Origin of the sequence: Bacillus sp. ISL-39, assembly GCF_018613295.1 — a bacterium.
Lineage (GTDB): Bacteria > Bacillota > Bacilli > Bacillales > Cytobacillaceae > Mesobacillus.
In genome coordinates, this window is record NZ_JAGGQM010000012.1 from 57,672 (window position 1) to 115,342 (window position 57,671).

The following is a 57,671-nucleotide window of genomic DNA, read 5'->3' on the forward strand; positions in this document are numbered from 1 at the left end:
ATATAGCGGATTTTCCATATAACCACCTTGTTCAATTCCTCGATTAAGGATAAACTGAATCGAATGATATAGCCGTGATAATTGTTGATCGTCAAGATCATTGATTTTTTTATCAGGACGAATCTCTGCATGCCAAAGAATCTCATCAGAATATCCATTCCCTATTCCAGCCAGCACTTCTTGATTGATTAATGTTGTTTTAATTGTTCCTCTTCTTTTTTGCATTAGTCGATGAAAGGCGTTCAATGTAAAATCAGGATCAAGCACTTCAGGTCCCAGTTTTCCAAACTCTTCCTGGACCTCTTCACGTGATAAAAGATGGAGGTAGCCCAATCGCAGTCCAATGAAAAATAAATGTTGTTCCCCGAATGATAGCTTTACTTGAATTGTCCTGTTTGGCCTATCTTCCTCTTTGCCAAAAAACATCCATCCGCCAAGCATCAGGTGCAATAATAAACATTTTCCATCCTGCAATTGAAAAATTAAATATTTCGCTCTTCTGGTAACCGTTTTTATGGCTTGATTTGAAACTTGCGCAGTAAACCTGTCAACTGGTACGTTAATAGACTTTTCCCGCCCAATCTCAGCACCCGAAATCTTTTGCCCACCGATCAATGACCCCAGTAAAGTTTTATATGTTTCCATCTCTGGCAATTCAGGCATCATTTTGTCCCCCAATTTTACAATTTATTTTTACAGTATTTCCTACTGTTGAATTATTATAAATTCTTAGTTCTGCGTAAAAGATAGCTCCGAGTATTAAAAAAATCCCCCGAACATTAGTCCGAGGGTAAATAAAACAATATATTCTGCTGAATTAACAGCAATAGTCATAAGGATGCAGCGGGGGGCAAGCTGGGTAAATCCATTTGGCTTCATAGGAAGAAGCCTTCCAGTGCCATGCACCTAACGCAGCGGCACATGCATCGATAGAATGGCTTTCTGCTTCTATTTCAATAGGTATTTGTGTAAGCCCCTGCTCCGCAAGCCAATTTCGAATATAACTTCTAGCTGATTGTTCTTGTTTGTAAGCCAACACATATTCAATATTTTGTTTGGACAGTCTCGATCCAATCACTGCCCCTGGATGGACTTCTACTAGAGAAATGGAATAGGCGGCGTTTAAATTCTCTATTTCTCTACTAAGTTTTATTCCTCTTAATGTTAAGTACACCATTCTATTTAAGGTTGGCGGCATGATTGACCCGGATTTCATCCCTAAATTCACAATAAACTTTCTTAGTTCCCGGTCACTCTTTCTATCTCCTCCACCGTCTTCATAAGATAAAGGTGCATCAATTCCGATAACGACCTCATCTAATTGACTTTGCTCAAAAACCTCTCGCAATATGTCCTGATCACTTAAATTATTTGCCCACTTAATAAGTTGCAGATGTCTTCCCTCTTGTTTAAAAATAGTAAGGACTGTATCCTTATGATTTCTTGGCCCTGATAAATCGATTCCGATTACTCTCATATAACCTCCCTCACTTCCATATTACAGGCTGTATAAACAATTCCCGATTTAGCTTAATGAACATTCAGCAAGGTTATTCGCGTATTCAATTTGATTACATGTATATTTACACTAGAATACTTTTAAAAGTTCTTCAAAACTCTTAACCTTCTTATCATATTCACTTACTTGGCCAAATCCATATTCAGCATAAATAAAGGGAATATTAGCAAATCTAGCTGCTTCTAAATCACCTTGTGTGTCACCCACATAGACTGGATTTAATAAGTTATTTCTCTGAATAACCAAATTAATATTTTCACCTTTTGACAGACCGGTTCTACCTGGGTTTTCGAAGTCTAAAAAATACTTATCAAGCCTCTGAGACTTGTAAAAAGCTTCTATGTAACCATCTTGACAGTTACTGACGATGTATAGTTTGTATTTTTGAAAAAGCTCCTTTAGCACATTCTCTACATTGTAAAAAAGAACCCCTCCATTCTTTTCTAAGATAGATTGTTCTGCTTCGCAACAATCTATTATTAATTTTTGACGTTCTTTATCATTTAAGGCAGGAAAGAGTTTCTTACTTATTTCATTCATCTGTAAACCCATCGTACCTTCAAAATCTTTCCGGGTTAATTCACTATTTATGAGATTACTTTTTCTTATAACGTTATTCCAAGCACTAAGTACAGTGTCTATCGGATCCCAGATGGTTCCATCTAAATCAAAAATGATACTATCCAATTCATTTCACTCCCGTTCAAACTAATTTTTTGCAACTTACTTTTTCTTCTCTTGCCATTTCAAGTTTTCATATTTGCTAACTCTAGGTCCAGAATAATATATCTATAACGCTGTATTGCGTAATAAAAGTGGTCTGAAAAAGTCCACTTGCCTACTAAGCTGTTATTAGATCTAATGATCATATGGCAAAGTATAATTATTCTAATAGGATTATAGATGTTTGCATTTTGCAGCTTTTTCACACTCTATTAACAAGGCAGTTATAGCATCCTGGTTTAGCGTTAAGGATGTGAATATATTCTACTTCTTTGTTATCAAAAATTTCATCTATATTTTCTCTCAAATTCACACCTTCTGTAACCCTTGCTTCTACAATCATTGAGTAAGTATTGTAGCCACGTACAGAAAGATACCTATGATGTAACATATCCGGAATTTCATTTACATCTAGCTTTGCGGTAGTTGCTCCCTTTCGTATAAATATAGGCCCACTTGCTTTATAAGGCGAATTAACACAATGATATTGGTAATTCAGTAAGATTACCTCTTCTCCTACCTCTGCATCCTTCAAACTTACCCTGCAGGGATATCCAGGCTCCCGATACTTTTTAATCCTCCTTCATTCATTAAAAATAGGTTATTAAATTCCTTCTCTTGTAACGCAACGATTTGAAAGTTATTTCTCATATTCTATCCCCCTTTAATTTTAAAGCTTATTTAGTTGTTATGAAGCATTTCTTGAAATAACTATCTTACAGACTCTTCAATCTGTATTCTTTTGGGGTTAAACCAGTTCTCTCTTTAAAAATTTTGTAAAAGTTAGACATGCTTTTAACCCCTGCTTTTAGGGCAACTTCAGTAATTTCTATGTCTGTATGTGTCAAGAGCCTGGCTGCTTCTTCCATTCTTAACTCAATAATATATTCAGATATGGTCATACCATAATAATGTTTAAATAATCTTGCTAGATGATTATTGCTCACACCAAGTTTCTGGGCTATTTCTTTACGGTTAAGAGGCTTATTATAACTGTTAATAATTATTTCTTTTGCCCTTTCTATTAATTCTTTATTAGGTTCATAAGTTGTTTCATTTAGATCAGGCCTACACATTTTGCATGGCCTAAATCCATCTTTTAGCGCATCCTCTATATTATCAAAGAAAATGGTGTTCTTTTCCAAAGGTGTCTTGGCCTTACAGGAAGGTCTGCAAAAGATCCCCGTTGTTATGACTGCATAATAAAACAACCCATCATAATAATTATTACAGGTACTAACTGCTTTCCATTTTTCTTCATTTTTAATAGACCTTCACCTCTCTATCTTCGCTTCTATAGTTATTATATATTTCCTTGTTCTAAAATTTCTTCCTGTATTTCACCAACATATTCTCTCTCGAGTAACCTTCCTCTTCTAACTATGTATTTTTTAAAAATTCTATCGCAAATATTTTCTCCAAAACAAAATTCCCCCAAACCAACGGTCTGAGGGAACATAAAACACACTTTAATTTTTAATTAAAAGCTTAAAACCTTTGATACCAAGCTATTTTAACTCTATTAGCGCAACACACTCGACATGTGTCGTCTGCGGAAACATATCAACTGGCTGTAATTCAACTGTCTTGTACCCGCCATCCTCAAGGATTCGTAAATCTCTTGCCAGGGTGGCCGGGTTACATGATACGTACACAACCTTCTTCGGTTTCATATCAATGATGGTTTGCAGCAGCGCTTCGTCACAGCCTTTTCGCGGCGGGTCGACGACCAACACATCGGCGCTGTTTCCTTCTTCATACCATGCCGGGATGACTTTTTCGGCTTCTCCGACTGCGAATTCTGAATTGGTGATTCCATTCAGTTCGGCGTTTCTTTTTGCGTCTTCGATGGCTTCGGGGACGATTTCGACTCCGAATACCTTCTTTGCTTTTTGCGCTAAAAATAACGAGATTGTGCCGATGCCGCAGTAGGCGTCAATAACGGACTCTTCGCCTGTCAGCTCTGCGTATTCGAGTGCTTTGTCGTAGAGAACCTTTGTCTGTTCAGGGTTGACCTGATAGAACGAACGAGCGGAAATCGCGAACTTGATGTCACCGATATAGTCATAGATGACTTCGCTTCTCCAGAGGACTTCGGTTTTATCTCCCATGATGACATTCGTTTTCTTCGAGTTAATATTATGGACGATTGATTTTACCTTAGGCAGCCTTGCGACGATTTCATCAATCAGCTTATTTTGCTGTGGAATCTCATTCGTCCTGGTCACAATCACAACCATCAGCTCACCGGTTTGTCTACCATAACGGGCCATGATGTGGCGAAGCACACCTTTATGTTTTTCCTCATTATAAGGCTGAATGCCCAGCTCGCTGGCGATTTCTTTTACCGCCTTGATTGCCTCGTTAATTTCCTGGAGATGCAGCAGGCTTTCATCCGTATCGACGATTTCGTGGCTGCGCGGCTTGAAAAAGCCAGCAATCAGCTTGCCATCCTTCTCGCCAACAGGTACCTGGGCTTTGTTCCGGTAATGCCAAGGGTTGTCCATTCCAAGAATCGGGTGCACCACAACATCCTCAAGCTTGCCGATCCTTGCCAGCACCTGCTTCACCTGGTTTTCCTTATACTTTAGCTGACCCTCATAGCTAATATGCTGCAGCTGGCAGCCACCGTATTTATGGGCATCCTCTGCAGGACACTCAACACGGAAGGTGCTTCTTTCAAGAATCTCCATCAGGCGGCCAAAGCCGTAACCCTTGTTCACCTTGGTCACTTTGATGTTTGCCTTTTCGCCAGGGAGTCCGCCCTGGACAAAAATCGGGTAGCCATCAACCTTGGCCACACCCGCTCCGTCATGCGTCAAATCCTCAAACACTACATCTATAAAATCATTCTTTTTAACCGGTATCGTTTTGCTCATCATTTCCGTCCTTTGCTGTGAATTAGCTAAGTCAGATTTTATCATATTGAATGGGGGATTGCGAAACTCATCAACCTGTTTTCAAAATACTGAAGCAAAACGACCGAGCCGCTTTGCTCCCTTTTCGAAAAATATTACCAACCCTGTGGTCGATACCCTCCGGACCACGGTGCAGACTGGTACCCATATCCGCCAATGCCCGGTGTTCCCTGGTAACCATAAGCTCCGTAACTGGGAGAACCCTGGAATCCATATCCTGGACCTCCCTGGTAGCCATATCCCGGGCCTCCCTGAAAGCCATACCCTGGGCCTCCCTGGTAACCATAGCCTCCGAATCCCGGACCTCCTTGATAACCATACCCTCCAAAACCAGCTCCTCCTGGATATCCATAACCTGGACCATTAAGCAATTGTCCTCCCAGATAACCTATCCCAGCCCCTAATAAACCAGCAGCCAGGGTTCCGGCAGCACCAGTTTCGTAGGATCTGGAATCATGCAAATAAGGCATATTATGTGAATACATATACATGTAAATTGTCCCCTCTCAATAAGTGTGTTTATTATGTCCCTCTAACACCCTATGTGAGAATGGGCAAATGGTTTGGGTAACCCGCCTATACTGCATGAAATTGGGCAGCCATTTACGCTGCGTTTAGGTAAACTACCATCTCTTCATTCCAATATATGAATAGGATATTTGTTAAAGGGGGGTGATGGGCATGAAGGAAATCGAACTTAAAATAAAAGAACTAGAGATGAAAATCGAGGAATTGGAAAGCCTGCAGGAAAACTTCCAGGTAACAATCCAGAGCCAGCTGGACAACAATGATGTACGAACTTTAATGAATCAAATCTTAAACGAAAAAGACTTTGTCACAACACCGGACATGGAAAAAAGCTTAAGCAAAAGCCAGGTACAATTAATTAAATGGATTGTCGGAACGGGAATCAGTACAATTTCGATTGTTGTTGGTTTATTTGAATTCCTAAAATAAAAAAGCGGAGGTAAAGGTCCATCCGCTTTCTGAACATCTATTTTTACTGTACAGAGAATTCCTTCGTCACTTCGTATTTCTTCCCGTCTTTAGGAGTCATCCACGCAGTGAGGACATATTCGCCTTTTTCAAGCGACAATTCATGGAGATCCATTTCATATGTCAGCGAATCCCCCTGGCTCAACTTCTCTTCTCCCAATATCTGTAAAAAGGCCGCAACGCTTGAGAACAGAAAAACCTCTTTGCCATCCTTCGTTTTCACCGAATAATCGTATCTTTGCGAACTCGTAAATTCAAGAGTCACTTCTTCCTCCGTCTGATTCTTCACTTCATATTGAAAAATCAACGGGCTTTCCTCTGTCAAACTTGCAGCCATTTCTCCCGCCACGATTCCGGCACCTCCTTTATCTTCATCATTATTCGAAACCTTGTTCCCCGTCCCACAACCCGTGATCAGCAGTCCAAGCAGCAATATCATCCATAGCTTTTTCATCTTCCGAACCTCCTGTTGAATAAACTCTTTATCTATTTGTCAGGAGAACTGTTCAAAAGGTTACATAAATAGATAAACTAAATCACCCATTTTCAAACTAAAGGGGGAAGTGCCTGTTAGCCCTCCCCCTTCACTTTATGCTCTTTTATACTTTTTATCAAAATATTGCTGCAGGCCGCTGCTTGTCATCGAGAAAGCCAATATGGTTATCCCAATGGCAACGGTACCGGTAATCGGCAGCCATGGGTGCGACCAGATATGGCGGGTAATCTTCGCGAAGTAGGTTGGCCAAGCGTTAGATGCATTCATCGCCTGATATCCTCCACCGAGCTGGGAAACGAATTCGACGCTCAAAAAGATTTCCACGATTCCGAGCTGGCCGATAAGAAAAAGGGTTCTCCCTAGGTCGGAGAAAAACTGGACAATGAAAAACGGCCTTAGCGGCGGCCAATAATAATTTCTCAGCATGGTCAAAGCCGATGAACCTGAGACAATTCCGGCCTCCACATAAGGTTTCTTCGAGATGTCGACCATACCCTGGTAAAAGATATCGGCAACCCTGCCTGCTTCAATTAAAGCGAGCACAAGCATGATCCATAGAAATCGGTTACTCGAAAAAGTAATGAATGGTGTGCCAATAATCAAGATCACAAAGAAAATCGGCGGCATAAATGAGAACAATCGATTCCACATGATCAGTATTCGACGGAATAATTTCATATAAAAACTTGCCATCGCAAGCGGAATCGCAATAAGATAACGAATCAGGACAATTGCGAGTATCGTTAACAGCGTTTCTTTCGTACCCAAAAGCACCCTGCTCAATAAATCTTTGCCATTCGCATCAGAGCCGATTGGGAAATCAGCAGACGGTGCGAACGGCGGAAGCTCGAATCCTCCGCCTTCTTTTTGCCTCATCACGGTTTCTTTTAATGAGGTGTCAACGAACGGAAGGTATGGTGCTATAAGGACAATAACCAACAGAAAAGACAAGATCGTCAGGCCAAATAGTAATGATTTATTCATGATTCATCTCCTGTGAAGCCGGAGTGACAAGACTTTTAAAAATCTGTGTGACCAGATTCGAAACCAGAATGATTGAGGCAAAGAAGACCGTATAACCGACTGCCGAAATACCGTCCACCATGATTTCCAGCCCAATCCTGAAGCCTGTGCCCCTCAGCACCGCGTCAAACAGGCCGTCCGCGGCTCCCTGGAAATCCATCAATTTTTCAACAATAAACAGGTTCGATAATACATAGAGTGTGATTGTATTTCCATGCGCCAAAATTCTCGGAAACGAATTTTTCAAGATATGCAGGAATAATATTTTGAAACCGGGAGTCCCTTTTGACTTAGCGGTCCGGATGTAATCATTCCCCGCCTGTTCCTGTAGACTCACATTGGTGATATTCGCAAGGTAGAAAACAGGATAAATCAGCAAAAAAAGAATCCCAACTACATAGGTTTCCAGCTTTTCGCTTCCATATAACGTTACATGGAAAAACAAACCTTTTTCATATAAAAACATCAGGCCAATCTGGACGATGATGATGAAAAAGAGGTCCGGCATCGAAATGAACAGCCACGTCGTTCCATTGCCAAGAAAATTCAGCTTTCTTTTTTGCATCCTGAAATCAAAGATTCCTTTCAAAACGCCTAAAATATAGGCCAAAATCAGGGTCGGAACAATTAAAAGCAAGCTCTTCCACGCCTTGTCCGCAATCCGATTCGCATAAGACTGGCCCGGGACAAACTCCCCGAGGTCAGGGTTTTCCTTTATATAAGCAAAGAAACCCGTGATATTTTTCATATGGGTGTCCAATTCATAATCGTAGCTCGCGGATTTGAACTGTCCGCCTTGCCCCGTCTCAAAATTTGTCTTAGCCGGCAAAAACAATATCCCAATAAACAAAAATACGCAGATGACCCATAAAACAAACTGCTCGATTGCCTTTTTAAAATAAACCATGAAGCCTCCTGGTGGACGATATTTTATTGAACTAATAAGCTGCACTGATCAAACAACAAACTACTTTTCTCTCAATCTCCCAAACCCTCATAATGGAGGCCTTCATCCGGCAATTGAGCATCCGGTATTCCTACGCTTATCTGCTTGATTCCTTCATCATTGACAGAATAGGAGTAACTCCAACCCGGTTCATTGGGGAACCTGACTTCCAGATGATATGGGTTGTAGCTCCGGCTCGTTCGGTAACTTATCTGGAACTCCTCACCTGGATACCTCTCTTCCAGGTAATCAGTCAGCTGTTCCGTTTTGATTCCGCGATGGTAGTCGATCCAAAGCGGCCGGACCGAAAAGAAAGCGAGCTCTGCGACAATTACAATCAGGATAATCTTTATCGCAGTATTTCTCTTTTTTCCGGGCAAAAAATAACCAACACCTAATATCAGCAAGATGAAACCCAAGGCCGACAATATCTCAATAACTGTAATCGGATGCATCCTAACACCAGCCTTTTTTGACACTAGTTATATTTTACCATTTTTAATTTTTCAGAAAAGTATTATTTAAAAGTTTTTATATCTCTCCATACCTTCTGACTGCTCTTACGACCACCTTACTTAAATATTCTGGTATTGGAGGTCTATAGAACTCTTTTAATGACCACCTTGGGCTGTTTTTCCGCTCCGATGGTCTTTAGAACCCTTATAATGACCACCTCAGGCTTTTTTTCCGGCTTCGATGGTCTTTAGAACCCTCATAATGACTACCTTAGGCTGTTTTTCCGGCTTCGATGGTCTTTAGAACCCTTATAATGACCACCTCAGGCTTTTTTTCCGGCTGCGATGGTCTTTAAAACCCTTATAATGACCACCTTGGGCTTTTTTTTCCGGCTTCGATGGTCTTTAGAACCTCTATAAAGACAACCTTGGGCTTTTTTTCCGGCTCCGATGGTCTTTAGAAACTCTATAAAGACAACCCAGTGCTATTTTCCAGGCTTCGATGGTCTTTAGAACCCTTATAATGACCACCTCAGGCTTTTTTTCCGGCTCCGATTGTCTTTAGAACCTCTATAAAGACAACTCGCTGCTATTTGCCAGGCTGCGATGGTCTTTAGAACTCTTATAATGACCACCTCAGGCTTTTTTTCCGGCTTCGATGGTCTTTAGAACCTCTATAAAGACAACCTTTCGCTATTTTTCCGGCTCCGATGGTCTTTAGAACCTTTATAATGACCACCTCAGGCTTTTTTTCCGGCTCCGATGGTCTTTAGGGTCCCACAACGGCCACTTACCTCAGAATTTTCAGCTTAGATGGTCATAATCGTTCAGAGGTATTAAAAAAAACGAAGCCCGCGGGCTTCGTCTCTTCTTAATGGACCTTCTTTTTCGACATATACAGAAATGCCTTGATCATAAAATAGCTGACTTCATCAGGCAGCAGTTCCTTGATTGGCTTGAGCCTGTCGCGGCCGGCTTCTGCGACGGCCTTTTCAAGGTCATCGATATGCCGAGCAGGGATCAGCACCCCATAATCAACTTCCATTCCCTGCTGGATGCACTGGATCAGGTGATTTTCGACCGTGCTTTCGACCAGCTCGCGCTTCGCGGCAATCTCGGCTACGGACAGTTTCTCCTGATGGAGCTTGTAGGTTTCAAGATGAGAATCCCCGACGGCTTTTTTCGCCGGTTTCCCCACTGGTTCTGCAACGGCATTCATCACTGGCTGGCGCTCAGGATGCTCCTCGCAGAACTCGATAATCTTTTGTATGAACGGAGCACCATATTTCTGCAGCTTGTGTTCCCCGACACCAGCCACATTGAGAAACTCAGCATCCGTCAGCGGCAGCTTCAGGCACATATCCTTCAATGAGGAATCAGAGAAGATCATAAACGGCGGCACCTTTTCCGCAGCGGCAACCTCCCTGCGCATTTCACGCAGTTCTTCAAACAACGGATCATCATTTGAAACCTGCTTGACCTTGATGGCTTCCTTCCTGAAAACCTTTGTCTTGCCGAGCAAAACATCCTTCCCTTTCTCCGGCACATAAATCGTCGGGTAGGTCCCATGCTCGACGCCGATCAGCTCCTGGGAAATCAGGAACTCAATCAGGTCATTGACCTGCTTGGCATTCCGATCCTTCATCAAGCCATACGTCGGCAATTTATCAAGCCGGAACTCGAGGACCTTTTTATTCCTGGAGCCGGTCAAAACATTGGCCGTCATTGCTTTACCGTATTTCTGTCCCATCCGGATGATGCAAGACAGCACCATCTGAGCATCCTTCGTGACATCCTCCGTATCACGAGCATCCGTACAATTGCCGCAGCGTCCGCACGGCTCCGTCTCTGTCTCGCCAAAATAGTGAAGAATGTAGGATTGCAGGCATTCCTCGGTATGGCAGTAACCGACCATTTGCTGCAATTTTTCCAGCTCAGGCCCTATTCGTTCGCGATCGGGGGACTGGTCAATCAAAAAGCGCTGAACCTGGACATCCTGCGACGAATAAAGCACGGTACATTCGCTGTCCAGTCCATCACGACCGGCACGGCCGGCCTCCTGATAGTAACTCTCCATATTCTTCGGCAGCTGGAAGTGGAGGACATATCTGATATTGCTTTTATCGATGCCCATTCCGAATGCCGATGTCGCAACCATCACGGTCGCTTCATCCTGCAAAAATCGTTCCTGTTCTCTGTTGCGGTCTTCATCGTTCATGCCCGCGTGGTAGCGTGCCGCATCGAAACCTTCTTTCTGCAGCCATTCATACAACTGGTCGACAATCTTCCTTGTCGCCGCATAAATGATGCCAGCTTCCTTTTCATTCTTTTTGATAAAATCCCTTAAATACGCCTGGCGATCCTGCCCTTTTACTACAGAAAAACTGAGATTGCTGCGCTCAAACCCGGTAATCACCGTATTCTCAGGGTTTATTTTTAACGAAGCACAAATGTCTTCCCGTACTTTAGGTGTTGCTGTTGCCGTCAAGGCAAGAACAATCGGCTTTCTCGGCAAACGGTCAGCAAGTCCCGAAATCTGCAGATAGCTTGGGCGGAAATCATGTCCCCACTGGGAAATACAGTGTGCTTCATCGACGGCGATTAGCGGGATTTCCATGTCCTGCAGGTCATCGATGAACTCCCAGGACCCCAGCCGCTCGGGCGCGATGTACAATAGCTTGTACTTTCCGTTCCTGGCGTCATCCATTCGAGCGGCAGCTTCACCCGCAGTCAGCGAGCTATTGATATATGTTGCCGGAATGCCAAGCTGGGTGAGCGTATCGACCTGGTCCTTCATCAGGGAGATCAGCGGAGAAATGACGATGGTTGTCCCAGGCAGCACGAGCGCCGGGATTTGATAGACGATCGATTTACCTCCTCCAGTCGGCATGACGCAGACCGTGTTTTTTCCTTCAAGCACAGATGAAATCGCCTGTTCCTGCCCCAAGCGGAATGAGGAATAACCAAAATGATTTTGCAATAATTCATGAGCTTTTTGCAGCATAACGAGGTGGCTCCTTTCAGTGAGAAAATGTGGGGGAAATAGAGGGTTACTCTTTCATTTTAACAGATAAACCTTCTAGAACGACAGCAAAAATGCCATGCTTCAAAAAAGCATGGCACCGTCTATTCTGCAATCAACAATGTTTCTGCATTTTTATTGCGAGGCAGCACGATACGGATGAGTGTGCCTTCCCCAGGCTGGCTTTCAATATCGATGCTGCCTTGGTGAAGGTCGATGATCCGTTTGCAGGTGAGCAAACCCAATCCGGTGCCCTTTTCCTTCGTTGAATAAAAAGGTTCAAACAATCGCTTCAACCGGGATTCTGGTATTCCGCAGCCCTTATCACGAATGGTGACCATGACCGATTCCCCAACCACTTCATCAAGCCTTACGCTGATAAAATGGCCATTATCATCCGTCGCTTCAATCGCATTCTGGAGAAGGTTAATCAACACCTGCTTCATCTGGTTCCGGTCACAATTCAAAATGATTTCCCTATCAACTTCAAAATCAACTTTTATACTTTTAAGGTTGGCCTGGGGTTCCATGAAGTGAATGCAATCGGAAACCAGCTTACTAAAATTTACATATTGAAAATGAACATTCTCATTCGGTTTGGCAATGAACATGAACTCATTGACGATTTGATTGATTCGGTCCATTTCATCCAGCATGATATCGAGGTAAGGAATCAACTTTTGATCTGCAACGCTTTCTTTGACGATTTTAGCAAAACCTTTTAGCGAGGTGAGCGGATTCCTGATTTCATGCGCAATCCCTGCTGCCAGTTCTCCAACTACAGAGAGCTTCTCCATTTGCTGCGCCTGCTTCTCCCTCGTTTTTTCGCTGGTTATATCTATCGCTGTCCCGATGACCTCAACCGTCTCTCCATTTATTTGGATTGGATTCAGAACCGCCAAATAATAAATGCCTCCAAGGTTGCCTTCATAGTTGACTTGCTCCCCATTCCAGGCCTTTTCGTAAAAAATCTCTTTGCGTTTTACCTGGTCAGCCGGCAAAAATTCGATCAACGTTTTTCCGATTATAAGGTCTGAGTAAAGACCGATCTTTTCTATGAGCTTCCCTTCAATAAAAGTATGGATGAATTGGTTGTCTTTTTTGATGAATTTAAATATAAAGCCTGTTTCCCTAGGTATGAACTGTTCATAATCTACACCGATATACTTGTCATTCACACGGCAGCACCCCTAGAAAAGATTCGTACCCTAATAATTCTTTATCACTAGGGGAAATCCTCTAAAAAAACAGTGAAATAGTGAAGGATTAGAACTAATATTTATCAATTGTCACTCCAAGTACCGATGCCCTGATAAAATCCAGCGTCCTGAAACGCTGCAATTCTTCCGGGGTCCCGGTAACGACTGCACCGCTGATCAAAAGTTCACCATTTTGGGCATTAGCCTTGATCGCTTTCAGGGCTTTTTTTGCAGAAGAGCTTGATTGGCTTGCTCCTTCTAAGGCGCCAATATACCCTGGGCCATTACTTGCTGAATAAGGATAAGCTTCTGTCACTTCAAATCCAAAAGCATTGCCTCCGCCCTTTACTTTTAAGCTGTCATCGTCTAATTCATCATTCATCCTTGCCCTTTGTGATTCAGACGTCGTATCCACCCATAACCAATTGACATTTTCATGCCCAAGAGTTTTGCTCAGCTGATCCAATGTCATCGGCTCCTTGAAAGACAGGGCAACCTCAACAAGCATATTCTGATCCAAACTTGCAGCAAGATCCAATTCCTTTGGCAAAAATTCATATGACAGGCCCGGATAATAGAAATCAATCTTCCGTTCATTATTAAAATCATTATAACGGACCGTCCTTTTCGCTTCTTCGTCCATGCCATTCGTTGCCACCATTCCGCTGCCGCGGTGGATGATTTGGGTCCGCCCGAAAAGAGGGATTTTTTTAGTTGTTTTATCCCAGACAATCTGCCTGCCACCAATTGTTTTATAATAAGTTGTTTCCCCTAAGACGCTGAAGAGATTATGAATATAATAAGTGTTTTCCCCAGTAATATTTGCGCCCTTCACCATGCGTTGCATGAAGTTCCGGTTGTCCCGCAGTTTTTTATTCATGAGATAATCACTGCCTATAAATACCACAGTCAACAATAACGCCGACGCAAGGAATGCAATGACTGTGTACCTAATGGTCTGCTTCAGTCTCGATTTCCTTAATGCTCTCTGCATGGAAGGACTGCTCATAAAGTCAATATCCTGCGAGGTTTTTTCTCTGTTATTCTCTGTCATAGTCTGCCTCCTTTAATACCTTAGCTAACCGCTGCCTGGCCCTGAACAAATTAGTTTTGACGGAACTCATACTAACGCCCAATAATTGCGCTATTTCCTGGTAGGAAAGCCCGCTCTGATATTTCAATAATAATAACTCCTGGTATTGGGGCTTTAACTGGCCCAGCGATTCTCCAAGCTCACTTGCGCTTTCCTTTGTTAAAATGGCTGCTTCAGGCTGTTCGTCACTATTGGACGTGTGCTGATCATTCTCCAAAGTAAGCTCAATGCGTCTAAGCTTCCGGCATTGGTCATAATGAAAATTCAAGGCGACACGAATCAGCCAGCTGCGGGTTTTTGCCGGCTGGATCGAATCACTATAAAGCAAATATTTATATGCGGTTTCCTGAACAATATCTTCTGCATCGACATGGGCAATTCCCTGCTTCAGCAGATACCGATACACAATGTTCAGCTCATTATTAAGATCTTGATTTACATCTCCCATACCGACCTCCCGCTTACATAACGTTTATCCTATTGAAAAGTTAACACATTTGGACAAGGTTTTTGTTTATTTTTCCAATAAAAAATGAACCTGGATTAGGTTCATTTGTGCTTCAATAATATCCACGCAATATAAAAAACTGCTTCCCCCTAAGGAAAGCAGCCCATTCTATTCCGTCTTCTCTCCAGTCATCTCCATGACCTTCTCTTTCACTTCTTCTATATTGCGCATTTTGTTGTCCCAGCATTTCTGGCTGAGGTCGACTGGATATTCTTCGGGATTGAGCATACGTGTGTATTCTTCCCAGAGAACGCCGAGGCAGTATTTAGAATGCTTTCGGACTTCTTCCAGGCTCGGCTGGGTGTACACAAGCTTGCCCTCCTTGAAAATATCGTGATGCAGATCCCGCGCGTCGAAATTGGTGACGAATTTGCTGACAAAAGTATGGACCGGGTGGAACATCTTCAGGCGCTTTTCCTGCTGCGGATCTTCACCTTCAAGCGTGATGTAATCCCCTTCAGAGCGATTATTGGCTTTGTTGATGATCCTGTATACATTTTTAATGCCCGGCGTCGTCACTTTTTCGGGGTTGGAAGAAATCTTGATGGTGTCCTCCATCGTTCCGTCACCCTGCTCGACTGAGACGATTTTATATACAGCACCTAGGGCAGCCTGTTCATAGGCAGTAATCAGCTTTGTTCCGACTCCCCAAGTATCGATTTTCGCACCCTGAGCTTTCAAGTTCATGATTGTATACTCATCCAGATCGCTGGATGCTACGATTTTAGCATCCTTAAAACCTACTTCATCAAGCATTTTACGAGCTTCCTTTGAAAGGTAGGCAAGGTCGCCGCTGTCGAGACGGATGCCGACGAAATTGATTTTATCGCCGAATTCCTTTGCCACTTTTATTGCGTTTGGCACTCCGGATCTCAGCGTATCATACGTATCGACAAGGAAAACGCAGTCCCTGTGCGTCTCTGCGTATTTTTTAAAAGCGGTGTAGTCATCTCTGTACGCCTGTACCATTGAGTGTGCATGCGTTCCGGAAATCGGGATTCCGAACAGCTTGCCAGCACGCACGTTGCTTGTGGAATCAAAGCCTCCAACATACGCGGCGCGTGTGCCCCACAGTGCTGCATCCATTTCATGCGCACGGCGGCTGCCGAACTCCATCGCGATTTCGTTCTTTACAACCTGTTTGATCCTTGATGCCTTGGTCGCAATTAGTGTCTGATAGTTCACAATATTAAGCAGCGCCGTTTCAATCAATTGCGCTTGAACCAGGGGTGCATCCACTCTGACCAGGGGCTCATTGGCAAAAACAATCTCGCCCTCCTGCATCGCACGGATTGATCCTGTAAAACGCAAATCTTTTAAAAAGGCAAGAAAATCCTCATCGAACTTTCCTTCTTCTCTTAAGTATTGAATATCATCTTCCGTAAAGCCAAAGTTCTCGATATAGCTGATGATTTTTTCTAGCCCGGCAAAAACGGCATAGCCATTGCCGAAAGGAAGCTTCCGGAAAAATAAATCAAAGACTGCGCGGCGATTGTGAACGCCATCGCGCCAGTATGTTTCCATCATATTCAATTGGTATAAGTCCGTATGCAGCATCAAGCTGTCATCTGTGAATTTAGTGCTCATCAAAAAACCTCCAAATTTACTGCCATCAATAAGTTGCTGTTATAATGCCGGGGGGCATTACTTGACCTCGGCTCCAATCGAGCTCTCGAAATGACGGAGCGACCACTCATGGCCTATTTGGTCAAAAGAAGCAACGCCATCTTTATACACAATAACCTGAAACCCTTTATTATAAGCATCAACTGCCGTGTGAAGGACACAAATGTCCGTGCAGACTCCGACAAGATGCACTTCACTGATTCCCCGCTCGCGCAGCTTGATCTCCAGGTCCGTACCAGCGAATGCTGAATATCTGGTCTTATCAATATAATAGACATGGTCCAGGTGCTTATTTTCCTCATATACCGCCTGAAGACTGCCGTACAAATCCCTGCCCTTCGTACCCCGGATATTATGCGGAGGATACAGCTTTGTCTCCGGATGGAATTCATCGCCTTCATCATGGACATCAATCGCGAATACCACATAGTCACCATTTCCGATGAACTCCTTAGTTACGCCGACAAGCTTCTCTTCAATCACCTGCCCCGGCTCTCCGCAAGTCAGCCGCCCATCGTCCGCAACAAAGTCATATGTATAGTCGATATTGATCAACGCCTTCTTCCCCATTATGTACCCACATCCTTTTAACTTATTATCTTTTATTTTCTTCCAAATATGATTTACAGGCAAATTTTTCATATCGGCAGGACATTTTGGTTGATTGCTTTTTAGAAATTACCTCCAAAATCAGTCATCAGACAAAATCTCTGCCTCTCCTCATGATTTTGTCCGAAGTCACATCAGGTTCGGACATTTTCGCGGCTTCTCCTCTTCATTTTGTCTGAAGTCATACCAGGTTCGGACATTTTCGCGGCTTCTCCTCTTCATTTTGTCTGAAGTCATACCAGGTTCGGACATTTTCGCGGCTTCTCCTCTTCATTTTGTCTGAAGTCATACCAGGTTCGGACAATACTACGGCTTCTCCTCTTCATTTTGTCCGAAGTCACACCAGGTTCGGACAAAACTTCGGCTTCTCCTCTTGATTTTGTCCGAAGTCATACCAGGTTCGGACAAAACTTCGGCTTCTCCTCTTCATTTTGTCCGAAGTCACACCAGGTTCGGACATTTTCGCGGCTTCTCCTCTTGATTTTGTCCGAAGTCACACCAGGTTCGGACAAAACTTCGGCTTCTCCTCTTGATTTTGTCCGAAGTCATACCAGGTTCGGACAAAACTTCGGCTTCTCCTCTTGATTTTGTCCGAAGTCACACCAGGTTCGGACATTTTCGCGGCTTCTCCTCTTGATTTTGTCCGAAGTCATACCAGGTTCGGACAAAACTTCGGCTTCTCCTCTTGATTTTGTCCGAAGTCACATCAGGTTCGGACATTTTCGCGGCTTCTCCTCTTCATTTCGTCCGAAGTCATACCAGGTTCGAACAATATTGAAGCTTCTCCTCTTGCTGTTGTCCGAAGACCAAGTAAATACACTAGCCTTGTTTCAAGTAATCTATAATATCCTCCTATACCCTATCTCAGCGCACAGAAAAACCACTCCAAACCAAGGAGTGGTTTCCGGTCATTCCGCTTTAAAATTCAATTCCAGATTCTCCGGACGGTCTTCGGGACGAATTTCATCCAGCGGCACATAGACTTGAATGTGCCTGAACAGGTTTTCGAATTCTGCTGGCAGATTGCCGCCATATTCACCGTCGAGGTTCAATTGCACAGTTTCCTTGGATTGAACCTTGATACGGTTTGCCTGTGTGTAAATCACACCCGGGTCATTAATGTGCTCACCGCGGACTGCGAGTGAGGCAATTCTGATAAAATCAGCCAGGTTCGTCTTTTTCAAAATCAACAAAGAAAACATTCCATCATTGATTGATGAGTTTGGAGCCAAGCGTTCAAAGCCTCCGACGGAATTCGTCAGCCCGACAAGGAACATCATGACTTCGCCTTCGTAAAGCTTTCCATCATACTCAATTGTTACTTCAGAAGCACGAATGGATGGCACCATCTCGATTCCTTTTAGATAATAAGCGAGCTGTCCCAGCATGGTCTTGAGCTTGCTCGGCACTTCGTATGTCAGCTCCGTCAGTCTGCCGCCGCCTGCGATATTGATGAAATATTTATCGTTGATCCGGCCTACGTCCACCGGGATCGTGTCACCTTTAACAATGATGTCGACCGCAGCATCGATATCCCTTGGGATATGGAGCGCGCGTGCAAAGTCATTTGTTGTGCCGACCGGAATGACACCGATTTTCGGGCGGTATTCCTGTTCAGCTATCCCATTGACTACTTCATTGATCGTACCATCCCCGCCAGCCGCAATCACCAGGTCATAGCGCCGCTCGACCGCAATCTTTGCTGCCTGCGTCGCGTCCCCTTCACCTGTCGTTGCATGGCATGAAGTCTCATAGCCGGCATTCTCCAGCTTCACCAAGACCTCAGCAAGATGCTTTTTAAAAATTTCACGACCTGAAGTCGGATTATAAATGATTCTTGCTCTTTTCATACCCATCATCCTACTTAATATGGTTTTAAATTCCATTCTTTTACATCATAGCCCATTACGACTATCCAGGCAATTACCTGAATATCGATGGTACCGGATATATCATAAACTAATTTCTGCCCATTTGCCAAAAAGAACCCACTATTTATTCAAAGTGTTAACTATCGTATTTTTCGAAAAACTCTTCCATTCATCCTCTTTCTTTTTTACAATACAAAGAGGATGGTTACATAAATTGGAAGTCAATTTGGAGGTACAAACTAATGACCTACACGGAACTTATTACCCGATTTACAAGCTGGGCAAAAGCACAAGATACGATCATGGCCGCCATCATCATTGGCTCCCGGGCCAGATCTGAAATCCCGGCAGATGATTGGTCAGATCTAGATATTATTTTGCTGACCAACACGCCCGAGCAATTCATTGATTCGGATGACTGGCTGGAGAACATCCACTCTTATTCTATCAGCTTTTTGGAAAAAACGGCTGTAGGCGATGGGATTGAACGCCGGGTGATGTTCGACCCCTATCTTGATGTGGACTTCATCATTCTCACACCTGAATACTTTACCGGAATGCTTCAAGCAAAGGAAGTACAGCAGGTTTTTCAAAAAGGATACAAAGTGCTATTTGATAAAACAGACGTTACAAACGGCATAAAAGTTCCCGAAGATTCATCGCCTGCCTATTCGCTGCCTACACAGGACCAATTTGACAATCTTGTTCAGGACTTCTGGTACCATATTGTCTGGGTCAGCAAGAAAATGCTGCGGGGTGAGCTATGGGTGGCAAAGGAATGCCTTGACAGCAATTTAAAGCAGCTTCTTAGAAGAATGGCTGAGTGGCATGCAGTTACCGTTTTAGGCAATTCGCCATGGCATAATGGGCGTTTCATAGAAAATTGGGCAGATTCGAGGCTTGTAAAATGCTTTACTACGATGTTTGCAATCTATGATCGCAACAGTATGTTACTCGCCATGAAAGAAACGATGAGTATTTTCAGTCTGCTTGCAATTGAAGTTGGAGACAGTCTCAACTTTCCTTATCCCCTCCAGGCAGATCAGGCAGCAGTACGCTTCTTGCATACTTATCATGAAGCGATGGCTTCGGTAAAATAAACCTTCTGACCAGGACTATTTCAGAATAAAATTCTTTAACTAGATTAAAAGGGTGACGCTATATGACTTGGATTTGTCTTTTGGCAGCATATTTGGTTGGTTCCATCCCTACTGCTTTATTGATTGGCAAATATTTTTTCCGTGTGGATATCAGGGATCATGGCAGCAAAAACCCAGGCGCGACGAATACATTGCGGGTCATGGGCAAGCGGGCAGCGATTGTCGTGCTGCTTGTGGATGTAGCAAAAGGGATGCTGGCAACTTCACTTCCGCTGATCTTCGATACTCCTGTTGAACCTCTGTATGCCGGCCTGATTGCCGTCATCGGACACTGCTTCCCGATTTTCGCAGGATTCCGCGGCGGCAAGGCGATCGCAACGACGGCGGGCGCACTGCTGGTTGTTGACATCGGAATGTTCCTGGCCGTGTATGTGACCTTTTTCGCGGTCATTTTTCTGACCAAATATGTGTTCATGGGTTCGATTTCGGTGGGTATCGCGATGCTTATTTTTTCATTTTACTCTCCGGAGATTAATGAACCAATCATCTTTACTGCTTTTATTATATTTTTAATTTTCCTCCATCGTTCTAATCTGCAGAACTTTTTCATCGGCAAGGAACCGAAAATCAATGATAAAAAGGTGAAGGGTGACCGTCTCCCTCCAAAAGATCTTAAGACGTAAACTTTAACCATGGCTTCCATCAGCCATGGTTATTATTTTACTCTATAGATATATTAGTAAAATAAAATACTATTTATATAATAGTATTTTTGGAGAAAAAATAGATTGTTATTCATTAATATGAAATGATAGAATATTATTTGTATTAGCAATATTTTTTCAATAATTTTTCACAATAACAAAGGGGGAAAGATTATGTCCAATGAAATGTATCAAATCATTGCCATCGGGATCTACATGGCCGCGATGCTTTATATCGGCTGGTATTCCTACAAAAAGACAAGCAATTTGACTGACTACATGCTTGGCGGCAGATCACTCGGTCCGGCAGTCACAGCGCTCAGCGCCGGTGCGGCTGACATGAGCGGATGGCTTTTGATGGGCCTTCCAGGAGGAATTTATGTAAGCGGTTTAGCGAATGCATGGATTGCCATAGGATTGACCGTCGGCGCGTATCTCAACTGGCTTTATGTAGCACCTCGACTTCGCTCATACACCCATGTGGCGAATGACTCCATCACGATTCCAAGCTTCCTGGAAAACCGTTTTAAAGATGATACAAAGCTTTTAAGAATTGTATCCGGAATTGTTATTCTTCTATTTTTTACTTTCTACGTTTCCTCCGGGATGGTCGCCGGAGCTGTTTTCTTCGAGAATTCATTCGGCCTTGATTACCATACCGGCTTGCTGCTGGTCTCTGCAGTCGTCGTTGCCTACACATTATTCGGCGGCTTTCTGGCAGTAAGCTATACAGATTTTATCCAGGGAATGATGATGCTTCTCGCCCTGCTGCTAGTGCCGATTATCGGCTTCTCAAAAACTGGGGGACCTGCAGAAACATTTGATACCATCCGTTCGATTGACCCTGCATTGCTAGATTTATTTAAAGGTACGACGGTGCTCGGTATCATATCAACTGCAGCATGGGGTCTTGGCTACTTCGGCCAGCCTCATATCATCACCCGCTTCATGGCAATCACCTCAATAAAAGAAACAAAGAGCGCCAGAAGAATCGGAATGGGCTGGATGATCTTCTCCTTGATTGGAGCAATGCTGACAGCTTTGATCGGTCTTGCTTATTTTACACAGAATCCGGATGTTAAGCTGGATAACCCTGAGGCAGTATTTATCGTACTTGGGCAAATCTTCTTCCATCCATTGTTCGCCGGTCTCATGCTGGCAGCCGTCCTGGCAGCAATCATGAGCACAATCTCCTCCCAGCTGATCGTAACGTCCAGCGCCCTGACTGAGGACTTGTATAAAATCTTGTTCAAAAAAGAAAAAACTGATAAGCAATACGTATTTTTTGGACGTTTGGCGGTACTCTTTGTAGCCATCATCGCTGCATCACTTGCCTGGGTGCAGAACGACACGATCCTTGGCCTGGTTGCGTACGCCTGGGCTGGCTTCGGCGCAGCGTTCGGACCAATCATCATCCTTAGCCTGTACTGGAAAAAGATGACCAACTGGGGCGCGATTCTCGGTATGATTGCCGGGGCCGCTACCGTCGTCATCTGGAGCAATTTCGGCCTGAGCGATGTGATGTACGAAATCGTTCCGGGTTTCATTATCAACCTGATTATTTCTGTTGCTGTCAGCTTGGTAACTTATAAACCAAACCCTGAGATTGAAAAAGAATTCGATATGAGTGTTGAAAACTTAAAATCCTAAAATTGATGCCACAGAGAGCCTTTCTCTGTGGTATTTAATTTGATTTTCCGATAAAAACTTACAGGAAATTACATATCAATAATCGAATTCATATAATGATAACTAAAAGTCTGAGGGGAAAATGATGAAGAGAAAGCTGCTATTCTACGGAACATCTGCTATATTGCTTTTAACCGTCTTGATTGCAATGGACCGCTATAAATTATATAAAGAGGAAAAGCCGCCTGTACCGACCGTAACGGTGAATGGGCAGGAGATCCCCCACATTCTCGGTCAATATGATTGGCATGGCACGAAAACGGAGAAAATGGATCCAATCAAAGCCATGGCTGGCACGAATCCCTCCAAGGTGAAGGAAAGAGAAACACTCGAGGTCTCATTTCCTCCAGAAATAGAGCCTGAAACTATTTCAATCAGCCAGGTTAACGCAGCCCCTGGCATGGAAAAGCAAAAAGCTAAAGAAAACACCCTGCCAATTCCTAAAAGCCTTACCCCAGAAAATATATATTTTAAAATAAAAGCAGAATGGAAAAAGGGTTACAGCACATATTATATTAAAACGGATATAGAGGACCTGCCACTTTTCTATGATTTCCTCTCAAAGGATCCTGAGAAACTATCAGTCCTGGCAATTGTTCCACGTGGAGATTCAGAAAAGTATGACATTCCCGACGAAGTAAAGGAAAAACTTGAGTCCTTCCAAATATCAGATGATTTGGATGGACTTAAGAAGAAATATCCTGAGCTTCTAACCAATATAACTCCAGTGTATATGATTTTTGATAGCGCATTTCTCCAGCAAACCCTCCATGATAAGGAAAAGTTGATCGAACGTGTGATGGATGATGGTCGGGGTTGATATACAAGGCCCTGGTTACTAAAACAATATAAATCCCGATTCTTTTCCCCCTTTCCCGGGAAATATCGACAAAAAAGCTGGCGATTGGTTCGCCAGCTTTCGCTATTATCTTTTATTCAATTCTTCAACAAGCAATTTGTTTACAAGCGGCGGGTTTGCCTGGCCCTTTGTTGCTTTCATGATCTGGCCGACGAGGAAGCCTTTTGCTTTATCCTTGCCACCCTTGAAATCTTCTACTGATTGAGGATTCGCATCGATTATTTCAGTAATGATCTTAAGCAGTTCGCCTTCGTCGGAAATTTGGACAAGTCCTTTTTCCTTGACGATTTCCTCCGGATCGCCGCCCTTTTCGATCAATTCCTTGAACACCTGCTTGGCAATCTTGGAAGAGATTGTGCCGTTTTCAATCAGCTTGATCAAGCCAGCAAGTCCTTCAGAAGTCAGTGCTGTTTCATGCAGCTCTTTCGATTCGGCCTTCAGGTAGGCTGAGAATTCTCCCATCAGCCAGTTGGATGCCTGCTTAGGATCCGCCCCGGCTTTCACAGCCGATTCAAAGAAATCAGCCATTTCTTTTGATACCGTTAGCACCTCTGCATCGTAAGCTGGCAGTCCCATTTCCTCGATATATCGCTTTTTCCGCTCGTCCGGAAGTTCAGGGATTTCCGCACGAACCCTTGTCTTCCATTCTTCGTCGATATAAAGGTCAGGAAGATCCGGTTCAGGGAAATATCGATAATCATCTGATCCTTCTTTTACACGCATTAAGAGAGTGGTGTTCGTGGATTCATCATATCGCCTTGTTTCCTGCTGGATTTCACGGCCAGCAAGGATTTCTTCTTCCTGCCGCTTTTCCTCATATTCAAGACCTCTGCGTACGAAGTTGAAAGAGTTCAGGTTTTTCAGCTCGGTTTTTGTGCCAAATTCCTTCTGGCCAACCGGCCTGATGGAGATATTCGCATCACAGCGGAGTGAACCCTCTTCCATTTTGCAATCCGATACGCCCGTATATTGGATGATTGACTTTAATTTCTCAAGATAGGCATATGCCTCATCCGGCGTGCGTATATCGGGTTCCGATACGATCTCAACGAGCGGTGTTCCCTGGCGGTTGTAATCCACCAGCGAATAACCATTGCCGTGAGTCAGTTTGCCGGCATCTTCTTCCATATGAATGCGCGTGATGCCGATTTTCTTTTTATAGCCATTAACCTCAATTTCAATCCAGCCGTTCTCGCCAATAGGCTTGTCGAACTGGGAAATCTGATAGGCCTTGGGATTGTCCGGATAAAAATAGTTTTTTCGATCGAACTTTGTATGCTCCGCGATTTCGCAGTTCAAAGCCATTGCGGCTTTCATCGCGTATTCAACCGCTTTTTTATTCACGACTGGGAGTACTCCCGGATAACCCAGGTCGATTACGCTTGTATTTGTATTCGGCTCGGCACCAAAATGGTTCGGGCTCGCCGAAAAGATTTTTGATTCTGTTTTTAATTCAACATGGACCTCAAGGCCAATTACCGTTTCAAACTTCATCATTTTCACCCCTTTACAGCTCAGGTTGTTGTTTATGGAAATCTGTTGCCTGCTCGAATGCGTGGGCAACTTTATATACAGTGCTTTCATCAAAATGACGCCCGATGATTTGCAGGCCTAGCGGCAGACCTTTGTCGAAGCCGCACGGAACCGAGATGGCTGGCACACCTGCAAGGTTGACCGGAATCGTCAAAATATCATTGGCATACATCGTCAGTGGGTCTCTTGTGTTTTCGCCAAGCTTGAATGCCGGTGTTGGTGCGGTCGGTCCGATGATGACATCGTACTGTTCAAACACCTTTTCAAAGTCCTGCTTGATCAGCGTGCGGACCTTCTGTGCTTTTTTATAATGGGCATCATAATAGCCTGCACTCAGCGCAAATGTACCAAGCATAATTCGGCGTTTTACTTCCTCACCGAAGCCTTCTTCGCGAGTCATCTTATACATATTGAGCAAGTTTTCAGCGTTCGGCGTTCTGTATCCATAACGCACGCCGTCAAAGCGCGCCAGGTTTGCTGAAGCTTCTGATGATGATAACAGATAGTATGTAGCCAAAGCATACTTGGAGTGCGGCAGGGAAACTTCTTCCCAAGTCGCCCCCAGTCGCTCGAGAATGACAAGTGCGTCCATTACTGATTTACGGACTTCTTCATTCACGCCCTCACCGAGGTATTCCTTCGGCACAGCGATTCGCAAGCCTTTTATATCGCCAGTCAAAGAAGCGATATAGTCAGGGATGTCCACGTTTGCGGAGGTCGAATCCATTTCATCGTGCCCCGCGATCGCTTTTAAAAGAAAAGCATTGTCTTCTACATTCCGAGTAATTGGTCCAATCTGGTCCAAAGAAGAGGCAAATGCGATCAATCCAAAGCGTGAAACAAGTCCATAAGTTGGCTTCATGCCGACCACACCACAGAAAGATGCCGGCTGGCGAATCGATCCGCCTGTATCGGAACCAAGCGAGAACAGTACTTCCCCCGCCGCTACCGATGCAGCCGAACCGCCAGAAGAACCACCAGGTACACGGTCAAGATTCCAGGGGTTGAACGTTTTTTTGAAGCCGGAGTTTTCGTTTGAGGATCCCATTGCGAACTCGTCCATGTTCAGCTTGCCGATCGTCACCGTTTCTGCCTGTTGCAGCTTCTGGATAACTGTCGCATCATAAATAGGATCAAAGTTTTCGAGGATCTTGCTTGCAGCCGTTGTACGCAGACCTTTCGTGACGATATTGTCCTTGATGCCAATCGGCAGTCCGTATAACTTACTGGTTGGAGCATGTTGGATTGCCTTATCATCCAATGCCTTCGCTGCTGCTCTTGCATTTTCTTCATCCAATGTTAAAAATGCCTGGACCTTGCCTTCAACCTCGCCAATCCGCTTGAACGATTCGTCGACCAGGTCGGAAACGCTGAGGTCTCTTTTATGTAAAAGCTCATGAATCTCCGAAATCTTGTGTTCAAATAAACTCATCGCCGATCCTCCTACTCCATAATTCCTGGTACTTTGATCTGACCATCCTGGTGCTCAGGCGCATTTTTCAATACCTCTTCACGCGGAAGGCCCTCTTTTGCACGATCTTCCCGCATGACATTCTTTATTTCAAGCACATGTGCAGTTGGCTCTACATTATCTGTATTCAGCTCATTCAACTGCTCCGCATATGTAATGATTTTATCCAGCTGGTCCGTCAGCATTTTCGCTTCTTTTTCCGTAATAGCCAGTCTTGCCAGGTGCGCGACATGCTTCACCTGTTCCTCAGAAATCCTTGACATAAAAGCACCTCCATCTTAATCGTCTGATAATAACAATAATAATGATCATAGCAAAGTTTTCCACGTTAAAGCAATACAAGCTTGCCGTTTGTACTATTTTAACAGAAGCAGAGCTTGATCGCAGACATATAGGACATTTTCGTTCATTAAATTAGTTTGCAGATGAAGGACAGCGGGAAGGGATAGCCAAAGGAGGTTAAAAACTTGGCTATATTAACTTTTTTCCTGGTTATCCTGTTAGCAGGAGTTCATTTATCGGTAAAATACTACTCAAAATTAATGGAACAGCCGCGTAAACCAATACTCAGCTTCGCCGGCGGTGCATCCGTTGCCTATGTGACCGTGCATCTGCTGCCTGAATTCCAGAAGGTCCAGAAGGAGTTCAATAAGCTGATACACTTACCCAAACATTATGAAGAATATAGTTTGTACCTGATCGCGACAATTGGCTTCATCGCTTTTTATTCCATCAATCATTTTGTAAAAGCTTCTGAACAGAACAGGCCCAATCTTCCTGTCTTTATTTTTCATATAGGAGCCTTTGTCCTCTATAATTCGTTCATTGGCTATTACCTGATCAAAGGCTTGAAGCAGGAGCCTAAAGCGTTAATCATTTTCACGGCCGTTTTCGTCCTGCACCTCATGATTAATGATGTCGGACTCCGGCTGGACCATAAAAAGCGTTATGATCCATGGGGTTCTCTGATCCTGGCTGTTTCTGTGGTGGGTGGATGGCTGCTCGGCTACCTCGTCACACTTCCTACCTTCATTTTTGCCCTGTGGTTCAGCTGGCTGGCTGGAGGCATCTTATTGAACACCATAAAGGAAGAACTGCCTAAAGATCGCAAAAGCAAGCTGCTCCCGTTCATTTTAGGAGTTGTGGCTTCAACATTATTGTTCATTTTGATTTAAAGCTGATTTAATAAAAGGGGTGGAAGTTAAATCCACCCCTTGCCCATTTTGCTGTCGAATCCTCTAAGAAAACGTATGAATCTGCTAAATGAGTTATAAACCACGTGTAGATTGATCACCTATTCCCAACGCCAGTTTTAAATATTCCACAAATAGTATCGATTGCTCTTTAATCCTCAAATCTTCCTTGGATAACATTGCATCCTCTACTGCTAAGCCGTCGATGAAGGCAATGATCGAACGGGCAATGATTTCATGATCAAATCTTGTGCTGAATTCCCCGCTTCTTTGGCCATGTTCAATAATATGAGCATATAATTTCAAGCCATTATTGTATCGAACTGATCCGTATTCTCTTCTATGTTCATCATTTCTTCCGATTATAAAAAACTCAAGTTTTGCCGGCGCCAAAGGATCCATTTCATCATCAGGCTCCCCGGTCTCGCCAAAGATGGTTTGCATGAGCAAATCCCAATAGGATGTGGCATTGTCCTTTAACATCTCCAATGTCTCATCCAATTCTATCGATAATCCTTCTTCTAGAATCGTTTCGAATACTGCTTCTTTATTTGAAAAATATTGATACAGCCCGCCTCTGCTGACATTCGCAGCGTCCATTATGTGCTTCATCGTGGCCCGCTCATATCCATATTCAATGAAAACCTTCTCTGCCGCCTTCAAAATTTCAGCTCGACGCTGTTCCATGTGTTCCCGACTGACTTTCGGAGACATTTGCTCTCCCCCGTTCTATTTTACTCTTGAAAACCAGACCAACAATCGAGACTGCTACCAACAATAATCCAGTTATCACAAATGTCGGTATGACTCCCAGGACAGTGGCAAGCAATCCGCCAGCCAATGGCCCAATGATTGTGGCCGTGGTGGTCACGCTGTTCAACACTCCGAAAACCCTGCCTGTCATGTGAACAGGAGTCTCGGTTTGGACTGCTGCCTGAAAAGGGATGAATACCAACCCTGCTGAAAATCCAGCCGCCAATCCCAGAGCTGGCCCCCATAACACCGGCAGTGCTAAATCCAATTGGGTCAATAAAGCCAGAATACTAAAACTGATCCCCATCCCGCAAACTCCAATGAACAATAGAACCAGCGCATTGTAATCTGTTTTTTTAGCCAACAGCAATCCTGTAAAAAACATTCCAACACCTGATGCCGTAACAATATAACCAAACAAATCAGGAGAGGCATTCGATAGTTCCCTCAATAAAACAATGATTTGCGAATCAGACAATTGTAGGATCAGGAGGCTTACCCCCATAACAATCATACCAATAACTAAGTAACGACTGCCTTTGATGAACCTGATTCCCTCGAGGAAATCCTCCTTAAACGAAGCTCCTCCTTGTTCACCCGAATCTACTCTTACAGATGCTGCTGCCTTTGGTAAAGTGATCAGCAGTAACGCTGAAATAATAAATGTGCCTGAATCCATAATGAATACCATTTTTGTCCCAAAGGCCGAGACCAGCAGACCGCTTAATAATGGCCCCAACACCTTCGTCCCGGAATCAATCATCGAGGTAATGGACATGGCACTTTTCATATTTTCTTGATGAATTAGTTCTTTAAGCTTACCATTCTTCGCCGGGACAAATATAGCCGAGAGCATTCCGATCATGAACAAGCAAATATAGACCATCCATAAGGAATCAGCAAATGCCAGAATCAGAATTAATCCCGCTCTGACTACGTCTGACAAGATCATGATCGCCTTTCTGTTCATCCTGTCAGCAATCGTTCCGGTGAATGGTCCAAGCAACGCCATCGGAACAGCCAAACATAAAATGATAAAGGAAACCTCCATTGGAGAAGCCTCCCACTTCAGGCCAACCATCGTGATGATTGCAATTACACTCAACCAGTCACCAATACTTGATATTAACTGCGCAAGCATTAAGGTGATAAACCCCTTGTTCTTTAAAAGACCGCCCATTCTCATCCCTCCAGACTAAAGCACACTTATGTCGTTTTGTTATTTTCATTATAACGACACCGTTGTCGATTTACAACTTATTTTTGTAATTTTTTGGATTTCAGTAACTGTAATCATTGAAAAATGGCCAAAAAAAAAGAGCCAACCTAAAAGGCTGCTCTATTTCCTGAAAAACTTACCAAACCCAGATAAGAATCCCTTTTTCTTCTTAGGTTCAGCTGTTTGAATCACGGGTTTCTTTTTGCCAAGATAAATCTCCTCTTTATCAATAGCATGGCCGTGCGCTAAAACGAGTCCGAGTTCCGAATCGTAATCCTTATTTGTCACGATTGTAAACTCGATGCCCCGTTTTTCAGCCGCTTTAATGTACTCAGATAAGTAAGAATATGATATATTGCCGTTTAAAAAGAGGTGGGCTTCGCGATTTTCATCCATAAGCTCCTCAACTTCAGGTTCAACACCCTTCCTCATGACCTCGCCCTGCGTAAGCGCAATGACCACCCGCTCCCTGAGTGTCGTCAGGAAACGCCTTCTCTCATCAGGCTTTGTCTGTTTAGCACCATGAATCCCCTGCTGCAGATAATCATCCACTTTATTGCTGCCCATAATCGTCACCCCCTCCACATATACTTGGTTCCGCAGTCCTTAAATACATTTTTATCTTAACCCAGGCAGTCGCTTATGTCCTGATGAAATACAATGCATTTAGTTTTCTTGCCGAATTATAGTTACTTTCTTTTCGGGCACATGCTGGCCTTACTTGTTACCGGAATCCTCGGTTCTCTCCTTTTTCGGGCACATATTAGTCTAGCAATCCTGGGTTCCAGCCTTTTCGGGTACATCCTTATTCTTATCCATTATCGATACACGTTTTTATCCTTTTGAATTTATTTTTTACGTCCGCAATTCTAAATTCCTATGTGGATTATTCACCCTTATATGTATGTTCCCGCCCAAAAGTCTGTGCTAGTTTAAGGTTAACCTATTTTGAGCAAAAAAAACCTCCTCTTCGAATCGAAGAGAAGGACACAAATAGGAGAATGCAAGGTAAAAAATCAAAAACAGTTATGGTGAATCTTCGCCTGAGTTGGAGGGCTCAAGCGAAGAGAAAACCCGTGATCAGGAAGCAGTAAACTGTGCTTCTTCGGTAGATCCTTTTAGCGCAGTCGTTGAGGAAGTTCCTCCGGAAATGACCATTGATACATCATCGAAGTAACCTGTTCCGACTTCGCGCTGGTGCCTTGTTGCAGTGTAGCCGTACTGCTCGCTGTCGAACTCAGCCTGCTGCAGCTCGGAGTAGGCAGCCATTCCGCGCTCTTTGTAGCCGCGAGCCAGTTCGAACATGCTGTGGTTCAAGGCGTGGAAGCCAGCAAGTGTCACGAACTGGAACTTGTAACCCATTTTGCCAAGCTCGATTTGGAACTTCGCGATTGTTTCGTCATCCAGCTTCTTTTTCCAGTTGAATGATGGTGAGCAGTTGTAAGCAAGCAGCTTGCCAGGATACTTCGCGTGGATCGCTTCAGCAAAGCGGCGGGCTTCATCCAGATCCGGCTCAGATGTTTCGCACCAAACCAAATCAGCATATGGAGCATATGCCAAACCGCGGGCGATTGCCTGGTCAAGGCCAGCATTTACGCGGAAGAAGCCTTCCGGTGTCCTGTCCCCCGTGATGAATGGAGCATCATATGGATCGACATCGCTAGTGATTAAATCTGCCGCATTCGCATCAGTACGGGCTACAATCAAAGTTGGTGTTCCCATTACATCGGCTGCAAGACGGGCAGCAATCAGGTTGCGGACTGCCGTCTGTGTCGGAAGCAAAACTTTTCCGCCAAGGTGTCCGCATTTCTTTTCAGAAGAAAGCTGGTCCTCAAAGTGTACGCCAGCTGCACCAGCTTCAATCATACCCTTCATCAATTCGAATACATTCAGCTGTCCGCCGAATCCTGCTTCTGCATCCGCCACGATTGGTGCGAACCAGTCGATGGAATCGTCTCCTTCTCCATGAGTGATCTGGTCAGCACGCTGCAGCGCCTGGTTGATACGCTTAACTACAGCGGGAACGCTGTTCGCCGGGTACAAGCTCTGGTCAGGATACATGTTTCCGGAAAGGTTTGCGTCTGCTGCAACCTGCCAGCCGCTCAAGTAGATTGCCTTAAGGCCAGCTTTTACCTGCTGGACAGCCTGGTTGCCAGTTAAAGCACCAAGAGCGTTAACGAAATCCTCTTCATGTACAAGCTTCCACAGCTTCTCTGCACCGCGGCGAGCCAGTGTATGTTCAATATCAATCGAACCGCGAAGCTTGATGACATCCTCCGCCGTATAAGTTCTTTCCACTCCAGCCCATCTGCTATCCATTTCCCAGCTTTCCTGCAATTGCTTTACACGATCTTGAGTCATTTTTTATTCCTCCTAGTGTTTGTTTTATATGAATCTATCAATCTATTAAGCTAAAGCCTGATAGCCAGGCAATGTTAAAAATTCAACGAAGTCTTCATTTAAAATCAATTCATCAAACATCTCTGCCGCCTGCTCGAATTTCCCATTTTCAAATACCGCTTCGCCGACTTCCAGCTTGATTTTCTCAAGTTCCTCTTCCTTCAGCTCGTGGTACATTTCAACCGTCACTTTGCGGCCATCTTCCAGGAGTCCTTTTGGATGGCGAATCCATTGCCATAGCTGAGCACGGGAAATCTCTGCTGTTGCTGCATCCTCCATCAGGTTATGAATCGGAGCTGCGCCGCGGCCATTCAGCCAGCTGGCCACGTACTGGATGCCAACATTGATGTTCATTCGCACACCGGCTTCTGTTATAGTCCCTTCTGGTACAGCAAGAAGGTCAGCTGCATTCACTTCAACATCCATCTGCTTGCCAGATTCTATCTGGTTCGGTTCTGGCATTTCCTTGTTGAACGCCTCAAGTGCTACCGGTACCAGTCCTGGATGTGCTACCCATGTGCCATCATGGCCGTCGCGGGCTTCACGCTCTTTATCAGCGCGTACCTTGGCGAATGCTTCAGCATTTGCTTCCTCGTCATTTTTGATCGGGATTTGCGCCGCCATTCCGCCCATTGCCGGAGCCTTGCGGCGGTGGCAGGTCTGGATCGTCAGCAACGAGTATGACCTCATGAACGGAACCGTCATTGTTACCTGTGAGCGATCCGGTAAAATCACATCGTCCTGTGAACGCAGCTTTTTCAGATAGCTGAAAATATAATCCCATCGGCCACAGTTCAAACCAGCGGAGTGCTCTTTCAGTTCATATAGAATCTCATTCATTTCGAATGAAGCCAGGATCGTTTCAATCAAAACAGTTGCTTTAATCGTTCCCTGTGGAATGCCAAGATGATTCTGTGCATAAACGAACACATCGTTCCATAGGCGCGCTTCAAGGTGGCTCTCCAGCTTAGGAAGGTAGAAGTATGGGCCTGTGCCCTGCTCCACCAGCTTTTTCGCATTATGGAAAAAGTACATCGCGAAATCGAATAAGCCGCCGGAAATGGGGTTGCCATCGAGCAATACATGTTTTTCTTCTAGGTGCCAGCCTCTTGGGCGAACCATTAAAACAGCTGTTTTTTCATTCAGTTGATACTTTTTGCCATTTGCATTTTCAAAAGAGATCGTTTTGTTAACGGCGTCCCTAAGATTGATCTGCCCTTCAACAATCGCTTCCCATGTCGGCGAAGTTGAATCCTCGCAGTCTGCCATAAAAATCTTCGCTCCAGAATTGAGCGCATTGATGACCATTTTTCTGTCAGTCGGACCAGTGATCTCGACTCTGCGATCCTGAAGATCTTTCGGGAGCGGCGCGATTGTCCACTCGCTCTCACGGATGTGCTTTGTTTCCGGCAAGAAGTCCGGAAGCTTCCCTCCGTTGATTTCCGCCTGGCGCTTTTCACGCGCGGCCAGCAATTCCACCCGACGCTCGCCAAAATGCCTTTCAAGCCGCTCTACAAAATCAAGAGCCTCTGGTGTCAAAATTTCTTCGTATCCTTTTTTCATGCTGCCCACTATTTCAATTCCTGTAGTTTGTGTCGACATAGACTGTCTTCACCCCTTTGTTATAGTACAGTATCAATAACTCTAATATGTATTATATAACAGAGGTTTTAGATTGCAACTATTTTGTTGAATTTTTCTGAAAAATTTTTAAGATTGAGAATTTCGTCCTATAAAAAAAACCTTTTCTCAATAGAAAAGGGTCATGAGGACTGATGTATCAAAGTTTAGATTGTTGTTACTTTTTTCATGGACTCGTAGAAAAGTACAACCGAGAACACGCTATTGTATTCAAATGTCATTTTGAGCGCTTCTTATTTTACCCAAATTGCTGTTCCCTTACAAAAACGGTAAAAGGAACACCTCTGTTGCGGCAATGAACAGTTCATCCCAGATTAAACGCACGAAAAATCCCCTTCTCGAACGAGAAGGGGATTCCAATTCTGTATTAGTACATTTCAGAAGTAGTCTTCGCTTGCATGTGCAGAAGCAGATAGTCTGGTCCGCCAGCTTTTGAATCTGTTCCTGACATGTTGAAGCCGCCGAATGGCTGGTAACCGACGATTGCACCTGTGCAGCCGCGGTTGAAGTAAAGGTTTCCTACATGGAAATCTTCACGTGCCTTCTGGATGTTTTCACGGTTGCGCGTGATCACAGCACCAGTCAGGCCGTATTCCGTGTTGTTCGCGATTTCAAGTGCATGGTCGAAATCCTTCGCTTTTGCGAATGCCACAACTGGTCCAAAGATTTCTTCCTGCATGATGCGGGCTTTTGGATCCACATCAGCAAATATTGTTGGCTTGATGAAGTAGCCTTTAGAGCTGTCTCCTTCGCCGCCAGTCATCAAACGGCCTTCCTGCTTGCCGATTTCGATGTAGCTCATGATCTTGTCGAACGCACCCTGGTCGTTTACAGGACCCATGAATGTGCTTTGATCAGTTGGATCATCGAGCTTAAGCTCATTTGTCAATTCAACCACGCGGTTAAGAACCTGGTCATATACATCCTCAACGATGACAGCACGTGAACATGCAGAGCACTTCTGGCCAGAGAAGCCGAATGCTGAAGCAGTGATCGCTTGAGCAGCCAATTCAAGATCAGCGTCTTTGTCGACAACCATTGTGTCTTTTCCGCCCATTTCAGCGACTACGCGCTTAAGCCAGATTTGGCCTTCGTTCAGCTTTGATGCGCGCTCGTTAATGCGCAGACCTACGTCACGTGAACCTGTAAAGCTGATGAAGCGAGTGTCTTTGTGGTCAACAAGGTAGTCGCCCACTTCTGCGCCGCTTCCTGGTACGAAGTTAAGGACACCCGCAGGCAGACCTGCTTCTTCCATTACTTCAACGAACTTAGCCGCAACAACTGGAGTAGTTGAAGCTGGCTTCAAAAGAACTGTGTTTCCTGTAACGATCGCTGCTACAGTTGTACCAGCCATGATTGCCAACGGGAAGTTCCATGGAGAAATGATGACTCCCACTCCAAGAGGAATGTAATCATAACGGTTATATTCATTTGGACGGCTTTCTACTTTCACGCCCTCTTTGATTCTTAGCATTTGGCGAGCATAGTACTCAAGGAAGTCGATTGCTTCTGCTGTATCAGCATCCGCCTCGTTCCATGGCTTACCAGCTTCTTTTGTTAAAAGCGCTGAAAATTCATGCTTGCGGCGGCGAATGATTGCAGCAGCCTTGAATAATACATCGGCACGTGTCTCAGGCTTCACTTTTTTCCAAGTCTTGAACGCTTCGACAGCAGCCTGCATTGCTTTTTCAGCTAGATCGCGGTTTGCCTTTGATACGCGTCCAATAACTTCTTCTTTATTGGATGGGTTGTAAGATACAATCTTGTCTTCCGTCGAGATTCTCTCTCCGCCAATCACCAAGTCATAATCCTGGCCAAGATAGCCTTCTACGGTCTTCAATCCTGTAAGGTATCCTTCACGGTTTTCCTCATCTTTAAAATTCGTGAAAGGCTCGTGTTTGTATGGCTGAACCATTCTATCCCCTCCTATGTATTAAAACGTTTTCATTCCTTTCCCATTCTATCACGAGAGTCTCATAGTGTTCAACGTCAACGTACTAGCAAGTCTTGGATTGAGAATTTTCACAATCTTTATTATGCCAATATTGTAATTTGCTCGTTTTTTGTTTGCTTTTTGGTGTTGGTCAATTTAATCGTAGATGTGGTCGAATGAAGTGTGAAATTGGACGAATAATCTCTCAAGGTGGTCAAATTTTTTTTCCGAAAGTAAAATTAATAGATTAGTAAAAATCGCATTAATGAACAGCAGGGAATCCCTTTAATCTAGCGAATATTACTCTATCCATGCAAAAAAGGAGCCTATAATACATGAAAAAACGCCATGAAGTGCTGTTCAATCAGCTTGAATCCTATCGAAGCTATATTTTGGGGGTAACAGATACAGTTTCTGAGGAAGATGCGGAGAAAATCCCTGCAGGCTTTAACAATAATATCCGCTGGAACCTTGGGCATATTTACCTTGATCAATATTTATGGATCCAGGCGGTCACCAAGGAACATGCAGGTGTTCCTGAAGCGTTCAATTCCTGGTTTGGCTACGGCACCTCCCCGGCTAATTTTACAGAGGAAACCCCTACCGTCAGCGAGTTAAAAGAATTGCTGAAAACACAGCCTTCTAGAATAAAAGAATCTTATGGTGACAGATTGGATGATGAATTCACCCCAACCGAAATGGGGATGCATACAATCGAGCAAGTCCTGGTTCGGACCATTTTCCATGAAGGCATGCATTTACAGACAATCCTTGATATTAAGAAGTGTATTTAACATAAACTGATTCAAAAAAGCAAAGAGCCCAAGATGCTCTTTGCTTTTTTCCGAATCGGATTGTTTTCCACTAGTAACTTAAACCGTCCCCAAATTGATAAAACCCTTCGATGTTCACCGGCAGCCTTCCTCCCGGCTGAGCACCAAAGATAACATCAACTGCGGCGTTCCATGAGGTTGGGACGGGTGAGCCCCACCGCTCAATAGCATAGGATGCTAAATATGCATCTACTTCAGGGAAATGTTTTATATCATAAGGCAATCCCAATGATAGTGCTACAACTGGCTTACCAGTAGCCTTTAAAGCTTGTACCAAATCCACCTGTCCTTCAGCTAGTTCACCCGGTGAGAAAGTGGCTACTATTATTCGATCTGCCTGTTCTGCCAATTGAACTGCGTTTGCAATATCAGCATTAGTAGAGTTCGTCTCGGTAATCGCACTCAGCACTGTTTCTGAAGTCTTAGCATCCACAGCATTTATGACTTCACTGATATGTTTAGCTGATCCATAAATTTTGGGACCAACAACAAGTGTAGTTTCGTCATTAGCTGTCTCAAACGGCAGTACTCCATCATTTTTCAACAGAGTTATTGACTTTCTAGCTACCTCTGACGCTGCTTCTTTGTGGGCAGTAGTATTGACAACCTTTGTTGCAGTTGCAGGGTCGTCATAACGGTCATTGAATAAATCATATTTAAACTTTGCCGTCAGAATTCTTTTTATAGATTCGTCAACCCTCTTTTCCGTTAAATCACCTGATTTCAAAGCATTATATAACGCATCATAAGTTTCAAGTTGCTGTTCATATGTTCCGGTTGCCATAACAATATCAGCGCCAGCATTAATCGCCATCACACCTGCCTCGCCTGCGCCCCACTCTTTATCAATCGCATGCATACTCATTGCATCAGTGACTATTATGCCATCAAAGCCCATTTCTTCACGAAGGAGCCCAGTAAGGACTTTTTTAGAAAGAGTCGCTGGAAGCTCAGGGTCAATAGCATTAATGATGACGTGAGCTGTCATAATGGAATCTATACCAGCATCAATTGCCGCTTTAAACGGTGGTAAATGTACTTCCTCCAGCGTTTCACGATCATAGGTGACCGCAGCCAGTCCATAATGCGAATCGACACTGGTATCACCGTGACCTGGGAAGTGTTTGGCTGTTGCTAAGACACCGTTATCCTGATACCCCTTGATTTGCGCTTTGGTCATATCTGATACAAGTTCAGTTTTTTCGCTGAAGGACCTGACACCAATGACTGGATTGGCCGGATTTGTGTTGACATCCGCTACAGGGGAATAGTTCCAGTTAAATCCCGTCGCCTTTGACTCAATGGCTGTAATTTTAGCTACTTCTTCTGCAGCTTGAAGATCTCTTGTTGCACCAATCCCCATTTGACGCGGGAAGGCTGTACCATCAGAAACATGCTGGACAGAGCCATATTCCAAGTCGGCAGATATAAATAATGGAATATTCAAACGGGTTTGGGAAGCCCATCCTTGCAACTGGTTATTGTATTCAGCGGTTTTCTTTGCATCTCTGTCACCATAAACTATGACAGAACCGACATTGTACTCTTCAATTAATTTTCGAGTGCGTTCATCTGGCATTTGGTTTTGATTATCATGAGTAGAAGGCATCACAAGTTGTCCGATTTTCTCTTTATCAGACATATGGGCAATGATTCTTTGAACCATACCATTCCTTGCTTTATCTGTTGGCGGATCAGGATAGTTGAGGTCGTTAGAAGATTGAGCATTACTTCCAAGTGGCACTACAAGAGTTGAAGCTAACACAAGAACGCTAATCATGGTACTTAGTTTCTTCATTTTATTCCTCCTATAGACTTTATTTTCACAAATAAGTTACTTTCTTCTCCTCCCTTCGATATGTAAGTGCTTACAGTGTAAGGTTATTATAAATATTGGAAAATATAAAATGATAAGTCAGCAATGGAATCAAATTGATAGAATAGTCATAATATTTTGGTTTACTAAATAATTTTATAGATGGAAAGTCATAGTGGAAAATACGGGTCCAAGTGAAGAATAACTATTTATTAAACTAGCAAATCCGGGTTTTATTACCTTGCTTAAATATTTCTCTTTTTGGAATCTAAAATTAAATTTGCAGTGTTTGCTTTACTTTTCTTTAATAAAAAAAGTAAAGGACTAAAGCCCTTTACTCGTTACTGATAAATATGCACAAATGGTTCATCCTGATCCGGCTTTTTAACGATCAAGGCTTCCTGCCCCAGTACGGATGATACGCTGACCTGCACGGAAATGTAGTTAGGGAAGTGCTCCATGACCAGTCCCGTTACATACTGGGTGAAGCCAATAGCCTCGGCTTCGCCGTAGAACTGGATCGGTATTTCGATGTTTATTTCCTGAAGCTGGCCATCCAGATAAAAGCCTTTGCCGATGACGCCGTTGAAGTTAGGGAAATATTCCTCAACATCCTGCTTGAAATTCTGGAAAAATGTCAGGTCATCCCGGTGTTCCTTCTCGGCTTTATCCGACGGAAACAGGATGTATTCTTCTTTTACATCCTTCCAGCTGCCGATATTGTTGCTGCCCTGTGATACTTCTGCATAGGTGAAAAAGTTGCCAGGAACAACAGAAGATCGGCTTTCCTGTTCAAACAATCCGATGGTAATCGGTATATTTTTTAGTTCTTCGATTCCTCTTAACCTGTTGACGACTTCCTGGGCAATTTTCTTCCCTTCAGCTTCAAGAACGGATCGGGAAATATTCTTCTCAAATACTGCCCCAAATTCAACCTCTTGATAATAATGGACGGAATTAAGTGCCAGTCCAATGGCGATGCCGCCAAGCTGGTACGTATCCTTTTCCCCTGATTGGACGAGATAATTATGCTCCAGGATATGTGCTAGATAAATAGGATTCTTTTTATTCTGTTCATGGGCGTCGCCCTTGCCAGAATTGGCAGGATTCAGACCCAGGTTTTTCACTGTGACCTTTTTATTACTATTTTCTTTTTTAGCCTTAGCCTGCAATTCTTTTTCCTTAGCATCGACCTGAGCCGGAGTCATTTCGCGTTCCAGCCAGGATGCTACGGTACTGCTGTCGAGATACTGGCCTTCTTTAAAGACATACTTGTCTGTTGGGAAAGAGTTTTGGGCAACCCTCATCAGTCCGGTCTCGAACTCGGTGATGTCATAACGCGTATTCAGATTGTTAACGACCATGCCGCGGGCTTCCCCAGGCTCGAACGGCATAATAGTACGGTAGTATTTGTCCGAAATCTTATATTTCGGAATAATCGCTTTTTCCTTTGTTTCATCATCCTTCTCCTGGACGACCTCTTCCTGCTTTTGAAAATTAGGGGCACAGGCCGTCAGCAAAAGGACAAGAGATAGAGCGACCATTGAGAGCTTCCTCATGGCGTGTACACCTCTTATCTATTAGCTGTTTTCGCAGTCATTGCAGCTTTTCGAACTCATATTAATAACCGCATTCCTTAAAGTATCGGGTTCTTTTCGAGGAGACTTCCGAACCGGAGATGCGGAAATATCCGTAAAAACCCAAAAGCCGGTTTTTACTTTGGATGTAAAAGCAACAAAGCTTACGAAAAGAGCTTATTTATTTAATTCTTCAAGCATTCTCTCCTCGTTCCACACTTCAATCCCCAGGCTCTCTGCTTTTGTCAGCTTTGAACCTGCATCTTCCCCGGCAATGAGTAAATCCGTTTTCTTGCTGACGCTTCCGGCTACATTGCCGCCGAGCGCCTCAATTTTTTCTTTTGCTTCGTTTCGGCCCATTTGCTCGAGCTTCCCGGTCAACACGATTGTTTTGCCGGCAAAAAATGAATCCGATTCTTCAGCGGTAACCTTCTTAGGCCCTTTGTATTCCATATTGACGCCGACAGCCTTCAGCTCGGAAACCAGCTCGCGCACTTCATCACTGTCAAAGAATGTAACGATGGAGTCGGCCATTTTGTCGCCGATTTCATTAATGGCCGTCAATTCTTCCTTCGTCGCCTTCATCAAATGATCCATTGTTTCAAATTCCTGAGCCAAAGTCTTTGCGGCTTTTGCCCCAACCAGACGGATACCCAGTCCGAACAATAGCTTTTCCAATGAATTATCCTTCGTGGCTTCGATTGCTGACAGCAAATTGTTGACGGACTTCTCGCCCATTCGCTCAAGAGCCAGAAGCTGCTCGCGTGTCAGCTTATAAATGTCGGCTACATCCTTGATCAGCTCTTGTACAAACAGTTGGCTGACCACTCTTTCTCCGAGTCCGTCAATATTCATCGCATCACGGGAAACGAAGTGGATCAGGCCTTCCCTGATTTGTGCAGGGCATTTCGGATTGATACAGCGAAGCGCGACTTCTCCTTCAATCCTGACAAGCTCGCTGCCGCATTCAGGGCATTCTGTAGGCATGTGGAACTCGACTTCATCGCCTGTGCGCTGTTCAGCAAGGACATTAACAACTTCCGGGATAATATCTCCTGCTTTTTTGATGACAACTTTATCACCGATTTTGATATCTTTTTCCCGGATCAAGTCTTCATTGTGCAAGGAAGCACGTCCAACGGTAGTACCAGCTACCTGGACTGGTTCAAGGATGGCAGTCGGTGTGACGACACCTGTGCGGCCAACGCTCAATTCAATCTCCTTCAAAGTTGTCACGACTTCTTCGGCAGGGAATTTATAAGCGACCGCCCACCTAGGACTCTTCGCTGTCGTCCCAAGCTCAGCCTGCTGGTCGAGTGAATCAACCTTGATTACAATTCCATCAATATCGTATGGCAGGTCAGGGCGCTTTTCGACCCAGCTGTTCACATACTCGATAACACCTTCAATGCTGTCAACTTTCCGGCGCTCTTTATTGGTTTTAAATCCAAGATTCTCCAGATAATCCAGTCCCTCGCTATGTGCGCGGATTCCGGTATTACCGACATTTGCAATACCATATAGGAATACATCCAGATTTCTTGAAGCAGCAATCTTCGGATCAAGCTGGCGAAGGGAGCCAGCGGCCGCATTACGCGGGTTGGCAAAAGGTTCTTCTTCAAGCTCTTTTCTTGCTTTGTTTAATGCTTCGAATGATTTCTTCGGCATGAACGCCTCACCGCGCACCTCAAGCGAAACCTGCTCTTTCAAGCGAATCGGCAAAGAACGGATCGTCTTCAGATTAGACGTAATATCCTCACCAGTCGTTCCATCACCGCGAGTCGCACCTCGGACAAGCATCCCGTCCTCATAAATAAGCGAAACTGCCAGACCATCGATCTTCAGTTCGCAAACATAAGAAACATTGTCGCCAACACCCTGGCGGACACGGCGGTCAAAATCCCGCAGGTCCTGCTCATCGAAGGCATTTCCCAGGCTCAGCATCGGAATTGCATGCTGCACCTTATTGAACATCGTTAAAATCTCGCCGCCAACACGCTGTGTAGGAGAGTCGGGAGTCTGCAGTTCAGGGAATTGCTCCTCGATTTCAATCAGTTCCCTCAAAAGCCTGTCATACTCCGCATCCGGAACCGACGGCTGGTCAAGAACATGATATTCATAACTATATTGATTAAGCAGATTTTGCAAATCCTTGGCTTTTCTCTCAGCACTTTGAAAATCCATAAATCCAGCCCTTTCATAAATGAAGTGAAAACAGAAAGCGCAAGCGCCTTGGTCAGCCCAGACAAGCGACTCGAGGGGCTAGGCGCTGGAGCTAGACAGTATTCAATGTGTTATTAAAATTGTTTAAGCCTTTGTAATCGGTGCGAACTTAGCCAGCAATCGCTTGATTCCTGTTGGGCTTGGGAATGCAATGTCAAGCTCTGTGCCTTCTCCTGACCCTTTTACGCTGACAACCGTTCCTGTTCCCCACTTGCCATGCTGGGCTTTGTCGCCAACCTTCCAATCGATGCCTTCGCCGCCGCTTGCAGCTGCGACCGGACGGGAGACAGCACCGCGAGTCGGCATGGACGGTCTTGCTGAAGGGGCAGGTCTACCGCCGCTTGCTGGCGCAGGCCTTCTCACTTTCGGAACGGCGTCTTCAACCAAATCAGCCGGTATTTCCTTAATGAACCGTGATTCCGGGTTCATATTGGTACGGCCGAAAAGGGTACGCATCTGTGCATTCGTGATGAATAGTTCTTCTTCGGCACGGGTTATTCCTACATAGGCAAGACGGCGTTCTTCCTCCATCTCATCCTCCTCCATCAAGGAGCGGCTGTGCGGGAATACTCCCTCTTCCATACCAATCAGGAAGACAACGGGGAACTCGAGTCCCTTGGCTGAGTGCAGTGTCATCAATGTGACGAAATCTGTTTTTTTCTCGCCGTCATCATCCAGGCGGTCAATATCAGCGACAAGTGCCAAATCTGTCAGGAATGCGACCAGACTCTTGTCTTCACTGCTTTCTTCAAAGCTTTTTGTTACCGTTAAAAATTCATCTATGTTCTCAAGTCGGCTCTGTGACTCCAACGATTTTTCCGCCTTCAACATGTCACGGTAGCCTGTTTTATCAAGAACTTCCTCTACCAGCTCCGTCACGGACAGATATTCCTGCTGATGAGTGTAATTGCTGACCAGGTTGCGGAATTCCGCTGCAGCTTTTTCGGCTTTCGGGCTCAGGCCGATCATTTCAATCGTCTCCAAGGCCTGGAACATCGACAAATCATGCATTGTCGCAAAGTTGGCGATTTTATCAATCGAGGTTGAACCGATCGCGCGCTTCGGAACATTAATGATCCTCTGCAAACTAATATCATCATCAGGATTCGAAATCAAGCGAAGGTAGGCAAGGATATCCTTGATTTCCTTCCTGTCATAGAACTTGATGCCGCCGACGATTGAGTAATCGATGTTCGACTTCAAGAAAGATTCCTCGATCACACGAGACTGGGCGTTCGTACGGTAAAGAATCGCGATATCAGACAGCTTGCGGCCATTGCGAAGCTGCTCCTGGATTTTGCCGATGACAAACTGCGCCTCGCCCTGTTCGCTGTCCGCGCGATAGTACATGATTTTGTTTCCCTCTGGGTTCTCTGTCCAAAGGTTTTTCGGCTTGCGGTTCATGTTGTTCTGGATGACCATATTCGCCGCCAGCAAAATCTTCTTTGTCGAGCGGTAGTTCTGCTCTAGCAAAATGACGCTTGCCCTTGGGTAGTCCTTTTCAAATGAAAGGATGTTCGTAATATCGGCACCGCGCCAGCGATAGATCGACTGGTCCGAGTCACCTACGACACATAGGTTCTGGAATCTTTGCGCAAGCAATTTTACAAGCATGTATTGTGCCCTGTTCGTATCCTGATACTCATCGACATGGATGTACTGGAACTTGCGCTGGTAGTACTCCAGCACTTCCGGCACGCGGATGAACAGCGTGATCGTCGTCATGATCAAGTCGTCGAAATCGAGCGCGTTATTTTTTCGCAGCCTGCGCTGGTATTCCGTATACACATCGCTGACCTTCTGGGAAAAATAATCCCCCGCCGACTTCGCATATTCCTCGGGCGTAATCAACTCGTTCTTCGCCGAGCTAATCGTTCCAAGGATCGCACGAGGATCATATTTTTTCGGATCCATATTCTTGTCCTTCAAAATCGACTTGATGACAGACTGCTGGTCAGTCGAGTCAAGGATCGTGAAGTTGCGGTTATAGCCAAGACGGTCGATGTCCCTGCGCAAAATGCGCACACACATTGAGTGGAACGTCGAAATCCAGATATCGTCTGCCGCTCCGCCCATCATTTTCTGGATCCTCTCGCGCATTTCACGCGCTGCTTTATTCGTAAACGTAATTGCAAGGATGTTATAAGGATTTACCCCTTTTTCCACCATTAAATACGCAATTCTGTGTGTCAGGACTCTTGTTTTACCAGAGCCTGCCCCTGCCATCAATAGCAAAGGCCCGTCCACTGCCTTGACCGCCTTCTGCTGCTCAGGGTTCAAGCCATTCAATAATTTATCCGTTAAAAATTGCACACTCGTCACCACCATACAAACATTTGTTCTTATTTTATCTCATAAAATCCTTATATACAACTTCGTTATTTCTTTGCTGCAGCTACAGTCTTCAATGCCTCATCAAGGTTGCTGTATACAACATTCCCAACCACGATGACATCGGCATGCCCGGCCATTTCTTCTGCCTGCTGCGCTGTTTCAATTCCTCCGCCGTAAAAGAGAACCGTTTTTTCGAGGACGCCTTTGGCTGCTTTAACATACTCAGGATTGCCATATACCCCGCTGTATTCCAAATAGAAAATCGGCAGGCTGAACATTTTTTCTGCCATCATCGCGTATGCCCGTACATCGTCAATCGAAAGCTCCGTCTTCGCATCAGTAAGCTTAGCCGCCTTGCAATCCGGATTCAGGATGCAATAGCCTTCCATTTTCAGCTCGTCCCAATCCATCAGGTCGCCATACTCCTTGACCGCCTCATGGTGCAGGCCGGTGATCCACTGTGGATTGCGGCTGTTCAATACTGTCGGGATAAAATAAAAATCGAATCCCGGTGTGATCGAGTCAATCGTCGAAACCTCGAGAATGCATGGAACCGTGTAGCGGCGGACTCGGGACATCAAATCAAGGACTCCTTCAAGAGTGACTCCATCCGTCCCTCCCACCATGATCGCGTCGGTTCCAGACTCGCAAATTCTATCTAATTCTTCATCAGTTATCTCTTTATTTGGATCGAGCTTGAACACATGTCTCCACTCGCGAACATCGTACATCCTTGAATTGCCCCCATTCTATCTATCCATTCCACCATTATAGCATTTGTTGCCTGTATATAAAAAAGGAAACATATGAAAAAAGCGCTCCAAATGCCGGAACGCTTTTTGATGTAAAATTATAAATCTCGGTGCTCATATTGCTCGGTGAACAACCTTGAAAAAACATAGAAGCTGATACCGCTGACAATCAGCGCAAGATAGATTGGATCAAGTCCGAAGAAGCTGATAATCTCTTTTTCGCCAAGATAGACTGCCAGACTTCCTAGGAACAAGGTTAACCTGTCTTATTAGCGGAGTTCACAGTTTTATTGGCGATTTCACAGGATTTATTGGCGAAAATAAGATTTTATTGGCGACTTTTTATTTTTATTGGCGAACTGGAAATTTACAGTCTGTTTTTCCAATTTTATTAGCAGTTTTTTGTTGAGGTGGGTAATCTTATTCGAACAGATTAGGCCGATATAATGAAGAATTATTTTTTTATAGCGACTTTTTCTTTTTTATAGCGAAAAAAATTTTTTTATAGCGACTTTTTTTTTTTTATAGCGAATTGGAAATTACCTGCGCTTTTTTCCAATTTTTCCACCCATAAAAAAGAACGGAACCATACCTGGTTCCGTCCTTCATCAAAATACTATTTCGCTTTTTCAGCGTTGTCCTGCTCTTTCAATCTTTCGAGCGCCATTTCGTATGCATCGTTTCCATAGTTCAGGCATCGCTTCACACGGGAAATCGTTGCCGTGCTCGCGCCTGTTTCTGTTTCGATCTTGTGATAAGTCTTGCCCTCGCGAAGCATGCGGGCAACCTCAAGGCGCTGTGCAAGTGACTGGATTTCGTTCACTGTCGCCAGGTCGTCGAAGAAGCGATACGCCTCATCGAGATCTTTCAGCGATAAAATCGCCTTGAATAATTGATCGAGTTCCTTGCCTCTTAATTTATCAATTTGCATATAGTCTACCCCTTATTTCACTCAGAATTTTATTGTTGAGAGTCGAATGAGACATCGCTGATCGATGGGACAATGTTGATCCATGTTTTCCCGGGAACGAAACCAGCTCTTGCTCCATCCTTATAAGGGACGATTCTGCCAGCTTCATTTTTCCATTGTATCTCATTCACTTTGCCTTTTTGGAACAGATATCCCTTGCCGCCGGATGCCATGTCAATGACCCTGCGGCCCACATCATCCACGATGCGATGGTCCATTTGCACGACAAGGATGTTGTCAATCAGAATTGGTTCCTTCGATTCAAAGTCAACACTTTCCTCACTGCCATTAAAACGGTGGTACTTCTGTTGTTGCGCGTCATATTCGTAGATCGCATCGAACGACGGCGTTCCGTAGTTGACCATGATTTCCCCGGCTGGAGCACCTTCAAGGCCTTCCGCTTCCTCACTGCTCAAGAATACTGCAGAAGCCGGTGCTTCATCAAGTGCGTAGCCTTTCTTTTCCGCTCCCTTCACAATATTCTTATAGGTAATATAAGAATTATGAGGCGCCTTGCGGAAATCGGCCCGTTTGAACAATGTTCCATCATACTGCATGCCGTTGATGTTATCGATCACTCCGCGTTCAAGCATGTCCTTCGCTTCAGGACTGTAGCCGTGGGCGATAAAAAAGCTGTCATATCCGGATGCCAGGTCGATAAAGTATTCCCTCGCGCTGCGGACCGGCCCTATTTTTTCAGGATGTTCACTTTGAAAAATCGCGATGAACCTTGTCACGTCTCCTTCAGCAAGAACCTCGTGGACGATGTCAGCTTTGTCAAGACCTGATTGCGGCCGCGCCTTTGGGTGGTTATTGACCACCACGGCCACTGCCCGGTCGAAGCTCTCTTCTGCAGTACCCATCCCGGACAGCGGGAATTGATAAGGAAGTTCCTCCGGTGGAACAACCTCATCTACTACAATCTCTTTTTCTTTATGTTCTGTTGCTTCTTTTTTCTCTGTCTCTTTACTGCTGCACCCCGCCGTAAGAAAAATTGCGGCTGCCAGCACAGCGATCCATTTTTTCATTATTGAGCCACCCCTTGAACTCCCAGTTCGTTCATGGCTGTCTATGTCTAGATGCACTTTTATATTTTAACGCATTATCGTTGGAAAGAGTACCGTTTTTTTCATCACATCATAGATACCCTCCTGTGTGATACGGATATATGGTAAATGCGTTGAACTGAAGAATAATAGTGAATAAATCGGATCGGCGAATTTGTAGCCTTTTTCCTTTAAATAGTCAAGCAGCTTCTTCTCCTCAGCCATCAGCTCAGTCACAGGATGGCTCGACATGATGCCCTGCAGCCTCAACGGGATTTCCCTGACAGTCACGCCATTTTCACACGCTACAATGCCACCGCCAAGTTCCTTCATCCTGTTAAAAGCAGCCATCATATCCTGCTTATTTTTACCAATCAGAATGATGTCTCCAGTATTGGAAAACGAGCTTGCCAGTCCCTGCAAGTCTGTCGCGAACCCTTTCAGCATGGTATTGATACGCCATTTGCCATGACGGTCGATCAGCATGAAAAAGCACTCATCATGATTTGAAGATAATTCCTCAGCGGACACATCAATTGAAATTGAGTACGGTTTTGTAATGACCGAATTCTCCATTTTTATTCCAAAAGGCATCGAGAATTGCATATCATCCACCGTCAGGTCCCAATCCATTTTAAGCGGCTCAAATCCCATTTGAGTCCAGTCCATTTCTTTCGCTGCATCGATCGCTTCTCCATCACGCTTTACCCACTGGCCTTTTGCTAATACTGACACAGGTGTCGGGTTCAACTCGTCACTCAAAATATTGATGTTCGCAACCCGGCCTGTCGCAATATTGCCGTGAAGATGCTCGAAGTTATAATAACGGGCCACGTTGATACTTGCCATATTATAAGCATCAATGACTGGGACGCCTCGATCGATGGCAATGCGGATCAGTTCATCGATCACGCCATTTTCGTAAAACGCAGACGATGCCCCGTCCGTTGTCATCATAAACCGATCGTACACCGCAATATCCAGTTCATGGATCTCATCGAGAAGCTTCGGCAAATCCGGTCTGATCGATGAATGCCTCAAGGAAACCATATAACCTTGCATCAGCCTTCTGCGGACTTCCTCGCCAGTCATCGCCTCATGGTCGCAATCCGCGCCAAACAGCATCATCTTCGCCAGCGTCTTTTCTGATGCACCAGGAAAATGCCCCTCAATTTTCTTGTGATGGCGCTTCGTTTCCTGCATCCAGTGAAGGATCATGTCGTCGCCGTTCATCAGCTTCGGCCAGCTCGTCAGCTCACCGCCCTGGACGACATTCTCATGCTCAAGCCATGCCCTTACATTGCTGTTGGAGAAGACTTCCTCCTCATGCTGGATTTCAGTCTGGGCATCAAAACGGCACCACCAGTACATTGTGACCGGATTATCATTCAGCTCATTTATAAAAGAAAACGCTTTCTTTTTTCCTAATTGTAAAGCCAGCACCATATTGTCATTAATCAGTGTTGTCGTCCCCGTCTGGGATGCATAGGCAGCGAAAGAATGGGGATTATAAAGTTGAAATGGATGGGCATGAGGTTCAATATAGCCCGGCACCAGCTTCATCCAGGTGCAATCCACTATTTCACATTGCTTTGTATTTTCAGGCAGGTTTTCACCAACATACACAACCCTGTCATTGTAAATCCAAATGTTCGCAGTCATCCACTTGCGGAATGTCTGGTTCAAATATGTCGCATTCTTCAATAGAACCGTCGGTGAAAGGGTGCCGTCCAAAACAGCAGCATGGTCGCGCAATTGTTTGTTTTTCCATCGATAACGTTGTTCCATACCATGTTCCCCTTTTCTCTATGTTAGGGCTCTGTTAAAAATGGCTGTTGATTTTCGTTCCAGGCGCTTCGCTTTCCGCGGGGCCGGCGCTGAGCCTCCTCGTCGCAAACTCCTGCGGGGTCTCACCTAGCCGGCTGATCCCGCAGGACATTGAAAGGCTTCTGCGAAATTGGCCCACGCACGAGGAAATTGCATTAGCAATTTCCGAGGATTCTACACGCCTTCCGCTTCAATCAACAGAGTGTTATATATAACATGGATTTAACAGAGCCTCATGCTTAAATCGTAATTCACTTAAAAAGAAAGCCCTTACATTATTGTACTATCGTAACATATTTCATTGTTTAACGCATTAAAGAATTTCAAATTAACTGTAAAAATGGTGTAAAGGAGCGATGAGGATATGAATGTACGTCCGAATATCGGAATGATCAACGCGCTGATCAGGATTACAGCAGGTCTTACAATTCTGGCATGGTCGACATCGAAAATGGTGAAACGGCCCTGGAGGGATTCCTATATTTTCATGGCGATGATGGGCGCAATGAAGGTCGGAGAAGGAATTGTCCGCTATTGTCCGCTGACTGCCGCATACGAAAAAGGCCAGGACATGATGGAGGATCGGAACGCTGAAAATGGGGATTCTGAAGGCTGGATTCCTTATAACCCGAGTTGATGTAATAATTATTTTCGTAAAGATTGTTGTTAAAATCCTACTGCCGATTTTAACGTAATAAAAGGTTATTTTGGAGGTCGGTATTAAGTTTGCAGGCTCTTTTCTCATAAAAAGATCAACTTTGCGAAGAAAGTTAGGTCATTCAATGTAGTCAATAGCAACAAAGTTTGAGAAAAGAGCCATAATTAAAAAGCCCCCAATAAACCGGGGGCTTAATCTAAAGGAGATGATACTATGTTTTGGGAATATATAATGGATGTCAGCTTCGTATGGATTGCATTGATCGGTAGCATCATCGCTCTTGTGCTTGTTTACGCTAAGGGCTCTAACAGGAGACGTGCCCGATAGCTCTGCTGCCTATGTCCTTTCGGTAAAAGGTTTCCGGGCAGTCCAGTTTCTCAAGCTCAGCATATACCTTTTGCTGTGCTTCTTTTAATGAAGACGCTTTTGCCCCGACAAGCAGCACTCTGCCGCCATTGGTTACAAACTCACCACGACTGTTTTTCGCCGTGCCTGCATGAAATACCTGCGATATATTTTCAAGACCCTTCAATACAGCGCCTTTTTCATATTCCTCAGGATAGCCTTTGGCCGCGACGACTACGCCGACCACTGCTTCATCATGCCATTCAATCTCTGGCTTATTTCCTTCCAGCACTTCTAGCATGACTTTGACCAGATCTGATTTCATCCTTGGCAAAATCACTTGTGTTTCCGGATCGCCGAAGCGCGCGTTGAACTCAATCACCTTAGGACCGTCCACTGTTTCAATCAGCCCTGCATACAGAATTCCGGTAAAGCTGCGCCCTTCCATCTCCATCGCAATCGCCGCCGGTTTAAGGATTTGCTCCACTGCAACCTCGATTGATTCCTTACTGATATGCGGCACTGGTGAATACGCCCCCATGCCGCCGGTATTCGGCCCTTTATCTCCATCAAAGGCACGCTTATGGTCCTGAGCGATTTCCAGTGGAATCACACGATCCCCGTTCACAAACGCCATCAGCGAGAACTCTTCTCCTGTTAAAAATTGCTCCATTACCACGCTCGCAGAAGCCTCGCCGAATTTACTCTCCAGCATCATTTCCTGCAAAGCCTGTTCTGCTTCCTGTACTGTCATCGCCACGACAACACCCTTGCCAGCCGCGAGTCCGTCCGCCTTTATGACAATCGGCGCTCCAACTTGGGCAAGATAATCACGTGCTTCCGAATAATCTGTGAATGTTTCATACGCTGCAGTTGGGATGCCGTACTTTTTCATAAGATCCTTCGCGAACGACTTGCTTCCCTCAATGATTGCCGCAGCTTTACGCGGACCGAACACCTTCAGCCCTTCCTCAATGAAACGATCTGCCAGACCCTCAAGCAGAGGAACCTCAGGCCCGATGATTGTCAGACCGACTTGCTCCTCCTTCGCAAAAGAAACAAGTTTATCCAATTCGTTTTCATTGATCGCCACTAGCTTAGCATAGTCTGCCATCCCTGGATTTCCCGGTGCCGCCAATACCTCTGACACAAGCGGACTTTCGCTGATCTTCCGGCAAATCGCATGCTCACGGCCGCCTTTGCCAACCACAAGAACCTTCATAACACGCACCCCCGTAAATTTCAGGATAACTGATTAAATTGACACCTTACTCAAGCCCAAAAACCGCATTAGGCCATCCATTAATGCCTGAAATGCCTTACGCCTGTAAACACCATCGCAATGCCATATTCATCCGCTTTTTTGATTGAATCAGTGTCGCGGACAGATCCGCCTGGCTGGATAATCGCAGTGACACCGGCTTTTGCCGCTGCCTCGACGGTGTCGTCCATCGGGAAGAACGCGTCCGATGCGAGTGCTGCTCCATCCGCTTTCGAACCAGCCTGTTCAAGGGCAATTTTAGCGGCACCGACACGGTTCATTTGTCCGGCTCCAATCCCTAAGGTCATATCTTTATCTGATACAACGATTGCATTTGACTTAACATGCTTAACAACCTTCCAGCCTAGCTTTAACGCTTCCCACTCGGCTTCCGTCGGTTCACGTTTCGTCGGTACAGAAATTTCTGCCTCCTCAAAGCCAAAAGCATCCTGTTCCTGGAGGAGCAATCCGCCTTCAATCGAGGACAGTGTGTTTTCCTTTGAAGCTTCCCCGTCAAATGAGACCTTCAATAAACGAAGATTTTTCTTGGCCGTTAAAATTTCTATGGCCTCCTCACTAAATGAAGGCGCAATGATAATCTCAAGGAATATTTCATATAGCTTTCGGGCAGTTTCTCCGTCCACTTCGCGGTTCAGGGCGATAATGCCGCCAAAAATCGAAACAGGATCTGCTTCAAATGCTTTTCCAAAAGCATCAAAAATATCTTTTCCAGTGCCAACTCCGCAAGGGTTCATATGCTTGACCGCAACCGCTGCGGGTTCAGTAAATTCTTTTACAATCTGCAAGGCAGCGTTAGCATCGTTAATATTGTTATAGGAAAGCTCTTTTCCGTGAAGCTGTTCCGCTGCCGCAACCGAAAATGCCGAGCCAAGCGGCTTCTGGTAAAAAGCTGCTTTTTGATGAGGATTTTCTCCATAGCGCAGACTTTGCTTCAATTCGTAAGTCACCGTCATTTTTTCCGGCTGTTCCTCGCCCGCAAGGTTGGTCATGTATTCTGCAATCAGCGCATCATAGGCAGCCGTGTGGCGGAATACTTTCGCAGCCAGGCGTCGGCGGGTTTCGAGGGTGGTTTCATTCTGACTTTTGTACTCTTCAATCACCTGCTGGTAATCCGCAGGGTCGACAATTACTGTTATGTATTGATGGTTTTTCGCAGAGGCACGCAGCATCGCCGGGCCGCCGATGTCGATGTTTTCGATCGCATCCTCAGGCGTAACACCAGGTTTTGAGATTGTTTCTTTAAAAGGATACAAATTCACGCAGACAAGCTCAATTTTCTCGATTTCATTTTCAGATAGCTGAGCCTGGTGGGATGGATCGTCATACTTCGCAAGCAGGCCGCCATGAATTTTTGGATGAAGCGTCTTCACCCGCCCTTCAAGGATCTCCGAGAAACCTGTCACATCGCTGATGCCGATGACCGGGACGCCGCCATCCTTAAGCGCCTGCTTTGTACCTCCTGTCGAGACGATTTCAAATCCAAGCTGTACAAGCTCTTTCGCTAATTCGACAATTCCTTCCTTATTTGAAACACTGATCAGTGCACGCTTTTTTCCCATTGTACTGCCTCCCCTTCTCCGTTCAACAGCTGCTCCAACACCTCTGGAAACAGGCTGTGTTCAATCCGCTGTATTTTCTTTTGAAGTGTCTCTCTCGTCTCGCCTGGCGCGATTTTAACTGTCGCACTTGCGATGGCCGGTCCGGTATCCATCCCTTCATCGACGTAATGGATCGTCACTCCGGTTTTCTCCACACCAGCTGCCAGCGCCTGGCCAATCGCATCCTTTCCAGGAAAAGCAGGCAATAATGACGGGTGGATATTGACTATCTTTCCTTCATACGCCTCGAGAAGTGTCGGCCCGATCAGGCGCATGTAGCCAGCAAGGACAATCATCTCGATTTCAAGACCAGCGAGTTTTTGCAAAATCTCTGCCTCATATGCTGCCTTGGAAGGATAGCTCTTCGGGCTGATGACGAATGCAGGAATTCCAAGCATTTCAGCGCGATCGATTGCAAAAGCGCCCGGCTTGTCGCAAACGAGCAGGCTGATGTCAGCCTTCAATGTGCCGGCCTGGGCCGCGACCGCGATTGCCTGAAAGTTGCTCCCGCTGCCCGATGCAAAAACAGCTATTTTTTTCATGCCTGCTCACCAGCCATTTTCATCTGGATTCCTTCAGAACCGGTAACTGCGCCTATTATAGCAGCCTTCTCGCCCTGCTCGTTAAAAAACGCTGCAACTTCATGGGCGATTTCACTATCGACAACAGCTACCATCCCAATGCCCATATTAAATGTATTATACATGTCCGTACGATCAAGTTGTGCTAAAGATTCCAATGTTTTGAATACCTGCGGAATCTCCCAGCTGCCTTCCTCGATTTCAGCGCCAAGCCCTTCCGGAAGCATCCTTGGGATATTTTCAATAAATCCGCCGCCCGTGATGTGGGCAAGACCTTTAAGCTCGAACTGCTTCATCGCGGCAAGCACCGATTTTACATATATCCGCGTCGGCTTGAGCAGCTCTTCCCCAAGCGTGCAGCCGAACTCCTCGACATGGCGGTCAAGCTCCCAGCCGGCCTGTTCAAAAAACACCTTGCGCACAAGCGAGTAACCATTGCTGTGGATACCGCTCGACGCCAGCCCGATCAGCACATCGCCTGCTTTGATTTTTTGTCCTGTGATAATATCTGCTTTTTCACAGGCTCCCACCGCAAACCCAGCCAGATCATATTCTTCCGGAGAGTACATCCCCGGCATTTCGGCAGTTTCACCACCGACAAGCGCACATCCGGCCTGCTCACAGCCATCGGCAATCCCTTTGACAATCGCCTCGATTTTTTCAGGCTGAGCCTTGCCGCAGGCGATGTAATCAAGGAAATATAAAGGTTCTGCTCCCTGGACGACGATGTCATTCACACACATCGCGACCGCGTCTATGCCGATTGTATCATGGCGATCCATCATAAAGGCCAGCATCAGCTTAGTGCCGACACCATCCGTACCTGAAACGAGCACCGGCTCCTTCAGCCCAAGGCTGGAAAGGTCGAACATACCGCCGAATCCGCCCAGCGCACCCATTACACCAGGCCTGACCGTTCGGGTCACATGCTTTTTAATCCGTTCGACCGCTTCATACCCGGCCTCAATATCCACACCAGCCTGCTTATACGCATTTGCCATGTTCACTACCTCCGATTTGGCTGTTTTCTTTAGTTACCTGTTTTTTGTTCAATCGTTCCACGAAATGCACCTGAATGTACGGTCTCACCGCGGATTCCCGGAAAAAACATTCAAATTTTCTCGATTACTAGCGGGAATCCTCTAATAAGTAATCACAGCTGCCCAATGATTTTCCCTAATCTCCTAATGAGTACTCATATTCTCCCGATCACTGTCCGGAATCTCCCAATTCATCTCCATAATCTCCGAAACTTTGCCCATAATTGCCCGAAAACTCGTGATAATCATGCCGTCATCCTAAATTTGGAAAAAACAACTCGAAAACCAATCAACACTTCTGTCCGGCAGGCACGGCCTGCGGATAGATTTCGGTTGGATACTTCCCGGTGAAGCATGCCAGGCACTGGCCGCGGGTCTCCCCGCCATCATTGCGCCCAATCGCCTCGAGCATGCCCTCGACACTCAAGAACGTCAATGTGTCTGCTCCAATTAACTGGCGAATCTCCTCTACTGAGTGTTCAGAAGCGATCAACTCCTCACGTGTCGAGGTGTCGATGCCGTAAAAGCATGGATTCTGGATCGGTGGTGAGCTGATGACGACATGTACTTCTGTCGCACCCGCTTCCTTCAGCATTTTTACGATCCGGCGGCTGGTCGTGCCGCGCACGATCGAATCGTCCACCATGATGACACGCTTGCCCTCAACAATTCCGCGCACCGGCGAAAGCTTCATCTTCACACCCTGCTCCCTCAATGACTGCGATGGCTGGATGAAGGTACGGCCGACATAACGGTTCTTGATCAAACCCATCTCATAAGGAATGCCAGATTCCTCTGCATACCCAATCGCTGCAGAAATGCTGGAATCGGGTACACCAGTCACCACATCAGCCTCGATCGGCACTTCCTTCGCCAGCTGCTTGCCGAGATTTTTACGTGCGGCATGGACGTTGATTCCGTGGATGTTGCTGTCGGGTCTGGAAAAATAAATATATTCCATTGTACAGATGGCCGTGGTTGAATTCATGGAGTACATTTCAGAATGCAGGCCGTCTGCATCGATCACGAGCAATTCGCCTGGCAGGATGTCCCTGACAAACTCGGCTCCGACAATGTCGAACGCGCAGGTTTCAGACGCGACGACATAAGCATCGCCCAGCCTGCCTAATGAGAGCGGGCGCAGTCCGTGCGGATCGAGCGCAACAATGAATTCTGTCTCGGTCATGATCAAAAAGGCATAAGCACCCTTCAGCATCGGCAAGGCATTTTTTACGCGATCCCTCAGCTGGCTGAAGCCGCCTCGCTTAATCAAATGGGCGAGCACTTCGGTATCAGAGCTAGTCTGAAAAATGCTTCCCTGGGCCTCAAGCTGGTTCCTGAGCGCATCCGCATTTACAAGATTGCCATTATGCGCAAGGGCCAGGCCGCCGCTTTGCGATTGGAACAGAAGCGGCTGGACATTCTCATAGCCGCCTCCTCCCGCAGTTGCATAGCGGACATGACCAATGGCGCCGACACCCTGGAGGTCGTCCATCGCATCTGCCGTAAAAATTTCTGTCACAAGCCCTTCGCCTTTTCGGCCCTTAAGCTGCTGACCATCACTGACAACGATTCCCGTGCCTTCCTGGCCGCGATGCTGCAGGCTGTGAAGGCCGTAATACGTGATTTGTGCTGCCTCGGGATGTCCCCAGATTCCAAAAACGCCGCATTCCTCATTCAAGCCTTTTAGTTCAGCAAGCATGGGATGGCTCCTTTCCAGGCCTTTTTCAGCCCCTCTGCATCATGATTGATCACGTTCTCTCCATTGACATCAATCTTTAAAACTGGCGTTTCAACGACCTCACCAATCAGCACCGCGTCTGTTAAGCTTTCAAACTCGATCTGGTGCTCTGGTTTTACCGATAAAATAAAGCGGGATTGCGATTCGCTGAACAAGGCTGAAACTGTGTTGCCTTCCAGTGTAACCTTAGCTCCCAGCCCCTTGCTGCCAATCACGGATTCAGCAAGTGCAACCGCCACGCCGCCCTCCGCAACATCATGCGCAGAAGCCACAAGCCCATTTTTGATCGCTGTTAAAATCTGTGCTTGATAGCTGGCTTCCACTTGTAAATCAAGTTCAGGCGCCTTGCCGAAAATCCGGCCATACGTAAGCTTCTGCAGCTCGCTGCCGCCAAACTCATCCTTCGTATCACCAAGCAGATAAATCAGGTCGCCGGCATTTTTATAATGCTGCGTCGTCACATGCTTTAAGTTTTCAACAAGACCGACCATGCCGACAACTGGTGTCGGATAGACAGCTGTGCCATTCGTTTCGTTATAAAGACTCACATTTCCGCCGATAACAGGTGTGCTCAATGTCCGGCACGCTTCGCTCATGCCATCGACCGCTTTTTCAAACTGCCAGAAAATCTCCGGCTTCTCTGGATTTCCGAAGTTCAGGCAGTCCGTGATTGCCAATGGCTCGCCGCCAGAGCAGACAATATTGCGCGCCGCCTCTGCAACGGCAATCTTTCCTCCTGTTTCAGGATCAAGATAGATATAGCGAGAGTTGCAGTCTGTCGTCATCGCCAGGCCCTTCTCTGTGCCGCGAATCCTTACAACCGCTGCATCAGAACCAGGTGAAACGACCGTGCTGGTACGCACCATATGGTCATACTGGTCATACACCCACTCTTTGCTCGCAATCGTTGGCTGCTGGAGCAGCTTCAAAAGAGCCGCTTCATAGTTTTCGACTTCAGGAACCTGATTGTCCATGTTCTGGAACTCACGGAAATAAGCTGGTTCACTGGAAGGCTTGTAATAGACAGGAGCCTCTTCAGCGAGCGCATCTGCAGGAACCTCAGCCACCACTTCCCCTTTATGCAAAAGTCGAAGCATCCTGTCGTCCGTTACTTTTCCGATCGCAACTGCTTCAAGCTCATACTTTGAAAAAAGATCAATAATTTCCTGCTCACGGCCTTTTTCAACAACAATCAGCATGCGCTCCTGTGATTCGGAAAGCATCATTTCATAAGCCGTCATGCCTGTTTCACGCTGCGGCACGAGGTCAAGATTCATCTCGATCCCGGAACCCGCTTTGCTCGCCATCTCTGCAGATGAACTGGTCAAACCAGCAGCGCCCATGTCCTGGATGCCAACAAGCGCATCATTTTTTACAAGCTCGAGACAAGCTTCCAGCAGTAATTTTTCCATGAACGGATCGCCGACCTGGACAGCCGGACGCTTCTCTTCCGATGCCTCAGTCAATTCCTCGGACGCAAATGTGGCGCCATGAATCCCGTCGCGTCCCGTCTTCGCACCAACATACATCACCGTATTGCCGACCCCAT

At 45.3% G+C, this 57,671-nt stretch carries 51 protein-coding genes and 1 pseudogene (2 of these 52 cut by a window edge); 9 read left to right on the forward strand and 43 right to left on the reverse strand.

Annotated features, from left to right (window positions below):
• The 7 genes and pseudogenes from mutM to J7E37_RS11760 form a co-directional block, all read right to left on the reverse strand.
• Window positions 1-663, reverse strand: the 5' portion of a protein-coding gene (gene mutM, locus J7E37_RS11730) for a bifunctional DNA-formamidopyrimidine glycosylase/DNA-(apurinic or apyrimidinic site) lyase (protein ID WP_215024170.1). 141 nt of this gene lie to the left of the window's left edge; the window shows 663 of its 804 coding nt (coding positions 1-663); its start codon is at window positions 661-663; its stop codon lies beyond the left edge, outside the window.
• 154 nt (window positions 664-817) lie between these two features.
• Window positions 818-1,477 carry a DUF429 domain-containing protein gene (locus tag J7E37_RS11735; RefSeq protein WP_215024076.1) on the reverse strand — a complete coding sequence of 220 codons (660 nt, stop codon included), beginning with the start codon at window positions 1,475-1,477 and terminating at the stop codon, window positions 818-820.
• A gap of 111 nt (window positions 1,478-1,588) precedes the next feature.
• Window positions 1,589-2,206, reverse strand: a complete 618-nt coding sequence (locus J7E37_RS11740) for an HAD family hydrolase (protein WP_215024078.1) — start codon at window positions 2,204-2,206, stop codon at window positions 1,589-1,591.
• Window positions 2,207-2,444: 238 nt separating this feature from the next.
• Window positions 2,445-2,893: pseudogene (locus J7E37_RS11745) on the reverse strand (DUF1203 domain-containing protein).
• A gap of 65 nt (window positions 2,894-2,958) precedes the next feature.
• Complete coding sequence (locus J7E37_RS11750; protein ID WP_353050015.1) at window positions 2,959-3,510, reverse strand: bifunctional transcriptional activator/DNA repair enzyme AdaA; 552 nt, start codon at window positions 3,508-3,510, stop codon at window positions 2,959-2,961.
• Between the two features lie 240 nt (window positions 3,511-3,750).
• Window positions 3,751-5,121 carry a 23S rRNA (uracil(1939)-C(5))-methyltransferase RlmD gene (rlmD, locus tag J7E37_RS11755; protein WP_215024080.1) on the reverse strand — a complete coding sequence of 457 codons (1,371 nt, stop codon included), beginning with the start codon at window positions 5,119-5,121 and terminating at the stop codon, window positions 3,751-3,753.
• Window positions 5,122-5,255: 134 nt separating this feature from the next.
• Window positions 5,256-5,651 carry a hypothetical protein gene (locus J7E37_RS11760; protein ID WP_214782396.1) on the reverse strand — a complete coding sequence of 132 codons (396 nt, stop codon included), beginning with the start codon at window positions 5,649-5,651 and terminating at the stop codon, window positions 5,256-5,258.
• A 190-nt stretch (window positions 5,652-5,841) separates the two neighbouring features.
• Here J7E37_RS11760 and J7E37_RS11765 point away from each other — a divergent pair, with 190 nt between their 5' ends.
• A complete protein-coding gene (locus J7E37_RS11765; protein ID WP_215024082.1) occupies window positions 5,842-6,117 on the forward strand; it encodes a hypothetical protein in 276 nt (91 codons plus the stop codon).
• A gap of 43 nt (window positions 6,118-6,160) precedes the next feature.
• Here the strand turns inward: J7E37_RS11765 and J7E37_RS11770 are convergent, their stop codons facing one another.
• The 12 genes from J7E37_RS11770 to J7E37_RS11820 form a co-directional block, all read right to left on the reverse strand.
• Window positions 6,161-6,610: a BsuPI-related putative proteinase inhibitor gene (locus tag J7E37_RS11770; RefSeq protein WP_215024084.1), complete on the reverse strand. Its 450-nt coding sequence runs from the start codon at window positions 6,608-6,610 to the stop codon at window positions 6,161-6,163.
• 135 nt (window positions 6,611-6,745) lie between these two features.
• Window positions 6,746-7,636 (reverse strand): ABC transporter permease subunit, encoded by an 891-nt coding sequence (locus J7E37_RS11775; protein WP_215024085.1) that lies wholly within the window; start codon window positions 7,634-7,636, stop codon window positions 6,746-6,748.
• Window positions 7,629-8,582 (reverse strand): ABC transporter permease subunit, encoded by a 954-nt coding sequence (locus J7E37_RS11780; protein ID WP_215024087.1) that lies wholly within the window; start codon window positions 8,580-8,582, stop codon window positions 7,629-7,631. The genes J7E37_RS11775 and J7E37_RS11780 overlap by 8 nt, the downstream gene beginning before the upstream one ends.
• A 71-nt stretch (window positions 8,583-8,653) precedes the next feature.
• Window positions 8,654-9,076, reverse strand: coding sequence for a hypothetical protein (locus J7E37_RS11785; RefSeq protein WP_215024089.1), 423 nt, complete (start codon window positions 9,074-9,076; stop codon window positions 8,654-8,656).
• A gap of 871 nt (window positions 9,077-9,947) precedes the next feature.
• Window positions 9,948-12,080 carry a DNA helicase RecQ gene (gene recQ, locus J7E37_RS11790; protein ID WP_215024091.1) on the reverse strand — a complete coding sequence of 711 codons (2,133 nt, stop codon included), beginning with the start codon at window positions 12,078-12,080 and terminating at the stop codon, window positions 9,948-9,950.
• 122 nt (window positions 12,081-12,202) lie between these two features.
• Window positions 12,203-13,276 (reverse strand): ATP-binding protein, encoded by a 1,074-nt coding sequence (locus tag J7E37_RS22490; RefSeq protein ID WP_214782382.1) that lies wholly within the window; start codon window positions 13,274-13,276, stop codon window positions 12,203-12,205.
• Window positions 13,277-13,370: 94 nt separating this feature from the next.
• Window positions 13,371-14,351, reverse strand: a complete 981-nt coding sequence (locus J7E37_RS11800; protein WP_215024093.1) for an anti sigma factor C-terminal domain-containing protein — start codon at window positions 14,349-14,351, stop codon at window positions 13,371-13,373.
• Entirely contained in the window at window positions 14,338-14,838 is a 501-nt protein-coding gene (locus J7E37_RS11805) for an RNA polymerase sigma factor (protein WP_215024095.1), read from the reverse strand. The genes J7E37_RS11800 and J7E37_RS11805 overlap by 14 nt, the downstream gene beginning before the upstream one ends.
• 168 nt (window positions 14,839-15,006) lie before the next feature.
• Complete coding sequence (locus tag J7E37_RS11810) at window positions 15,007-16,485, reverse strand: nicotinate phosphoribosyltransferase (protein WP_215024097.1); 1,479 nt, start codon at window positions 16,483-16,485, stop codon at window positions 15,007-15,009.
• Between the two features lie 57 nt (window positions 16,486-16,542).
• A complete protein-coding gene (locus J7E37_RS11815; RefSeq protein WP_215024099.1) occupies window positions 16,543-17,094 on the reverse strand; it encodes a cysteine hydrolase family protein in 552 nt (183 codons plus the stop codon).
• Window positions 17,095-17,262: 168 nt separating this feature from the next.
• Window positions 17,263-17,385, reverse strand: a complete 123-nt coding sequence (locus J7E37_RS22270; protein WP_285290322.1) for a hypothetical protein — start codon at window positions 17,383-17,385, stop codon at window positions 17,263-17,265.
• Window positions 17,386-18,041: 656 nt separating this feature from the next.
• Window positions 18,042-18,983 carry a diacylglycerol kinase gene (locus J7E37_RS11820; protein WP_215024101.1) on the reverse strand — a complete coding sequence of 314 codons (942 nt, stop codon included), beginning with the start codon at window positions 18,981-18,983 and terminating at the stop codon, window positions 18,042-18,044.
• A 263-nt stretch (window positions 18,984-19,246) separates the two neighbouring features.
• On the opposite strand from J7E37_RS11820, the gene J7E37_RS11825 reads away from it, so the two are divergent.
• From J7E37_RS11825 to J7E37_RS11840, 4 genes are all read left to right on the forward strand, one after another.
• Entirely contained in the window at window positions 19,247-20,104 is an 858-nt protein-coding gene (locus tag J7E37_RS11825; protein WP_215024103.1) for an aminoglycoside 6-adenylyltransferase, read from the forward strand.
• 62 nt (window positions 20,105-20,166) lie between these two features.
• Entirely contained in the window at window positions 20,167-20,787 is a 621-nt protein-coding gene (gene plsY, locus J7E37_RS11830; protein WP_215024105.1) for a glycerol-3-phosphate 1-O-acyltransferase PlsY, read from the forward strand.
• A 195-nt stretch (window positions 20,788-20,982) separates the two neighbouring features.
• Complete coding sequence (gene putP / locus J7E37_RS11835) at window positions 20,983-22,458, forward strand: sodium/proline symporter PutP (protein WP_215024107.1); 1,476 nt, start codon at window positions 20,983-20,985, stop codon at window positions 22,456-22,458.
• Between the two features lie 124 nt (window positions 22,459-22,582).
• Window positions 22,583-23,317, forward strand: coding sequence for a hypothetical protein (locus tag J7E37_RS11840; protein WP_215024109.1), 735 nt, complete (start codon window positions 22,583-22,585; stop codon window positions 23,315-23,317).
• Between the two features lie 105 nt (window positions 23,318-23,422).
• Here J7E37_RS11840 and gatB read toward each other — a convergent pair whose 3' ends face one another.
• The 3 genes from gatB to gatC are packed head-to-tail and all read right to left on the reverse strand — an operon-like array spanning window position 23,423 to window position 26,623.
• A complete protein-coding gene (gatB, locus tag J7E37_RS11845) occupies window positions 23,423-24,850 on the reverse strand; it encodes an Asp-tRNA(Asn)/Glu-tRNA(Gln) amidotransferase subunit GatB (protein WP_215024111.1) in 1,428 nt (475 codons plus the stop codon).
• Window positions 24,851-24,863: 13 nt separating this feature from the next.
• Entirely contained in the window at window positions 24,864-26,321 is a 1,458-nt protein-coding gene (gene gatA / locus J7E37_RS11850; protein ID WP_215024113.1) for an Asp-tRNA(Asn)/Glu-tRNA(Gln) amidotransferase subunit GatA, read from the reverse strand.
• Between the two features lie 11 nt (window positions 26,322-26,332).
• On the reverse strand, window positions 26,333-26,623 hold the full coding sequence (gene gatC, locus J7E37_RS11855) for an Asp-tRNA(Asn)/Glu-tRNA(Gln) amidotransferase subunit GatC (RefSeq protein ID WP_214782349.1): 291 nt from the start codon (window positions 26,621-26,623) through the stop codon (window positions 26,333-26,335).
• 204 nt (window positions 26,624-26,827) lie between these two features.
• On the opposite strand from gatC, the gene J7E37_RS11860 reads away from it, so the two are divergent.
• Window positions 26,828-27,535, forward strand: coding sequence for a hypothetical protein (locus J7E37_RS11860; protein ID WP_215024115.1), 708 nt, complete (start codon window positions 26,828-26,830; stop codon window positions 27,533-27,535).
• Window positions 27,536-27,628: 93 nt separating this feature from the next.
• Here the strand turns inward: J7E37_RS11860 and J7E37_RS11865 are convergent, their stop codons facing one another.
• The 6 genes from J7E37_RS11865 to pruA all read right to left on the reverse strand — a co-directional run bounded on the left by J7E37_RS11865 (window position 27,629) and on the right by pruA (window position 35,481).
• The gene (locus J7E37_RS11865) at window positions 27,629-28,267 is read right to left on the reverse strand and encodes a TetR/AcrR family transcriptional regulator (RefSeq protein ID WP_214782343.1); all 639 of its coding nucleotides are present in this window, start codon (window positions 28,265-28,267) and stop codon (window positions 27,629-27,631) included.
• Window positions 28,221-29,486, reverse strand: a complete 1,266-nt coding sequence (locus J7E37_RS11870; RefSeq protein ID WP_215024117.1) for an MFS transporter — start codon at window positions 29,484-29,486, stop codon at window positions 28,221-28,223. Before J7E37_RS11870 ends, J7E37_RS11865 begins: the two co-directional genes overlap by 47 nt.
• Before the next feature lie 159 nt (window positions 29,487-29,645).
• On the reverse strand, window positions 29,646-30,092 hold the full coding sequence (locus J7E37_RS11875; RefSeq protein ID WP_214782337.1) for a YueI family protein: 447 nt from the start codon (window positions 30,090-30,092) through the stop codon (window positions 29,646-29,648).
• Window positions 30,093-30,605: 513 nt separating this feature from the next.
• A complete protein-coding gene (aceA, locus tag J7E37_RS11880) occupies window positions 30,606-31,886 on the reverse strand; it encodes an isocitrate lyase (RefSeq protein ID WP_215024119.1) in 1,281 nt (426 codons plus the stop codon).
• Between the two features lie 45 nt (window positions 31,887-31,931).
• Entirely contained in the window at window positions 31,932-33,527 is a 1,596-nt protein-coding gene (aceB, locus tag J7E37_RS11885) for a malate synthase A (RefSeq protein ID WP_215024121.1), read from the reverse strand.
• 406 nt (window positions 33,528-33,933) lie between these two features.
• Window positions 33,934-35,481 (reverse strand): L-glutamate gamma-semialdehyde dehydrogenase, encoded by a 1,548-nt coding sequence (gene pruA / locus J7E37_RS11890; RefSeq protein ID WP_214782331.1) that lies wholly within the window; start codon window positions 35,479-35,481, stop codon window positions 33,934-33,936.
• A 353-nt stretch (window positions 35,482-35,834) separates the two neighbouring features.
• Here pruA and J7E37_RS11895 point away from each other — a divergent pair, with 353 nt between their 5' ends.
• Entirely contained in the window at window positions 35,835-36,293 is a 459-nt protein-coding gene (locus J7E37_RS11895; RefSeq protein ID WP_215024123.1) for a DinB family protein, read from the forward strand.
• A 70-nt stretch (window positions 36,294-36,363) separates the two neighbouring features.
• Here the strand turns inward: J7E37_RS11895 and J7E37_RS11900 are convergent, their stop codons facing one another.
• From J7E37_RS11900 to J7E37_RS11940, 9 genes are all read right to left on the reverse strand, one after another.
• Window positions 36,364-38,130: a glycoside hydrolase family 3 protein gene (locus J7E37_RS11900; RefSeq protein ID WP_215024125.1), complete on the reverse strand. Its 1,767-nt coding sequence runs from the start codon at window positions 38,128-38,130 to the stop codon at window positions 36,364-36,366.
• A 359-nt stretch (window positions 38,131-38,489) separates the two neighbouring features.
• Window positions 38,490-39,707 (reverse strand): CamS family sex pheromone protein, encoded by a 1,218-nt coding sequence (locus J7E37_RS11905; protein ID WP_215024127.1) that lies wholly within the window; start codon window positions 39,705-39,707, stop codon window positions 38,490-38,492.
• 195 nt (window positions 39,708-39,902) lie between these two features.
• A complete protein-coding gene (ligA, locus tag J7E37_RS11910; protein ID WP_215024129.1) occupies window positions 39,903-41,909 on the reverse strand; it encodes an NAD-dependent DNA ligase LigA in 2,007 nt (668 codons plus the stop codon).
• Window positions 41,910-42,032: 123 nt separating this feature from the next.
• Window positions 42,033-44,261, reverse strand: coding sequence for a DNA helicase PcrA (gene pcrA / locus J7E37_RS11915; RefSeq protein WP_214782321.1), 2,229 nt, complete (start codon window positions 44,259-44,261; stop codon window positions 42,033-42,035).
• Window positions 44,262-44,326: 65 nt separating this feature from the next.
• The gene (gene pcrB / locus J7E37_RS11920; RefSeq protein ID WP_215024131.1) at window positions 44,327-45,013 is read right to left on the reverse strand and encodes a heptaprenylglyceryl phosphate synthase; all 687 of its coding nucleotides are present in this window, start codon (window positions 45,011-45,013) and stop codon (window positions 44,327-44,329) included.
• Window positions 45,014-45,132: 119 nt separating this feature from the next.
• Window positions 45,133-45,288 carry a hypothetical protein gene (locus tag J7E37_RS11925; protein ID WP_214782314.1) on the reverse strand — a complete coding sequence of 52 codons (156 nt, stop codon included), beginning with the start codon at window positions 45,286-45,288 and terminating at the stop codon, window positions 45,133-45,135.
• 362 nt (window positions 45,289-45,650) lie between these two features.
• Window positions 45,651-45,965, reverse strand: a complete 315-nt coding sequence (locus J7E37_RS11930; protein ID WP_214782311.1) for a YerC/YecD family TrpR-related protein — start codon at window positions 45,963-45,965, stop codon at window positions 45,651-45,653.
• Between the two features lie 29 nt (window positions 45,966-45,994).
• Window positions 45,995-47,032: a DUF3048 domain-containing protein gene (locus J7E37_RS11935; RefSeq protein ID WP_215024133.1), complete on the reverse strand. Its 1,038-nt coding sequence runs from the start codon at window positions 47,030-47,032 to the stop codon at window positions 45,995-45,997.
• A 66-nt stretch (window positions 47,033-47,098) separates the two neighbouring features.
• Window positions 47,099-48,838, reverse strand: a complete 1,740-nt coding sequence (locus J7E37_RS11940; protein WP_215024135.1) for an adenine deaminase C-terminal domain-containing protein — start codon at window positions 48,836-48,838, stop codon at window positions 47,099-47,101.
• A gap of 403 nt (window positions 48,839-49,241) precedes the next feature.
• Between J7E37_RS11940 and J7E37_RS11945 the strand changes: the two genes are divergently transcribed.
• Both J7E37_RS11945 and J7E37_RS22495 read left to right on the forward strand, forming a co-directional pair.
• The gene (locus J7E37_RS11945) at window positions 49,242-49,514 is read left to right on the forward strand and encodes a YgaP family membrane protein (protein WP_215024137.1); all 273 of its coding nucleotides are present in this window, start codon (window positions 49,242-49,244) and stop codon (window positions 49,512-49,514) included.
• 252 nt (window positions 49,515-49,766) lie between these two features.
• Window positions 49,767-49,862, forward strand: a complete 96-nt coding sequence (locus J7E37_RS22495) for an EYxxD motif small membrane protein (RefSeq protein WP_353050016.1) — start codon at window positions 49,767-49,769, stop codon at window positions 49,860-49,862.
• Here the strand turns inward: J7E37_RS22495 and purD are convergent.
• The 6 genes from purD to purL form a co-directional block, all read right to left on the reverse strand.
• Entirely contained in the window at window positions 49,840-51,102 is a 1,263-nt protein-coding gene (gene purD, locus J7E37_RS11950; protein ID WP_215024139.1) for a phosphoribosylamine--glycine ligase, read from the reverse strand. The two genes, J7E37_RS22495 and purD, sit on opposite strands and share 23 nt — an antisense overlap.
• Before the next feature lie 80 nt (window positions 51,103-51,182).
• Window positions 51,183-52,721: a bifunctional phosphoribosylaminoimidazolecarboxamide formyltransferase/IMP cyclohydrolase gene (gene purH / locus J7E37_RS11955; RefSeq protein WP_215024141.1), complete on the reverse strand. Its 1,539-nt coding sequence runs from the start codon at window positions 52,719-52,721 to the stop codon at window positions 51,183-51,185.
• Entirely contained in the window at window positions 52,700-53,302 is a 603-nt protein-coding gene (gene purN, locus J7E37_RS11960; RefSeq protein WP_214782298.1) for a phosphoribosylglycinamide formyltransferase, read from the reverse strand. Before purN ends, purH begins: the two co-directional genes overlap by 22 nt.
• Complete coding sequence (gene purM / locus J7E37_RS11965; RefSeq protein ID WP_215024143.1) at window positions 53,299-54,342, reverse strand: phosphoribosylformylglycinamidine cyclo-ligase; 1,044 nt, start codon at window positions 54,340-54,342, stop codon at window positions 53,299-53,301. The genes purN and purM overlap by 4 nt, the downstream gene beginning before the upstream one ends.
• Window positions 54,343-54,670: 328 nt before the next feature.
• The gene (gene purF, locus J7E37_RS11970; RefSeq protein ID WP_214782294.1) at window positions 54,671-56,083 is read right to left on the reverse strand and encodes an amidophosphoribosyltransferase; all 1,413 of its coding nucleotides are present in this window, start codon (window positions 56,081-56,083) and stop codon (window positions 54,671-54,673) included.
• Window positions 56,068-57,671, reverse strand: the 3' portion of a protein-coding gene (gene purL, locus J7E37_RS11975) for a phosphoribosylformylglycinamidine synthase subunit PurL (RefSeq protein WP_215024145.1). The gene runs 613 nt beyond the window's last position; only the last 1,604 of its 2,217 coding nucleotides appear in the window; its start codon lies off the right edge, out of view; its stop codon occupies window positions 56,068-56,070. The genes purF and purL overlap by 16 nt, the downstream gene beginning before the upstream one ends.

Excerpts from the sequence above, each read along its gene's own strand:
- J7E37_RS11800 (WP_215024093.1), bottom strand. The coding sequence starts at position 14,351 with ATGACAGAGAATAACAGAGAAAAAACCTCGCAGGATATTGACTTTATG.
- J7E37_RS11805 (WP_215024095.1), bottom strand. The coding sequence starts at position 14,838 with ATGGGAGATGTAAATCAAGATCTTAATAATGAGCTGAACATTGTGTAT.
- purH (WP_215024141.1), bottom strand. The coding sequence starts at position 52,721 with ATGGGAAAAAAGCGTGCACTGATCAGTGTTTCAAATAAGGAAGGAATT.
- J7E37_RS11785 (WP_215024089.1), bottom strand. The coding sequence starts at position 9,076 with ATGCATCCGATTACAGTTATTGAGATATTGTCGGCCTTGGGTTTCATC.
- J7E37_RS11815 (WP_215024099.1), bottom strand. The coding sequence starts at position 17,094 with ATGGGGAAGAAGGCGTTGATCAATATCGACTATACATATGACTTTGTT.
- J7E37_RS11870 (WP_215024117.1), bottom strand. The coding sequence starts at position 29,486 with ATGGGCGGTCTTTTAAAGAACAAGGGGTTTATCACCTTAATGCTTGCG.
- J7E37_RS11865 (WP_214782343.1), bottom strand. The coding sequence starts at position 28,267 with ATGTCTCCGAAAGTCAGTCGGGAACACATGGAACAGCGTCGAGCTGAA.
- J7E37_RS11810 (WP_215024097.1), bottom strand. The coding sequence starts at position 16,485 with ATGAGCACTAAATTCACAGATGACAGCTTGATGCTGCATACGGACTTA.
- J7E37_RS22495 (WP_353050016.1), top strand. The coding sequence starts at position 49,767 with ATGGATGTCAGCTTCGTATGGATTGCATTGATCGGTAGCATCATCGCT.
- gatA (WP_215024113.1), bottom strand. The coding sequence starts at position 26,321 with ATGAGTTTATTTGAACACAAGATTTCGGAGATTCATGAGCTTTTACAT.
- J7E37_RS11905 (WP_215024127.1), bottom strand. The coding sequence starts at position 39,707 with ATGAGGAAGCTCTCAATGGTCGCTCTATCTCTTGTCCTTTTGCTGACG.
- J7E37_RS11760 (WP_214782396.1), bottom strand. The coding sequence starts at position 5,651 with ATGTATATGTATTCACATAATATGCCTTATTTGCATGATTCCAGATCC.
- J7E37_RS11735 (WP_215024076.1), bottom strand. The coding sequence starts at position 1,477 with ATGAGAGTAATCGGAATCGATTTATCAGGGCCAAGAAATCATAAGGAT.
- J7E37_RS22270 (WP_285290322.1), bottom strand. The coding sequence starts at position 17,385 with ATGTCCGAACCTGGTATGACTTCAGACAAAATGAAGAGGAGAAGCCGC.
- purM (WP_215024143.1), bottom strand. The coding sequence starts at position 54,342 with ATGGCAAATGCGTATAAGCAGGCTGGTGTGGATATTGAGGCCGGGTAT.
- gatC (WP_214782349.1), bottom strand. The coding sequence starts at position 26,623 with ATGTCAAGGATTTCTGAGGAACAGGTGAAGCATGTCGCGCACCTGGCA.
- pruA (WP_214782331.1), bottom strand. The coding sequence starts at position 35,481 with ATGGTTCAGCCATACAAACACGAGCCTTTCACGAATTTTAAAGATGAG.
- J7E37_RS11765 (WP_215024082.1), top strand. The coding sequence starts at position 5,842 with ATGAAGGAAATCGAACTTAAAATAAAAGAACTAGAGATGAAAATCGAG.
- gatB (WP_215024111.1), bottom strand. The coding sequence starts at position 24,850 with ATGAAGTTTGAAACGGTAATTGGCCTTGAGGTCCATGTTGAATTAAAA.
- J7E37_RS11780 (WP_215024087.1), bottom strand. The coding sequence starts at position 8,582 with ATGGTTTATTTTAAAAAGGCAATCGAGCAGTTTGTTTTATGGGTCATC.
- aceB (WP_215024121.1), bottom strand. The coding sequence starts at position 33,527 with ATGTCGACACAAACTACAGGAATTGAAATAGTGGGCAGCATGAAAAAA.
- J7E37_RS11875 (WP_214782337.1), bottom strand. The coding sequence starts at position 30,092 with ATGGGCAGCAATAAAGTGGATGATTATCTGCAGCAGGGGATTCATGGT.
- J7E37_RS11940 (WP_215024135.1), bottom strand. The coding sequence starts at position 48,838 with ATGGAACAACGTTATCGATGGAAAAACAAACAATTGCGCGACCATGCT.
- recQ (WP_215024091.1), bottom strand. The coding sequence starts at position 12,080 with ATGCTGCAAAAAGCTCATGAATTATTGCAAAATCATTTTGGTTATTCC.
- J7E37_RS11945 (WP_215024137.1), top strand. The coding sequence starts at position 49,242 with ATGAATGTACGTCCGAATATCGGAATGATCAACGCGCTGATCAGGATT.
- J7E37_RS11840 (WP_215024109.1), top strand. The coding sequence starts at position 22,583 with ATGAAGAGAAAGCTGCTATTCTACGGAACATCTGCTATATTGCTTTTA.
- J7E37_RS11825 (WP_215024103.1), top strand. The coding sequence starts at position 19,247 with ATGACCTACACGGAACTTATTACCCGATTTACAAGCTGGGCAAAAGCA.
- J7E37_RS11935 (WP_215024133.1), bottom strand. The coding sequence starts at position 47,032 with ATGAAAAAATGGATCGCTGTGCTGGCAGCCGCAATTTTTCTTACGGCG.
- purD (WP_215024139.1), bottom strand. The coding sequence starts at position 51,102 with ATGAAGGTTCTTGTGGTTGGCAAAGGCGGCCGTGAGCATGCGATTTGC.
- J7E37_RS11775 (WP_215024085.1), bottom strand. The coding sequence starts at position 7,636 with ATGAATAAATCATTACTATTTGGCCTGACGATCTTGTCTTTTCTGTTG.
- J7E37_RS11930 (WP_214782311.1), bottom strand. The coding sequence starts at position 45,965 with ATGCAAATTGATAAATTAAGAGGCAAGGAACTCGATCAATTATTCAAG.
- J7E37_RS11820 (WP_215024101.1), bottom strand. The coding sequence starts at position 18,983 with ATGAAAAGAGCAAGAATCATTTATAATCCGACTTCAGGTCGTGAAATT.
- plsY (WP_215024105.1), top strand. The coding sequence starts at position 20,167 with ATGACTTGGATTTGTCTTTTGGCAGCATATTTGGTTGGTTCCATCCCT.
- ligA (WP_215024129.1), bottom strand. The coding sequence starts at position 41,909 with ATGGATTTTCAAAGTGCTGAGAGAAAAGCCAAGGATTTGCAAAATCTG.
- putP (WP_215024107.1), top strand. The coding sequence starts at position 20,983 with ATGTCCAATGAAATGTATCAAATCATTGCCATCGGGATCTACATGGCC.
- J7E37_RS11900 (WP_215024125.1), bottom strand. The coding sequence starts at position 38,130 with ATGAAGAAACTAAGTACCATGATTAGCGTTCTTGTGTTAGCTTCAACT.
- purN (WP_214782298.1), bottom strand. The coding sequence starts at position 53,302 with ATGAAAAAAATAGCTGTTTTTGCATCGGGCAGCGGGAGCAACTTTCAG.
- J7E37_RS11895 (WP_215024123.1), top strand. The coding sequence starts at position 35,835 with ATGAAAAAACGCCATGAAGTGCTGTTCAATCAGCTTGAATCCTATCGA.
- aceA (WP_215024119.1), bottom strand. The coding sequence starts at position 31,886 with ATGACTCAAGATCGTGTAAAGCAATTGCAGGAAAGCTGGGAAATGGAT.
- rlmD (WP_215024080.1), bottom strand. The coding sequence starts at position 5,121 with ATGAGCAAAACGATACCGGTTAAAAAGAATGATTTTATAGATGTAGTG.
- pcrB (WP_215024131.1), bottom strand. The coding sequence starts at position 45,013 with ATGTACGATGTTCGCGAGTGGAGACATGTGTTCAAGCTCGATCCAAAT.
- J7E37_RS11770 (WP_215024084.1), bottom strand. The coding sequence starts at position 6,610 with ATGAAAAAGCTATGGATGATATTGCTGCTTGGACTGCTGATCACGGGT.
- purF (WP_214782294.1), bottom strand. The coding sequence starts at position 56,083 with ATGCTTGCTGAACTAAAAGGCTTGAATGAGGAATGCGGCGTTTTTGGA.